Annotated in this window: 51 protein-coding genes and 1 pseudogene; 19 read left to right on the plus strand and 33 right to left on the minus strand. The window is 67.1% G+C overall.

The genetic code is table 11. The features are described from left to right. Positions 1 to 149 precede the first annotated feature (149 nt). The 3 genes from AC1DXX_RS21750 to AC1DXX_RS21760 all read right to left on the minus strand — a co-directional run bounded on the left by AC1DXX_RS21750 (position 150) and on the right by AC1DXX_RS21760 (position 1,844). The gene (locus tag AC1DXX_RS21750; protein ID WP_478136289.1) at positions 150 to 791 is read right to left on the minus strand and encodes an NrsF family protein; all 642 of its coding nucleotides are present in this window, start codon (positions 789 to 791) and stop codon (positions 150 to 152) included. Next, positions 788 to 1,345, minus strand: a complete 558-nt coding sequence (locus AC1DXX_RS21755; protein ID WP_478136290.1) for a sigma-70 family RNA polymerase sigma factor — start codon at positions 1,343 to 1,345, stop codon at positions 788 to 790. Before AC1DXX_RS21755 ends, AC1DXX_RS21750 begins: the two co-directional genes overlap by 4 nt. 115 nt (positions 1,346 to 1,460) lie before the next feature. Further along, positions 1,461 to 1,844 carry a hypothetical protein gene (locus AC1DXX_RS21760; RefSeq protein ID WP_478136291.1) on the minus strand — a complete coding sequence of 128 codons (384 nt, stop codon included), beginning with the start codon at positions 1,842 to 1,844 and terminating at the stop codon, positions 1,461 to 1,463. Between the two features lie 106 nt (positions 1,845 to 1,950). Here AC1DXX_RS21760 and AC1DXX_RS21765 point away from each other — a divergent pair, with 106 nt between their 5' ends. The 10 genes from AC1DXX_RS21765 to AC1DXX_RS21810 all read left to right on the plus strand — a co-directional run bounded on the left by AC1DXX_RS21765 (position 1,951) and on the right by AC1DXX_RS21810 (position 12,256). Beyond that, entirely contained in the window at positions 1,951 to 3,303 is a 1,353-nt protein-coding gene (locus AC1DXX_RS21765; protein ID WP_478136292.1) for a GTP cyclohydrolase II, read from the plus strand. Then, positions 3,300 to 4,703: a URC4/urg3 family protein gene (locus AC1DXX_RS21770; protein ID WP_478136293.1), complete on the plus strand. Its 1,404-nt coding sequence runs from the start codon at positions 3,300 to 3,302 to the stop codon at positions 4,701 to 4,703. The genes AC1DXX_RS21765 and AC1DXX_RS21770 overlap by 4 nt, the downstream gene beginning before the upstream one ends. 33 nt (positions 4,704 to 4,736) lie before the next feature. Further along, entirely contained in the window at positions 4,737 to 5,366 is a 630-nt protein-coding gene (gene upp, locus AC1DXX_RS21775) for a uracil phosphoribosyltransferase (RefSeq protein WP_478136294.1), read from the plus strand. A gap of 167 nt (positions 5,367 to 5,533) precedes the next feature. After that, positions 5,534 to 6,535: a BMP family protein gene (locus AC1DXX_RS21780; RefSeq protein WP_478136295.1), complete on the plus strand. Its 1,002-nt coding sequence runs from the start codon at positions 5,534 to 5,536 to the stop codon at positions 6,533 to 6,535. 11 nt (positions 6,536 to 6,546) lie between these two features. Further along, positions 6,547 to 7,503 carry a 5'-methylthioadenosine/S-adenosylhomocysteine nucleosidase gene (locus AC1DXX_RS21785; protein ID WP_478136296.1) on the plus strand — a complete coding sequence of 319 codons (957 nt, stop codon included), beginning with the start codon at positions 6,547 to 6,549 and terminating at the stop codon, positions 7,501 to 7,503. Between the two features lie 2 nt (positions 7,504 to 7,505). Continuing rightward, positions 7,506 to 8,225 carry an alpha/beta fold hydrolase gene (locus tag AC1DXX_RS21790; protein ID WP_478136297.1) on the plus strand — a complete coding sequence of 240 codons (720 nt, stop codon included), beginning with the start codon at positions 7,506 to 7,508 and terminating at the stop codon, positions 8,223 to 8,225. Further along, positions 8,222 to 9,823, plus strand: a complete 1,602-nt coding sequence (locus AC1DXX_RS21795) for an ABC transporter ATP-binding protein (RefSeq protein ID WP_478136298.1) — start codon at positions 8,222 to 8,224, stop codon at positions 9,821 to 9,823. The genes AC1DXX_RS21790 and AC1DXX_RS21795 overlap by 4 nt, the downstream gene beginning before the upstream one ends. Continuing rightward, positions 9,823 to 10,884 carry an ABC transporter permease gene (locus tag AC1DXX_RS21800; protein WP_478136336.1) on the plus strand — a complete coding sequence of 354 codons (1,062 nt, stop codon included), beginning with the start codon at positions 9,823 to 9,825 and terminating at the stop codon, positions 10,882 to 10,884. The genes AC1DXX_RS21795 and AC1DXX_RS21800 overlap by 1 nt, the downstream gene beginning before the upstream one ends. Beyond that, positions 10,881 to 11,804, plus strand: coding sequence for an ABC transporter permease (locus AC1DXX_RS21805; protein WP_478136299.1), 924 nt, complete (start codon positions 10,881 to 10,883; stop codon positions 11,802 to 11,804). Before AC1DXX_RS21800 ends, AC1DXX_RS21805 begins: the two co-directional genes overlap by 4 nt. Further along, complete coding sequence (locus tag AC1DXX_RS21810) at positions 11,804 to 12,256, plus strand: hypothetical protein (RefSeq protein WP_478136300.1); 453 nt, start codon at positions 11,804 to 11,806, stop codon at positions 12,254 to 12,256. The genes AC1DXX_RS21805 and AC1DXX_RS21810 overlap by 1 nt, the downstream gene beginning before the upstream one ends. A gap of 12 nt (positions 12,257 to 12,268) precedes the next feature. On the opposite strand, the gene AC1DXX_RS21815 is transcribed toward AC1DXX_RS21810, so the two are convergent. Beyond that, positions 12,269 to 13,093, minus strand: a complete 825-nt coding sequence (locus AC1DXX_RS21815) for an AraC family transcriptional regulator (protein ID WP_478136301.1) — start codon at positions 13,091 to 13,093, stop codon at positions 12,269 to 12,271. A 97-nt stretch (positions 13,094 to 13,190) separates the two neighbouring features. Between AC1DXX_RS21815 and AC1DXX_RS21820 the strand changes: the two genes are divergently transcribed. From AC1DXX_RS21820 to AC1DXX_RS21830, 3 genes are read left to right on the plus strand one after another with little or no spacing between them, the layout of a single operon-like run. Beyond that, positions 13,191 to 14,624 carry an MFS transporter gene (locus tag AC1DXX_RS21820; protein ID WP_478136302.1) on the plus strand — a complete coding sequence of 478 codons (1,434 nt, stop codon included), beginning with the start codon at positions 13,191 to 13,193 and terminating at the stop codon, positions 14,622 to 14,624. Between the two features lie 55 nt (positions 14,625 to 14,679). Continuing rightward, positions 14,680 to 15,960 carry an amidohydrolase family protein gene (locus tag AC1DXX_RS21825; protein ID WP_478136303.1) on the plus strand — a complete coding sequence of 427 codons (1,281 nt, stop codon included), beginning with the start codon at positions 14,680 to 14,682 and terminating at the stop codon, positions 15,958 to 15,960. Between the two features lie 3 nt (positions 15,961 to 15,963). Then, complete coding sequence (locus AC1DXX_RS21830; RefSeq protein WP_478136304.1) at positions 15,964 to 16,479, plus strand: GNAT family N-acetyltransferase; 516 nt, start codon at positions 15,964 to 15,966, stop codon at positions 16,477 to 16,479. A gap of 47 nt (positions 16,480 to 16,526) precedes the next feature. On the opposite strand, the gene AC1DXX_RS21835 is transcribed toward AC1DXX_RS21830, so the two are convergent. The 14 genes and pseudogenes from AC1DXX_RS21835 to AC1DXX_RS21900 all read right to left on the minus strand — a co-directional run bounded on the left by AC1DXX_RS21835 (position 16,527) and on the right by AC1DXX_RS21900 (position 31,138). Continuing rightward, positions 16,527 to 16,979 (minus strand): DUF3574 domain-containing protein, encoded by a 453-nt coding sequence (locus AC1DXX_RS21835; RefSeq protein WP_478136305.1) that lies wholly within the window; start codon positions 16,977 to 16,979, stop codon positions 16,527 to 16,529. 45 nt (positions 16,980 to 17,024) lie between these two features. Then, the gene (gene sbcB, locus AC1DXX_RS21840) at positions 17,025 to 18,464 is read right to left on the minus strand and encodes an exodeoxyribonuclease I (RefSeq protein ID WP_478136306.1); all 1,440 of its coding nucleotides are present in this window, start codon (positions 18,462 to 18,464) and stop codon (positions 17,025 to 17,027) included. Then, positions 18,465 to 19,910 (minus strand): cardiolipin synthase, encoded by a 1,446-nt coding sequence (cls, locus tag AC1DXX_RS21845; RefSeq protein WP_478136307.1) that lies wholly within the window; start codon positions 19,908 to 19,910, stop codon positions 18,465 to 18,467. 177 nt (positions 19,911 to 20,087) lie between these two features. Beyond that, positions 20,088 to 22,409 carry an ATP-dependent Clp protease ATP-binding subunit ClpA gene (gene clpA, locus AC1DXX_RS21850; protein ID WP_478136308.1) on the minus strand — a complete coding sequence of 774 codons (2,322 nt, stop codon included), beginning with the start codon at positions 22,407 to 22,409 and terminating at the stop codon, positions 20,088 to 20,090. A 67-nt stretch (positions 22,410 to 22,476) separates the two neighbouring features. Next, a complete protein-coding gene (gene clpS, locus AC1DXX_RS21855; protein WP_478136309.1) occupies positions 22,477 to 22,836 on the minus strand; it encodes an ATP-dependent Clp protease adapter ClpS in 360 nt (119 codons plus the stop codon). 135 nt (positions 22,837 to 22,971) lie between these two features. After that, positions 22,972 to 23,586: a hypothetical protein gene (locus AC1DXX_RS21860; protein ID WP_478136310.1), complete on the minus strand. Its 615-nt coding sequence runs from the start codon at positions 23,584 to 23,586 to the stop codon at positions 22,972 to 22,974. Between the two features lie 255 nt (positions 23,587 to 23,841). Next, positions 23,842 to 24,267: pseudogene (locus AC1DXX_RS21865) on the minus strand (AAA family ATPase); the annotation flags it as partial. A gap of 109 nt (positions 24,268 to 24,376) precedes the next feature. Next, positions 24,377 to 24,550, minus strand: coding sequence for a hypothetical protein (locus AC1DXX_RS21870; protein ID WP_478136311.1), 174 nt, complete (start codon positions 24,548 to 24,550; stop codon positions 24,377 to 24,379). A 770-nt stretch (positions 24,551 to 25,320) separates the two neighbouring features. Further along, complete coding sequence (locus tag AC1DXX_RS21875; protein ID WP_478136337.1) at positions 25,321 to 27,156, minus strand: family 2A encapsulin nanocompartment cargo protein cysteine desulfurase; 1,836 nt, start codon at positions 27,154 to 27,156, stop codon at positions 25,321 to 25,323. Between the two features lie 66 nt (positions 27,157 to 27,222). Further along, positions 27,223 to 28,155: a family 2A encapsulin nanocompartment shell protein gene (locus AC1DXX_RS21880; RefSeq protein WP_478136312.1), complete on the minus strand. Its 933-nt coding sequence runs from the start codon at positions 28,153 to 28,155 to the stop codon at positions 27,223 to 27,225. Between the two features lie 64 nt (positions 28,156 to 28,219). Then, entirely contained in the window at positions 28,220 to 28,489 is a 270-nt protein-coding gene (locus AC1DXX_RS21885; RefSeq protein ID WP_257860141.1) for a helix-turn-helix domain-containing protein, read from the minus strand. Next, positions 28,486 to 29,403 carry a serine O-acetyltransferase EpsC gene (gene epsC / locus AC1DXX_RS21890; RefSeq protein WP_478136313.1) on the minus strand — a complete coding sequence of 306 codons (918 nt, stop codon included), beginning with the start codon at positions 29,401 to 29,403 and terminating at the stop codon, positions 28,486 to 28,488. Before epsC ends, AC1DXX_RS21885 begins: the two co-directional genes overlap by 4 nt. A 36-nt stretch (positions 29,404 to 29,439) precedes the next feature. Further along, positions 29,440 to 29,919: a rhodanese-like domain-containing protein gene (locus AC1DXX_RS21895; RefSeq protein WP_478136314.1), complete on the minus strand. Its 480-nt coding sequence runs from the start codon at positions 29,917 to 29,919 to the stop codon at positions 29,440 to 29,442. 274 nt (positions 29,920 to 30,193) lie between these two features. Beyond that, the gene (locus AC1DXX_RS21900; RefSeq protein ID WP_478136315.1) at positions 30,194 to 31,138 is read right to left on the minus strand and encodes a TauD/TfdA dioxygenase family protein; all 945 of its coding nucleotides are present in this window, start codon (positions 31,136 to 31,138) and stop codon (positions 30,194 to 30,196) included. Between the two features lie 146 nt (positions 31,139 to 31,284). Between AC1DXX_RS21900 and AC1DXX_RS21905 the strand changes: the two genes are divergently transcribed. Next, the gene (locus AC1DXX_RS21905; protein ID WP_478136316.1) at positions 31,285 to 31,734 is read left to right on the plus strand and encodes a hypothetical protein; all 450 of its coding nucleotides are present in this window, start codon (positions 31,285 to 31,287) and stop codon (positions 31,732 to 31,734) included. Between the two features lie 70 nt (positions 31,735 to 31,804). Here AC1DXX_RS21905 and AC1DXX_RS21910 read toward each other — a convergent pair whose 3' ends face one another. The 11 genes from AC1DXX_RS21910 to AC1DXX_RS21960 form a co-directional block, all read right to left on the minus strand. Continuing rightward, positions 31,805 to 32,020: a TOBE domain-containing protein gene (locus tag AC1DXX_RS21910; RefSeq protein ID WP_007829250.1), complete on the minus strand. Its 216-nt coding sequence runs from the start codon at positions 32,018 to 32,020 to the stop codon at positions 31,805 to 31,807. Positions 32,021 to 32,074: 54 nt separating this feature from the next. Beyond that, positions 32,075 to 32,671 (minus strand): malonic semialdehyde reductase, encoded by a 597-nt coding sequence (locus tag AC1DXX_RS21915; protein ID WP_478136317.1) that lies wholly within the window; start codon positions 32,669 to 32,671, stop codon positions 32,075 to 32,077. Positions 32,672 to 32,691: 20 nt separating this feature from the next. Continuing rightward, positions 32,692 to 33,978, minus strand: coding sequence for an O-acetylhomoserine aminocarboxypropyltransferase/cysteine synthase family protein (locus AC1DXX_RS21920; protein ID WP_478136318.1), 1,287 nt, complete (start codon positions 33,976 to 33,978; stop codon positions 32,692 to 32,694). A gap of 145 nt (positions 33,979 to 34,123) precedes the next feature. Then, positions 34,124 to 34,951: an ATP-binding cassette domain-containing protein gene (locus tag AC1DXX_RS21925; protein ID WP_478136319.1), complete on the minus strand. Its 828-nt coding sequence runs from the start codon at positions 34,949 to 34,951 to the stop codon at positions 34,124 to 34,126. Between the two features lie 5 nt (positions 34,952 to 34,956). Next, positions 34,957 to 35,922: an aliphatic sulfonate ABC transporter substrate-binding protein gene (locus tag AC1DXX_RS21930; protein WP_478136320.1), complete on the minus strand. Its 966-nt coding sequence runs from the start codon at positions 35,920 to 35,922 to the stop codon at positions 34,957 to 34,959. 11 nt (positions 35,923 to 35,933) lie between these two features. Next, the gene (gene ssuC, locus AC1DXX_RS21935) at positions 35,934 to 36,782 is read right to left on the minus strand and encodes an aliphatic sulfonate ABC transporter permease SsuC (protein WP_478136321.1); all 849 of its coding nucleotides are present in this window, start codon (positions 36,780 to 36,782) and stop codon (positions 35,934 to 35,936) included. Between the two features lie 12 nt (positions 36,783 to 36,794). Then, positions 36,795 to 37,964, minus strand: a complete 1,170-nt coding sequence (ssuD, locus tag AC1DXX_RS21940) for an FMNH2-dependent alkanesulfonate monooxygenase (protein ID WP_478136322.1) — start codon at positions 37,962 to 37,964, stop codon at positions 36,795 to 36,797. After that, the gene (locus tag AC1DXX_RS21945; RefSeq protein ID WP_478136323.1) at positions 37,964 to 38,923 is read right to left on the minus strand and encodes a sulfonate ABC transporter substrate-binding protein; all 960 of its coding nucleotides are present in this window, start codon (positions 38,921 to 38,923) and stop codon (positions 37,964 to 37,966) included. Before AC1DXX_RS21945 ends, ssuD begins: the two co-directional genes overlap by 1 nt. Before the next feature lie 31 nt (positions 38,924 to 38,954). Next, a complete protein-coding gene (locus tag AC1DXX_RS21950; RefSeq protein ID WP_478136324.1) occupies positions 38,955 to 39,092 on the minus strand; it encodes a hypothetical protein in 138 nt (45 codons plus the stop codon). Between the two features lie 121 nt (positions 39,093 to 39,213). Beyond that, on the minus strand, positions 39,214 to 39,798 hold the full coding sequence (ssuE, locus tag AC1DXX_RS21955) for an NADPH-dependent FMN reductase (protein ID WP_478136325.1): 585 nt from the start codon (positions 39,796 to 39,798) through the stop codon (positions 39,214 to 39,216). A 94-nt stretch (positions 39,799 to 39,892) separates the two neighbouring features. Further along, positions 39,893 to 40,933 carry a sulfate ABC transporter substrate-binding protein gene (locus AC1DXX_RS21960; RefSeq protein WP_478136326.1) on the minus strand — a complete coding sequence of 347 codons (1,041 nt, stop codon included), beginning with the start codon at positions 40,931 to 40,933 and terminating at the stop codon, positions 39,893 to 39,895. Positions 40,934 to 41,069: 136 nt separating this feature from the next. Between AC1DXX_RS21960 and AC1DXX_RS21965 the strand changes: the two genes are divergently transcribed. Together AC1DXX_RS21965 and mnmC are read left to right on the plus strand one after the other, a co-directional pair. Beyond that, positions 41,070 to 41,345, plus strand: coding sequence for an oxidative damage protection protein (locus AC1DXX_RS21965; RefSeq protein ID WP_478136327.1), 276 nt, complete (start codon positions 41,070 to 41,072; stop codon positions 41,343 to 41,345). Positions 41,346 to 41,359: 14 nt separating this feature from the next. Continuing rightward, complete coding sequence (gene mnmC / locus AC1DXX_RS21970) at positions 41,360 to 43,201, plus strand: bifunctional tRNA (5-methylaminomethyl-2-thiouridine)(34)-methyltransferase MnmC2/FAD-dependent 5-carboxymethylaminomethyl-2-thiouridine(34) oxidoreductase MnmC1 (protein WP_478136328.1); 1,842 nt, start codon at positions 41,360 to 41,362, stop codon at positions 43,199 to 43,201. Positions 43,202 to 43,210: 9 nt separating this feature from the next. Here mnmC and AC1DXX_RS21975 read toward each other — a convergent pair whose 3' ends face one another. Then, entirely contained in the window at positions 43,211 to 43,546 is a 336-nt protein-coding gene (locus AC1DXX_RS21975; protein WP_478136329.1) for an antibiotic biosynthesis monooxygenase family protein, read from the minus strand. 117 nt (positions 43,547 to 43,663) lie between these two features. On the opposite strand from AC1DXX_RS21975, the gene AC1DXX_RS21980 reads away from it, so the two are divergent. Next, positions 43,664 to 44,563 carry a transglutaminase family protein gene (locus AC1DXX_RS21980; protein ID WP_478136330.1) on the plus strand — a complete coding sequence of 300 codons (900 nt, stop codon included), beginning with the start codon at positions 43,664 to 43,666 and terminating at the stop codon, positions 44,561 to 44,563. Between the two features lie 201 nt (positions 44,564 to 44,764). Then, complete coding sequence (locus tag AC1DXX_RS21985; RefSeq protein ID WP_478136331.1) at positions 44,765 to 46,285, plus strand: alpha/beta hydrolase family protein; 1,521 nt, start codon at positions 44,765 to 44,767, stop codon at positions 46,283 to 46,285. Positions 46,286 to 46,312: 27 nt separating this feature from the next. On the opposite strand, the gene AC1DXX_RS21990 is transcribed toward AC1DXX_RS21985, so the two are convergent. The 3 genes from AC1DXX_RS21990 to AC1DXX_RS22000 all read right to left on the minus strand — a co-directional run bounded on the left by AC1DXX_RS21990 (position 46,313) and on the right by AC1DXX_RS22000 (position 49,559). Next, entirely contained in the window at positions 46,313 to 47,257 is a 945-nt protein-coding gene (locus AC1DXX_RS21990; protein ID WP_478136332.1) for a crotonase/enoyl-CoA hydratase family protein, read from the minus strand. Positions 47,258 to 47,340: 83 nt separating this feature from the next. Beyond that, positions 47,341 to 48,834 carry a sensor histidine kinase gene (locus tag AC1DXX_RS21995; protein ID WP_478136333.1) on the minus strand — a complete coding sequence of 498 codons (1,494 nt, stop codon included), beginning with the start codon at positions 48,832 to 48,834 and terminating at the stop codon, positions 47,341 to 47,343. After that, complete coding sequence (locus AC1DXX_RS22000; RefSeq protein ID WP_478136334.1) at positions 48,831 to 49,559, minus strand: response regulator transcription factor; 729 nt, start codon at positions 49,557 to 49,559, stop codon at positions 48,831 to 48,833. The genes AC1DXX_RS21995 and AC1DXX_RS22000 overlap by 4 nt, the downstream gene beginning before the upstream one ends. Before the next feature lie 96 nt (positions 49,560 to 49,655). Here AC1DXX_RS22000 and AC1DXX_RS22005 point away from each other — a divergent pair, with 96 nt between their 5' ends. Beyond that, a complete protein-coding gene (locus AC1DXX_RS22005) occupies positions 49,656 to 50,288 on the plus strand; it encodes a cytochrome b/b6 domain-containing protein (RefSeq protein ID WP_478136335.1) in 633 nt (210 codons plus the stop codon). Positions 50,289 to 50,506: the final 218 nt, after the last annotated feature.

Here is a 50,506-nt window from a genome sequence, read left to right on the forward strand (position 1 = left end):
ACCGGGTGCTCCCCGCAGCGAAATAAAGGAGGAGCGAAGCGGGGGACATTCGCGGAGGGGAGTACCCGGTGCCCTGTGCACGCGCCCTGAACAAMAGCAYTCCGAACACAAATGACCCGCGGCGGAAAACAGAAAAGAACCCCGGACGTCTACCAGCGCAGCAACCGCGGCCCCAGCACAGCCCCCACCAGCACCGGCACCGCGATCCCGCTCACGTACCAGACCGCAAGGAACGGCGCGGTGAGCTCCATGCAGTGCAGCGCATAGACCGCAGCGCCCACACCGCCCGCCAGCGCACCGGCCGCGGCACCTGCCAACGCAGGCTGCGTGGGCGCCAATCCCTTGAGTGCCACCAGCGTGGCCGCGAAAACCGGTAACGCCATCAGGCCGATGCTGAGCGCGCAGATGCGCCACGACTGCCCCATCAACGAAGGCATGCGCTCATCTGCGGGCACGGTGAACCAGACAACGACGGCCAGCCCCCAGATCAACAGCACCGGCAGCGCCGCACCGACCCAGGCGTGCCGCATCGCGACACCCGGCCGCGCAAGCCGCTGCACCGCGACGAAACCGGCTGCGGCAATGCACAGCGGGAACAGCACCTTGACCCAGAACATCGGCCAGAACATGGCCTGCACCAGGTCGCGCCGCAATCCGTATTCGGAGAGCAGGATCAGGAACGACAGCGGCAGCCCCACCAGCACCGCCAAGCCGAGACGCCGGCTTGCGGCACGGCGCGGCGCGGCGACGGGGCCGTTCGCCAGCATCGCGACAAGGTCGTCGGTCTTCATGCGGCGCTGCTCCAGCTGTTGCCGAACCGGGCGGCCAGGGCCTTGAGGCCGCGGTGGATGCCGACCTTCACCGCCGACTCGGACATGCCCGTCAGGTTCGCGGTCTCGGCCACCGAAAGGCCCTCGATCTTCACGTGCACGATGGGCAGGCGCTGGCGCTCGGGCAGCGTTTCGAGCAGGCCGCCGAGGTCGCGCCTCGCGTCGCTGGCCTCGGTGGCCGATTCGGCGAACACCGCCAGGTCGTCGTCCAGCGGGACATGCAGGTCCTCTCGGACCGACTTGGCACGCAGCAGGTCGATCATCTTGTAGCGCGCAATCGCATGCACCCAGGCCGTCAGCGGCTGGTCGCTCTGGTAGGTGTGGCGCTGGTTGTGCATGGCGAGCAGGCATTCCTGGACGAGGTCTTCCACTTCATCGGGCCAGCCAAAGAGGCGCTTGCCCAGAAAGGCGCGCAGGTGCGCGCTGAGTTTCTGCAGGAATTCGCGGTAGGCCGCGGCGTCGCCGTCGAGGCCGCGAAGGAACAGGCTCCGCAGCGCCGCTTCCGCGTCGCTCATTTGCATCCTGCTGCCTACTGTGTTTCGTGCCATCGGGCTGGCTGGTTACAGCTTTGTCGAAAAAAAGATTCCGATGGATTGTGCCGCGCCTGGCGGCCCGGCCTCGCCCCGAACCTCAGGACGCCGGCGCCGGTGCGTCCACCGCGAGGCCGGTGACCTCCTTCACGCACCGATCGATGACCGGGCCGCTCTTGCGCCTGATCTTGTCCGTGTCCTGCAATTCGGCAACGGTGGCGTTCTTCATGATGCCGTCGGCGGCACAGGTGCACAGCTTGGCGAGTTGTTCCGGCGATTGATCCGCACGCGATCTGGCGCTCTTGGTGCAGCTCTCGATGAAGCTCTTCCTGAAGTTGACCTTGAAGGCGGAATCGAAGCCTTCCGAGAAGCTTTCCGCGGCCTTGTCGCAGGCGGCCAAGGTCAAGGCGAGGCATAGACAGAGAAGGATGCGCATTGTTTTTCCTCCGGGAGAGATGGTATCGAGTCGAACCACCACGCGCATTGTTCAACACCTTCCAGCCGGCGAAGTGCACCTGCCCCCCCACGCCGCGCCCTTCGCTTGCCAGCCGCACGAGTGATCGGTACATTGCATTTTTTGAGGGTCTCCAATGTCCGTCGATAGCGCAGCGACCGCCCCCACCGCCCCCGTCACGCCCGCATCCGTGCTGCCCGCGGCAGTCGAACCGCCTGGAGCGACGCCCTTCCCGCCGCTCCATCCCTCGACATCGACCGGGCACATCCGGCTGACCTCGCATGCCGGCGGCTTCGGCGCGCTGCCCATCCAGTGGGGCGCGGCCACGGCGACCGAACGCGGGCCGGTGGTCGGCACCACCACCAAGCGCGCGCACCGCAACGTCATTGGCACGCACAGCGGCTCCTACAGCGTGTACCGCGCGCTCGCCGTGGCGTCCGGCGCCCTCAAGCGCGAGCACAAGGCGGACCTCACCAACACGGCGCCGACCGACGTGATCGGCCCTTACCCGCAGTGGAGCGAGCCGGGTCGCATCGTCTCGCTCGACCCCTGGGGCGCGCTGGTGGCCGACGTGTTTTCCACCGAGCTGGCCGCGGGCTACGACATCCGACCGACCATCGCGATCACCAAGGCCCATGTGATCCTGCCCGAGGTGATCGAGGCGCTGCAGAGCGGCCGCCTCAAGGCCGACGGCCACTTCCTCACCGCCGGCGGCGCCGCGATGGTGACCAAGGCCGCGATCGAACCCGTGTGGTACCTGCCCGAGGTGGCGCGCCGCTTCGGCTGCTCCGAGACCGACCTGCGCCGCACGCTGTTCGAGGAAACCGGCGGCATGTACCCCGAACTCGTCACGCGCTCCGACCTGGAGGTGTTTCTGCCGCCCATCGGCGGGCAGACGCTCTACATCTTCGGCAACCCGCGCGACCTGGCCAACCCCGAGGTCGAACTCACCGCGCGCATCCACGACGAGTGCAACGGCTCCGACGTGTTCGGCTCCGATATCTGCACCTGCCGCCCCTACCTCACGCACGCCATCGAGGAATGCATCCAGGGCGCGCAGCGCGGTGGCGTCGGCCTGATCGCCTACTCGCGCAAGGAAGGCCGCGCGCTCGGCGAGGTGACGAAATTCCTGGTCTACAACGCGCGCAAGCGGCAGATCGGCGGCGACACGGCCGACCAGTATTTCGCGCGCACCGAATGCGTGGCCGGCGTGCAGGACATGCGCTTCCAGGAGCTGATGCCCGACGTCTTCCACTGGCTCGGCATCCGGAAGATCCATCGCCTCGTATCGATGAGCAACATGAAGTTCGACGCGATCACCGGCTCGGGCATCGAGATCGGCGAGCGCGTGAACATTCCCGACGCGCTGATTCCAGCCGACGCCCGCGTCGAGATGGACGCCAAGATGGCCGCCGGCTACTTCACGCCCGGCCCGGTGCCGGACGCGGAGGAACTCAAGAAGGCCAAGGGCCGGGGATTGAGCGAATGAACGGAAACTACGACAAGGACCTGCCCGTCGACGGTTCCGGCAGCCTGCGGCCGGGCGGCGCCGGCGAGATCGACCCGTCGATCGAATTCACCCCGGACGCCGGCCACCCGGCGGGCGCGGCCACCCTGCTGCGCACCACCGCCGCCATTCGCCAGCGCGCGGGCGCCCTGCTGGCGCGCGCGCGCCGCGGCGAGTCGCAGTGGTTCCGCATCGGCAGCGACGACATGCTCGAAGACGCGGCGCGCACCGTCGCCGAGGTCACGCGCGAACGGTATCCCTGGGACACCATCCCGTACCACAGCCGCTGGCGCCACTTCGAGGCCGGCGGTATCGACCGGCTCAAGCAACTCGACAAGCTGCTCGGCAAGGGCATCGATGCCCGGCAGCGCGCCCGCGCGCACATCGACCTCGTGCTGGTGAGCGTGCTGCTCGATGCCGGGGCCGGCCCCGACTGGCACTACATCGAGCCTGCCACCGGCGAGCGCTACACGCGCTCCGAAGGCCTGGGCGTGGCGAGCTTCCACGCCTTCACGAGCGGTCTTTTCTCGTCCAACCCCGACCATCCGCTGCAAGCCGACGCGGCCGGCCTGCGCGGCCTCGTGACCGACCGGCTCGGCGACGCCTTCCAGGTCAGCGACGTGAACCCGCTGGTGGGACTCGCGGGCCGTGCGGTGCTGCTGCGCCGGCTCGGCGAGGCGATGAGCGAACAGCCCGAGACCTTTGGCGACGACGGCCGGCCTGCCGGCATGTTCGATGCCCTCGTGGCCCCCTTCGGCGCTGCCGCGCCGCCCACCGCCGAGATCACCGCGCACCAGATCCTCTCGCTGCTGCTCGAATCGCTTTCGCGCATCTGGCCCTCGGCCAATGCCGTGGACAGCATCGCGGTCGACGGCAGCGACAACACCGGCGGCTTCGGCTCGGGGGACCCGGCGCTGGCGCTCGGCGACTGCTGGCGCCACAGCGCGGTGCGCGGCCCCGGCCTCACCAACGGCTGGATGCCGTTCCACAAGCTGTCGCAGTGGCTCACCTACTCGCTGCTCGAACCCTTCGAATGGGCGGGCGTGAAGGTGCGCCATCTCGATGCCCTGACCGCCCTGCCCGAATACCGCAACGGCGGCCTGCTGATCGACAGCGGCGTGATCGTGCCGAAGGACCCGGCCTTTCTCGCTCGCCGCTGGAAGGCGAGCGACGAGTTCATCGTCGAGTGGCGCGCCCTCACCGTGGCACTGCTCGACGAGCTGGCGCCGCGCGTGCGCAAGGTGCTCGACCGCACCGAGGAAGAGTTGCCGCTGGCCTGCGTGCTCGAAGGCGGCACTTGGGCCGCGGGCCGGGCGCTGGCACAGCGCTTGCGTGACGGTGCGCCACCGCTGCAGATCGAGAGCGACGGCACCGTCTTTTAGACTCCCGGGTTCAGCAACGGTAGAAAAAATCCAATGAGCAACGTCCACCTCGTCAACCACCCTCTCGTCCAGCACAAGCTCACGCTGATGCGCCGCAAGGATGCGTCCACCAACAGCTTCCGCCGGCTCCTCAACGAAATCAGCATGCTGATGGCCTACGAGGTCACGCGCGACATGCCGATGCAGGACATCGAGGTCGAGACCCCGCTCGAGACCATGCAGGCCAAGGTCATCGACGGCAAGAAGCTGGTGCTGGTGTCCATCCTGCGCGCCGGCACCGGCATCCTGGACGGCATGTTGACCGTGGTGCCCGGTGCGCGCGTCGGCCACATCGGCTTGTACCGCGACCCGAAGACGCTGACCGCCGTCGAGTACTACTTCAAGATGCCCGGCGAGATGGAGAACCGCGACGTGATCGTGGTCGACCCGATGCTGGCCACCGGCAACTCGGCCGTGGCCGCGGTCGAGCGCCTGAAGGAGCTCAACCCCAAGTCGATCAAGTTCGTCTGCCTGCTGACCTGCCCCGAAGGCATCGCGACGATGCAGAAGGCCCACCCCGACGTGCCGATCTACACCGCCGCGATCGACCGCGAGCTCAACAGCCACGGCTACATCCTGCCGGGCCTGGGCGACGCCGGCGACCGCATCTTCGGCACGAAGTAAGGCTCGCCCCCCAGGCTGCGCGCACTTCGTGTCGCTTCGCCCCCCTACCGGGGGGCAACACCTGAGGCCCGGCAAAGCCGGTTCCTCGGTGTTTCCCGAAGGAAGCCGGGCCAGAGCGGGGATGGGGATTGCAGCGCTTGATTTTTTACAAACCGAGGAGAAGCACCGTGACAGCACGCCGTCAGTTGATCATTCGTTCCGTCGCCATCGCCGCAGCGCTTGTGGCTGGTGCGCCCGGCCTGGCGTTCGCACAGGCCAAGCTCAAGGTGGCGGCGGTGTACACCGTGCCCTTCGAGCAGCAATGGGTGGGCCGCATCCACAAGGCGCTCAAGGCGGCCGAGGCGCGTGGCGAGATCGAATACAAGGCCACCGAGAACGTCAGCAACGCCGACTACGAACGCGTGATGCGCGAGTACGCCACCGGCGGCAACCAGCTGATCCTCGGCGAGGTGTTCGGCGTGGAAGCCGCGGCGCGCAAGGTCGCGAAGGACTTCCCCAAGGTCGCCTTCCTGATGGGCTCGTCGCTCAAGCCGCAGGCGCCCAATTTCAGCGTGTTCGACAACTACATCCAGGAGCCGGCCTACCTGAGCGGCATGGTGGCCGGCGGCATGACCAAGAGCAACCGCATCGGCATGGTCGGCGGCTTCCCCATTCCCGAAGTGAACCGGCTCATGAACGCCTTCATGGCGGGCGCGAAAGAAACGAACCCGAAGGTCGAGTTCAGCGTGAGCTTCATCAACAGCTGGTTCGACCCGCCGAAGGCCAAGGAAGCAGCCTTCGCGATGATCGACAAGGGCGCCGACCTGATGTACGCCGAGCGCTTCGGCGTGTCGGATGCCGCGAAGGAAAAAGGCAAGCTCGCCATCGGCAACGTGATCGACACGCAGAGCCAGTACCCCGACACGGTGGTCGCCTCGGCCCTGTGGAACTTCGAGCCTGCCGCCGACCGCGCGATCAAGCTCGTGAAGGAAGGCAAGTTCGCCGCCGAAGACTACGGCGTGTACGCGCAGATGAAGCACAAGGGCTCCGAGCTGGCGCCGCTGGGCACCTTCGAGAAGAAGGTGCCGGCGGACATCGTCGCCAAGGTGAAGGCCAGGCAGGCCGATATTCTCTCGGGCAAGTACACCGTGAAGGTGGATGACACCCAACCCAAGTCCACCGCAAAGTGAGGACGACCACGATGACTGTGCGCTGGCGCTCCGCGCTGTCCGCCTGCGTGCTGGCTGCCGGCCTGATCGGCCTTTCGGGCTGCGCCGGCGTCTACAAGGGCACCGGCGTCGGCATCAACAGCAGCACGCGTCTCGACGACACACCGCGCATCGCGGTGCTCTCGGCCTTCGAGCCCGAGCTCAAGCTGCTGCTGACACGCCTGCAAGGCCCGGCCAAGCACAGCGTGAACGGCGTCGAGTTCACCACCGGCACGCTCGAAGGCAAGCCCGTGGTGCTGTTCCTCTCCGGCATCAGCATGACGAACGCGACCATGAACACGCAGCTCGTGCTCGACCGCTTCCGCGTCACGAACATCGTGTTCAGCGGCATCGCGGGTGGCGTGAATCCGTCGCTGCATGTCGGCGACGTCACGGTGCCGGCGCAATGGGGCCAGTACCTCGAAGTGCTGATGGCACGCGAAACCGCGCCCGGCAAGTACACCGCGCCGCCCTTCATCACCGACGCCACGCTGCCCAACTTCGGCATGATGCATCCGCGTCCGGTCGAGGTGCGCTCGGCGACGCGGCCGGAGATCGTGCGCAAGTTCTGGTTCGAGGCCGATCCCAAGATGATCGACGTGGCACGCAGCATCCGCAATGTCGACCTGGCCAACTGCAGCGCCGGCAAGTGCCTTCCGCGCAAGCCCCAACTGGTGGTCGGCGGCAACGGCGTCTCGGGCCAGGCCTTCATGGACAACAAGGCCTACCGCGAATACACCTACAAGACCTTCCAGGCCAACGTGCTCGACATGGAAACCGCGGCCGTGGGCATGGTGGCCTACAGCAACGGCGTGCCGTACATCGCCTTCCGCTCGCTCAGCGACCTCGCGGGCGGCGGCGACGGCGCAAACGAGATGGGCACCTTCATGGGCATCGCGGCCGACAACTCCGCCAAGGTCATGCTGGCGTTCCTGGCCGCCTGGAAGTGACGGTGGCGCCCGTCCGCCTCGTGCTGCTTCCGGGGATGGATGGAACGGGCGATCTTTTCGAGCCCTTGAAGCAGGCCATGGGACCGCACGCCGTCATCGATGTCGTGCGCTACCCGGGCCAGCAGGTGCTGGGCTACGACGAGCTGGAGCCGCTGGTCCGCGCGCAACTGCCGACGCAGGAGCCTTTCGTGCTGCTCGGCGAATCCTTTTCCGGCCCGCTGGCGATTTCGATCGCAGCGTCCCGCCCCGCCGGACTGCGCGGGCTGATCCTGTGCTGCAGCTTTGCGCGCAGGCCCAAGCCCGCGATGGCGATGCTGCGCGCGGGCCTGCTCGAGCTGTCGATGAGCCTGGTGCATTCGAAGGCGATGCGGGTGCCGATGCGCCACCTTCTGCTGGGCCGCTCTGCGCCCCCGCATCTGGCGGGCCTGCTGCAGGATTCGCTGAAGCAGGTGTCGGTCGCCGTCATGACCCGCCGCATGAAGGAAGTGCAGCGCGTGAACGTGGTCGACAAGCTCTCGCGGGTGCACGTTCCGGCGATGTACCTGCAGGCCCTGCAGGACCGCGTGGTCCCGAAGCAGGCCGTTGCGATCATCCAGCGCAAGCTGTCGGCGCTTCGCGTCGTGAAGCTGGACGGGCCTCACGGGCTCCTGCAGGCGTCGCCTGTCGCGGCCGCCGAGGCCATCGAGAATTTCTGCCGCGATCTGCGGCCCGTTGCCCCATGAACCCCACCGTGCTTCGCCTCCGGGGCATCACCAGGCGCTTTGGCAGTCTCGTGGCCAACGACGCCATCTCCCTCGACCTGCAGGCGGGCGAGGTGCTCGCCCTGCTCGGCGAGAACGGCGCGGGCAAATCGACGCTGATGTCGATCCTGTTCGGCCACTACGTCGCCGACGAAGGCAGCATCGAGGTGTTCGGTGCGCCGCTGCCTTCCGGCAACCCCAAGGCCGCGCTCGCCGCAGGCGTAGGCATGGTGCACCAGCACTTCACGCTGGCCGACAACCTCAGCGTGCTCGACAACGTGATGATGGGCACCGAGCCGCTGTGGCGCGTGTTCTCGCGCCGTACGGCCGCGCGCACCCGGCTGCTGGAGGTTGCACGACGCTTCGGCCTGCCGGTGCAGCCCGACGCGAAGATCGGCAGCCTCTCGGTCGGCGAACGCCAGCGCGTCGAGATCCTCAAGGCGCTGTACCGCGGCGCGCGCATCCTGATCCTCGACGAGCCGACCGCCGTGCTGACGCCGCAGGAAAGCGAGGCGCTGTTCGCCACGCTCGCACAGATGGTGGCGCAGGGCCTGTCGGTGATCTTCATCAGCCACAAGCTCGGCGAGGTGCTGCGCGTGTCGCACCGCATCGCCGTGCTGCGCGGCGGCAAGCTCGTGGCCGAGGCGCGCACGGCCGATACGACGCAGGCGCAGCTGGCGCTCTGGATGGTCGGGCATGCGGTCGAGCCCCCGCAGCGCCGGCCCGCCAAGTCGGTGGGCGATGCGGTCTGCGTGCTCGACCACGTGAGCACCGCATCGGCCAGGGACGGCGGGCAGGACCCTTCGAGCGCCCTTCGCGAGGTGTCGCTGACGCTGCGCGCCGGCGAGATCACCGCCATCGCCGGCGTCTCCGGCAACGGCCAGGTGGCGCTGGCCGAACTGCTGTGCGGCACGCGCCGCGCGGTCTCCGGCACGGCTCAACTGATGGGCCGCGCGCTGCCGCCCTCGCCCGCCCGGCTGGTGCAGCGCGGCGTGGCGCGCATCCCCGAAGACCGGCATGCGGTCGGCGTGGTCGGCGACCTGCCGGTGTGGGAAAACGCGGTGTCCGAACGGCTGCGCAGCCCGGTCTTCTCGCGCTGGTCGTGGTTCGTGCGGCGTGCGGCCGCCCGGCTTCATGCCCGGCGCATCGAAAAAGCATTCGACGTGCGCGGCGCGGGCCTGATGGCGCCGGCCCGCGCGCTCTCCGGCGGGAACATGCAGAAACTGATTCTGGGGCGCGCACTGCTGGCGCCCGAGCAGGCCGAGAACGCCGACAACAAGAAATACCCGACCCGTGCGCCGCGCCTGATCGTGGCGCACCAGCCGACCTGGGGCCTCGACATCGGTGCCGTCGCCTATGTGCAGCAGCAGCTCATTGCCGCGCGCGATGCCGGCGCGGCGGTGCTGGTGATTTCCGACGACCTCGACGAAGTGCTCGCGCTCGGCGACCGCGTGGCCGTGATGCATGGCGGCCGCCTGGGCGAAGCGCGCCCGGCCGCGGCATGGACGCGCGAAGCGATCGGGCTGGCCATGGCCGGCGCGACAGCAGCACCACCGCAGCGCGCAGGAGCCGCGCCATGATGCGGCTCGAACGACGCCACGAGACCTCGCGCGCCGCGCTGGTGCTGGCACCCATCGGTGCGGTCGTGTTCACCATGGCGGTGAGCGCGCTGCTCGTGCTCTGGGCCGGTGCGCCCGTCGGCCGCACCTACGCGCTGCTGCTGCAGGGCGGCTTCGGCTCGGTGTTCGCCTGGAGCGAGACGCTGACGCGCGCGATCCCGCTGATCCTTACCGGCCTGGCCGCGACGGTCGCGTTCAAGGCGCGGCTCTTCAATATCGGCGCCGAGGGGCAGCTGTTCGCCGGCGCGCTCGCCGCCGTGGCCGTGGGCGGCATGCATGGCGGCACGGGCTTCGAGCTTTCGCCCTGGCTGCTGTTCCCGCTGATGATGCTGGCCGCTGCCGTGGCAGGCGCCCTGCTGCTGCTGGGCCCGGCCCTGATGAAGAACAAGCTCGGCGTCGACGAGGTGGTGACCACGCTGCTGATCAACTTCATCGTGCTGCTTGGCGTGTCTGCGCTTCTCGATGGGCCCATGAAAGACCCGACGGCCATGGGCTGGCCGCAAAGCGTGTCGCTGCAGTCCGACCTGGAACTCGGCAAGCTCATTGCCCAGACGCGCGTGCACACCGGGCTCGTCTGGGCCGTGTCGCTCGCGGTGATCGTGTGGGCGATCTTCAAGTACACGGTGCTGGGTTTCGACATTCGCGCCGTGGGCGCCAATGCGCGCGCGGCGGCCTTTGCCGGCGTGCCGGTCACGCGCACCGTGGTGATGGTGGCGCTGCTCTCGGGTGCGCTGGCCGGCCTGGCCGGCGCCATCGAGGTGGCGGGCCGCACGAGCTACGTCACGCTCGACATGTCGCCGGGCTACGGCTATACCGGCATCGTGATCGCGATGCTCGCGGGCCTGCACCCGCTGGGCGTGATCGCCGCGGGCGTGTTCGTGGCGGGCGTGCTGGTCGGCGCCGACACCATGAGCCGCGCGGTGGGCGTACCGACCTACATCGCCGACGTGATCGTCGCGGCCTCGCTGGTCGCGGTGCTGGTGGCGACCCTGCTGACGCAGTACCGGGTGCGACTGAAATGACCGACCTGCTCGACATCCTCGCCAATCCCTCCTTCTGGGTCGCGGTGCTGCGCATCGCCACGCCGCTGATCCTCGGCACGCTCGGCGTGCTGCTGTGCGAACGCGCCGGTGTGCTCAACCTGGGCATCGAAGGGATCATGGTCGCAGGCGCTTTCACGGGCTGGCTCGCGGTGTATGCCGGCGCGCCGTTGTGGGTCGGCGTCGGCGTGGCCGCGCTCACGGGCATGGTGTTCGGCCTGCTGCATGCCTTTCTCACCGTGGGTCTGGCGCTGTCGCAGCACGTCTCGGGGCTGGGCATCACGCTGCTGGCCACTGCGCTCAGCTACTTCGGCTACCGCGTGAGTTTCCCGAAGGTGAACACACCGCCGACCGTCACGCCTTTCGCGCCGATGGACTGGCTGCCGGTGCCGATATTGAACGCGCAGACCGCGCTCACGCTGTTCGCGCTGGTGTTGGTGCCGCTCGTAGGCTGGGTGCTGTACCGCACGCCGCTCGGGCTCGCGCTGCGCATGGTGGGCGAGAACCCGCAGGCGGCCGAGAGCCAGGGCGTGTCGGTCGCGGCCACGCGCACCGGCGCCATCGTGGCGGGCTCGGCGCTGATGGGCATCGCAGGCTCGTTCCTCACGCTCTCCGCCTTCAACGCCTTCTTCTTCAACATGGTGAACGGCCGTGGCTGGATCTGCGTGGCGCTGGTGGTGTTCGCTTCGTGGCGGCCCGGCAAGGCCCTGCTCGGCGCGCTGCTGTTCGCGTTCTTCGACGCGCTGCAACTTCGGCTGCAACAATCGGGCGATGCCGTGCTGCCTTACCAGCTGTACCTGATGCTGCCGTACCTGCTGTCGATCCTCGCGCTGGTGCTGGTGGCGCGCAAGGCCAGCTATCCGCAGGCGCTGATGAAGCCGTATCGCAAGGGGGAACGCTGATGATGAAGACAACCGCTGCAACGCTGCTCGCCGCGCTGCTGGCGCTGTGCGGCGCGGGCGCGCATGCACTCGGCAGCGACTACAGCTACGACACCTTCAAGACGCCCGATGCGGTCAACTGGGTACAGCTGTGCGGAACCTGGGGCAAGACCCATCAGGGCACGTACCGCGTCGTCCATGCCGACCAGTACGCGCAGTCCTTCCTCTATGTGCAGTGGATGGCGCGCGATGCCAATGGCGGCCTGCATGCCGAGCACACGGTGGCGATCGCCGAACTCGACAACGACCATGCCGAGATCGCGCTCACCGACCTCACCTGCCGCGCCACGCCGCGCGGCATCGTGGTGACGGCGAAGGCGACGTCCGGGCATGACGACAAGCTGCGCCGCGTGACCATCGAAGTCGGACCGGCGGCGGGGCAATACCGCTATCGGGCGCAGCGCACGCGCTGACACTCCAACCCGCTAGCGCAACTCGCCGCGCTGCGCGAAATAGCGCGCCGGCGAATCCCCGAAGCTGCGCTTGAACATCGCGATGAAGTTGCTCGGCGTGGCATAGCCGAGCGCATCGGCAATATCGGCCACGGCGTCGCCGCGCGCAAGCCGCTCCAGCGCATGCACCAGCCGGGCCTGCTGGCGCCACTGGGCAAAGCTCACGGCTGTCTCGGCCAGGAACAGCCGGCTCAGCGTGCGTGGCGAGAGTCCTGCCCATTGCGCCCACTCGTCGAGCGTGCGGGTGCTTTCGGGCTGCTCGCAGATCGCGGTGGCGATCCGCAACAGGCGGCGATCGGTCGGCATCGGCAGATGCAAGGGTTCATGCGGCGCGCGGCGCATCTCGTCGAGCAGCACGGCGGTCATGCGCGCCTGTTCGGTGTCGAGCCGGTCTTGCGCGGCCCAGGTCACGGCGCGCCGCACCAGCGCGCGCATGAGTTCGCTGATGCCGATCACGCAAGGCCGCTCGGGCAGCTCGCGGCTGGCCCGGGGGCTGATCAGCACGCTCCATCCGCTCATTGCGCCGCTGATGCTCACCTTGTGCGCCTCGCCGGGCGGGATCCAGCCCGCGCGGTGCGGCGGCAGCAGCCAGGAACCGTGGGCGGTGCGCACATGCACAAGGCCGCTCTCGACGCAGAAAACCTGTCCGCGTAAATGGCTGTGCCAGTCGTACTCGCGGGTGCCAAGGCGGAACTCGCTGCCCGCTTCGTCGGCGCCCCACAGGGCGATCAGCGCGGGTCCGTCGGCGCGCTCGCTCAGGTCGGGCACGCGGCCTTGGGCTCCGGGGTTCTTCGCCATGGCTGGATTTCATTATTTTTAGTCCCAGCAACGTTATCAGGGTTTGGCGCTCCCGACGAACACTGGCGGCCCTGAAACACAGAACCCGGAGTTGCTCGTGACCTCATCCTCCATGGCGGCGCCGCCGCCCTCCCTGATCCGTCCCCACATGCCGCCCTGGGTCGCGGTGCTGATCGCCTGCGTTTCGTCGTTCATGGTCGTGATGGACGGCGCCATCGTGAACGTGGCGCTACCCGCCATCCAGGCCGACCTGCATCTCTCGGCCATCGAACTGCAGTGGGTGGTCGATGCCTACCTGCTGGCGCTCGGCGGCTTCATGCTGCTGGCGGCGCGCGCGAGCGACCTGTTCGGACGCAAGCCGATCCTGCTGTCGGGCCTGCTGGTGTTCACCGCCGCCAGCCTGGTGGGCGGGCTGGCCGACAGCGCGGGCCTCCTGCTGGCGGCGCGCGCGGTGCAGGGCTTCGGTGCATCGGCGCTGGCCACTTCGACACTGGCGGTGATCGTGGCGGTGCATCCGGGCGGGCCGGCTCGCGCGCGCGCGATTTCGCTCTGGGCGGCATCCAGCGCGATCGCATCGGCCTTCGGCGTGGTGATCGGCGGCGTGCTCACCGCGCAGGCGAACTGGCGCTGGGTGATGTTCGTGAACGTTCCGATCGGCATCTGCCTGATTGCGGGCGTGGCGGCATGCCTGTCGCCTGCCCGGCGGGGCTCCGAGCGGCCATCGCTCGACTTTCCGGGCGCCCTGACGATCACTTCGGGCATCGGTGCGCTGATGTACGGCATCTCGCAATCGACGACGCAAGGCTGGGGCGCGACCGTCGTATGGATGGCGCTGTGCGCGGCCGCGGTACTGCTCGTGCTGTTCCTGATGATCGAGACCCGCAGCGCACGTCCGCTGATCCGGCTCGACATCTTTGCCGTGCACAACGTGCGCATGGGCAATGTCGTGGTGCTGGGCCTCGGTGCCTGCCTGACGGCATCGACCTTCTTCATCTCGATCGTGCTCCAGCAGGTGCTGGGCTACGGTCCACTCGATGCCGGACTGGCGATGCTGCCGATGGGCCTGGCGCTGGCCACGGCCGCGATCGTGTCGCGACCGCTGATGGACGGCGGTGTGCGGCGGCTGCCGTTCTTTGGCGGACTGGCAAGCGCTGCAGGCCTGGTCTGGATGAGCGCCGTTCCGCTCGATGCCGTCTTCCGCGTGCACGTGCTCGGACCGACCCTGCTGATCGGCCTCGGACTCGGTCTGATGCTAATGACGGCCACGCACACGGCCATCGGCGGCGTGCCGGCGAAGGACGCGGGCCTGGCCTCGGGCCTCTTCAACACGGCGCGCCAGTTGGGCGCCGCGCTGGGCATCGCCAGCCTCTCGACGCTGGCGCACTTCGTCGCGGAGGGGCAACTGGCAACGCAAGGCCCGCGCCTCGCCCAACTGCAGGGTTGCCGGGCGGCTTTTCTGGCCACTGCCGCGCTCGGCGTGCTCGCTGCGTTGACATCGCTGACACTGCGGCGCAATGCCGAAGGAAAATAGCGGCGATCCGATATCCATCGGGCCTTCGTCGCCCGGCCGCCAGAGACCCACCACGATGCTCGACCTCCTCATCACCAACGCCACCCTCCCCGACGGCCGCACCGGCATGTCGATCGCCGTGCAGGGCGGCCGCATCGCCGAAGTCAATGCAGGCCTCGACGCACCGGCGCACGAGAAGCTCGATGCGCAAGGCCTGCTGCTCGCGCCGCATTTCGTCGACCCGCACTTCCACATGGACGCCACCCTGAGCTACGGCCTGCCGCGCGTCAACGAGAGCGGCACGCTGCTCGAAGGCATTGCGCTGTGGGGCGAGCTCAAGCCGCTGCTCATGGCCGACGCGCTGATCGAACGCGCACTGGCCTACTGCGACTGGGCCGTGGCCAAGGGCCTGCTGGCGATCCGATCGCACGTGGACACCAGCGACGCCAGCCTGCTTGCCGTCGATGCGCTGCTCGAGGTCAGGCGCCAGGTCGCGCCCTACATCGACCTGCAGCTGGTCGCCTTTCCCCAGGACGGCGTGCTGCGCTCGCCGGGCGGCGTCGACAACCTGAAGCGCGCGCTCGACAAGGGCGTGGACGTGGTCGGCGGCATTCCGCATTTCGAGCGCACCATGGCCGACGGCGCCGCGAGCGTGAAGCTGCTGTGCGAGCTGGCCGCCGAGCGCGGGAAGCTGGTCGACATGCACTGCGACGAATCCGACGATCCGCTCTCGCGCCACATCGAGACGCTGGCCTTCGAGGCGCAGCGCCTGGGTCTGCAGGGCCGCGTCACCGGTTCGCACTGCACCTCGATGCATTCGATGGACAACTACTACGTGAGCAAGCTGCTGCCGCTGATCGCGCAGAGCGGCGTGGCCGTGATCGCCAATCCGCTCATCAACATCACGCTGCAGGGCCGCCACGACACCTACCCCAAGCGCCGCGGCATGACGCGTGTGCCCGAGCTGATGGCCGCCGGCGTGAACGTCGCCTTCGGCCACGACTGCGTGATGGACCCCTGGTACGGCATGGGCTCGGGCGACATGCTCGAAGTGGCGCACATGGGCCTGCACGTGGCACAGATGACGAGCCAGGCCGGCATCCGCCAGTGCTTCGAGGCAGTGACCACGAATGCCGCGCGCGTGATGCACCTGGAAGGCTACGGCATCGAGGCGGGTTGCGACGCTAGCTTCGTGCTGCTGCAGGCGCGCGACCCGGTCGAGGCGATCCGGCTGCGTGCAACGCGGCTCAAGGTGTTTCGCAAGGGACGCCTGCTGGCAGAAACGCCAGCAGCGACGGCGACGCTGCACCTGCCGGGACGCGCGCAGGCCAGCAGCTGGATGATTTCCCCGGCCTGATCCATGCCGGCGCCCTACAGCGGCCTGTCGTTCCGGCCGATGTCGACCTCGGACTTGCCCCTTCTGCGCGAATGGCTGGGCCGGCCTCACGTGGCCGAGTGGTGGGGCCACGCTCCTTCGCAGGCCGAAGTCGATGACGACTACACGCCGATGCTGGCGCCCGAATCGACCGACCGCGCCTACATCGCCCTGCTGGACGCGGTGCCAGTCGGCTACATCCAGTCCTATGTCGTCATGGGTTCGGACAGCGGCTGGTGGCAGGACGAGCGCGATCCGGGCGCACGCGGCATCGACCAGTTCCTCGCGCATGCCGAGCAGTTGAACCGCGGCCTGGGCAGCGCGATGGTTCGTGCGTTCGTCGACCGCTTGTTCCTCGACCCGGCGGTGACGAAGGTTCAGACCGATCCTTCGCCGGACAACCATCGTGCGATCCGCAGCTACCGGCGAGCCGGTTTCCAGGACCAGGCGGAAGTGGTTACGCCGGACGGGCCTGCGTTGCTGATGGTGCGCCGACGCTAGCGGCTTGCAGGTCGCGACGGATGAAATTGCGGCCCTTGACGGTATCTTCAGAAGCGGACACAAACGGATTGCCTTTCCTGGAGCACAGCCTCCTGCCCGAAGTTCTTGCGATACGTGTCGATGATGCCGGCGATGGAGGCATCGTCCTTCGCGCTGCGCGGATGCAGCAGCACCACGAGCTTCGACGGCTCGCGCACCACGCCGCCCGTGGCGCCGCGCCATTGGCCGACGGCGTCGAGCACGGTCAGGCCCTGTGGAAAGGCGGGCGTCACGGTGGCATCGAGGAAGCGGGTCCACTGGGCATCCGACACCCGCCCGCCGGCAGGTATGGCGCGGCCGAAATAGAGAGTGTCTCGTTCAAAGGCATCGAAGCCGGCCCCGCAGGCCTTGGCAGATTCGGATGCAGACGGCAAGGCACCGCAGCCTGCGAGCGCTGCGACCATAGCGCCAGCCATTGCAAAGGTCCGTAGGCGGCCGCGAGCAGAGATGCGCGTCATCATGAGATGGGTCCTCATCGATCATCAACCTGGGGCCGGGCCGGCTTCTCAGGCCTCGGGGGCAATCGCCTCGGCGTATTCGTAGAGTGCGCCCAGCAATTCCTCGCCCCGCTCGTCCACCGTTTCGGAGAGCGCATCGACTTCGCTGAACAATTGCTCGATGGTGCGCGCCCCGCCCTCGCCGTGGAACAGCCGGGCCACGCGCAGCGCCTCCCAGCGCTCGGTCTCTTCGGGGCCGAGCGACTCGGGCCAGTTGCGCGCGCGGTAGCGGAACAGGATTTCCTCGAGGCGTCCGTCGTCGAAACCGGTGCGGTCCTTGGCGAGCTCGGCGGCCGACAGGCCCCTCAGCTGGTTGAGACGCCGGCGGTCGGCGTTGCCGACGAAACCACCGTAGAGGTCTTCGTCGACGTCGGGCGTGGCCTCCTTGGGCCGCGCATACACCTGCGACCAGATGGCGCTCATGTCGGGCAGGTCGCGCGCAATGGCCGCGTGGCGCATGGCCGCGTCGAGATCGACACCCCAGCGCTGCGCCATGGCCGGCGCGAGCGTGCGCAGGTTGCCCACCACCATCGGCGACTTGTTGAGGTGGATGCCCTTCACCGGCAGCCGCACCACGCCTTCGGGCAATTCGGCGGTACGGGTGAAGAGCCGCAGGCGCAGGGTTTCCACGTCGAGGTCGCGCAGCTCGCTCGGGTCGTGGGCCAGGTCCCAGGCGATCAGCTCGTTCTTGTTGGTCGGATGGCTCGCGAGCGGCCACATCACGCCAAGGCAGCCGCGCTCCACCGGGAACATGCCGGAGACGTGCAGGAAGGGCTTGGCGGTTTCGCGCATCGCGGGCAGGCCGAGTTCGCTCGCCACGCGGTCCTTCTTGTGCAGGCTGAAGGCGAAGTCGAACAGCTTGGGCTGCTTGTCGCGAATCAGCCGGGCCAGCGCGATGGTGGCACGCACGTCGGACAGCGCATCGTGCGCCGCCTCGTGCAGCAGGCCGTTGGCACGCGCCAGGTCTTCGAGCTTGAAGCTGGGCTTGCCGTCCTCCTTCTTCGGCCACTCGATGCCATCGGGCCGCAGCGCGTAGGTCAGGCGGACCACGTCGAGCAGGTCCCAGCGGCCGCAGTCGTTCTGCCATTCGCGCGCATACGGATCGATCAGGTTGCGCCAGAAGAGAAAGCGCGTGACCTCGTCGTCGAAGCGGATGGTGTTGTAGCCGACGCCGATGGTGCCGGGCTGCGAGAAGGCGCGCTCGATCTGGGCGGCGAACTCATGCTCGGGGATGCCGCGCTCCAGGCACAGCTGCGGCGTGATGCCGGTGATCAGGCAGGCCTCGGGGCTGGGCAGGTAGTCCGGCGCGGGTTTGCAATAGACCATGAGCGGCTCGCCGACTTCATTCAGCTCGGCGTCGGTGCGGATGGCGGCAAACTGCGACGGCCGGTCGCGGCGCGGCACGGCGCCGAAGGTTTCGTAGTCGTGCCAGAGAAAGGTGTGGTTCATTCAGAGCAAAGGTGAAAACAAGCGCGCAATGGCATCGCCGAGGCGGCGCCAGAAACTTTGTGGCCGGTTGGCGCGCACCGCGCCGGAGCTGTGCAGGTCGGTTTCGAACTGCGCCCCCAGCGGCCGGGCCAGCGCGGGACCATAGACCACGGCGCAGACCTCGAAGTTGAGCCGGAAGCTGCGGTTGTCGAAATTCGCGGTGCCGATCATCGCGCAATGCTCGTCGACCACCAAGGTCTTGGAATGCAGCATGCGCGCCTTGTACTCCCAGACTTTCACGCCGGCGGCGATCAGCTCGTCGAAGTAAGAGCGCGCCGCGGCGCTCACGATGGCCGAATCGCTGCGGCGCGGCACCAGCAGGCGCACGTCGACGCCGCGCAGCGCGGCACTGGTGAGCGCCATCAGCGCAGGCTCGCCGGGCACGAAATACGGTGTGGTGAGCCAGGCGCGGTGCGTGGCCGAGTGAATGGCCTCGACGTGCATGCGGTGGATGGCTTCGAGCGCGTTGTCGGGGCCGCTGGTCACGATCTGCACGGGGATGTCGCCGGCCTCCAGCTGCGGCAGCATGGCGCCCAAGGCGGCGTCCATGCCGCGCGGGTCTTCGCCGGTGGCGTAGGTCCAGTCCTCGAGGAAGGTGGTTTGCAGCCAGCGCACCGCACTGCCCTCGATGCGCAGGTGCACGTCGTGGTACGCATCGGGCCGGGTGCGCTTGTCTTCCTCGTCGGTGATGTTGACGCCGCCGGTGAAGCCGACACGGCCGTCGCACACCACGATCTTGCGGTGGGTGCGGTAGTTGGTCACAGGGCGCAGGCGGCGGCCGATCTTGGTGTCGTGGAAGAGCGCCACCTTGACGCCGGCCTCGTGCATCGGCGCCATGAACTTGCGGCCGATGCGCTTGGAGCCCAGCGCGTCGATCAGCAGGCGGACGGTCACGCCTGCCTTGGCGCGCTCGACCAGCAGGTCGCGCAGCGCGGTGCCGATCTGGTCGGGTTCGAAGATGTAGTACTCGAGGTGAATGTGGTCTTGCGCAGCGCGCACGGCCTCGAAGATCGCGTCGAAAGTGCGCGCACCGCCCGACAACAGCGCCACGCCCGTGGCGCTCGACACCGGCAGCCCGCAGGCCGCAGTGCCCAGCCGCGCCATCTGCTGCAGCGCCGGTGGTGCGTTTTGCGCCGCATCGCGCAGACGCGCCAGATCGGCCTGCGCGGAGGCGCCGGCACGGTTGCGCAGCCGCTTGATCCGCTGCTTGCGCAGCCGCTGCGGCCCCAGGAAGTAATAGATGACGAAGCCCGCGAACGGCAGCAGCGCGAGCGACAGGATCCAGCTCATCGTGGACACCGGCGCGCGCTTCTGCATCACGATCCAGATCGACAGCACGGCGATGTAGCCGCTCCACGCCAGGGAGAGGCCGGTTTTCCATTCGTGGCTGAGTTCGGGAAGGATCAAGACGAGAAGACGGTGAGATTTCGGTGGCCCAAAGAAAAAGGCCGGCAGCGCATGCTACCGGCCTTTTTCTTCATTCCAGAGATACCGCGGAACCGGCTTCGCCGGGCCGCAGGTATCGCCCCCGGAAGGGGGTTGGCAAAGCGACACGAAGTGCGCGCAGCCTGGGGGAGAGCCCAGTTACCCTGCTGCGGCTTCTTCCGCTTCGGGCTTGGACTTGCCTTCCTTCTTCGGCAACGGCTGGATGTCCAGCAGCACTTCGTCCTTCTCGTCGAGATCGACTTCGAGGCGACCGCCGTCGGTCAGGCGACCGAAGAGCAGTTCGTCGGCCAGCGCACGACGGATCGTGTCCTGGATCAGGCGCTGCATCGGGCGTGCGCCCATCAGCGGATCGAAGCCCTTCTTCGCCAGATGCTTGCGCAGCTTGTCGCTGAAGGTGACTTCCACCTTCTTCTCGGCGAGCTGCGTTTCGAGTTGCAGCAGGAACTTGTCGACCACGCGCAGGATGATGTTCTCGTCGAGCGCCTTGAAGTTGACGATGGCGTCCAACCGGTTGCGGAATTCAGGCGAGAACAGACGCTTGATGTCGCCCATTTCGTCGCCCGCCTGGCGCGGGTTGGTGAAGCCGATGGTCGCCTTGTTCATGGTCTCGGCACCCGCATTCGTCGTCATGATGATGATGACGTTGCGGAAGTCGGCCTTGCGCCCGTTGTTGTCGGTCAGCGTGCCATGGTCCATCACCTGCAGCAGCACATTGAAGATGTCCGGGTGCGCCTTCTCGATTTCGTCGAGCAACAGCACCGAATGCGGCTTCTTCGTGACAGCCTCGGTCAGCAGACCGCCCTGGTCGAAACCGACGTAGCCCGGAGGCGCGCCGATCAGGCGGCTCACCGCGTGACGCTCCATGTACTCCGACATGTCGAAGCGGATCAACTCGATGCCCATGATGTAGGCGAGCTGCTTCGCGGCTTCGGTCTTGCCGACGCCCGTGGGGCCGGAGAACAGGAACGAGCCGATCGGCTTGTCACCCTTGCCCAGACCGGAACGCGCCATCTTGACCGCGGAGGCCAGCACTTCGAGTGCCTTGTCCTGGCCGAACACCACGCTCTTGAGGTCGCGCTCGATGGTCTGCAGCTTGCCGCGGTCGTCGTTGCTGACGTTGGCCGGGGGAATGCGCGCGATCTTCGCGACGATTTCCTCGACTTCGGTCTTGCTGATGGTCTTCTTGCGCTTGCTCGGCGGCAGGATGCGCTGGGCGGCACCGGCTTCGTCGATGACGTCGATGGCCTTGTCGGGCAGGTGACGGTCATTGATGTACTTGGCGCTGAGCTCGGCGGCGGCCTGCAGGGCTGCCACCGCGTACTTCACGCCATGGTGCTCTTCGAAGCGCGACTTCAGACCCTTCAGGATGTCGACGGTTTCCTGCACCGTCGGCTCGACCACGTCGACCTTCTGGAAACGACGCGACAGGGCCGCATCCTTCTCGAAGATGCCGCGGTACTCGGTGAAAGTGGTCGCACCGATGCACTTGAGCTGGCCGCTCGAGAGCGCCGGCTTGAGCAGGTTCGACGCATCGAGCGTGCCGCCCGAGGCTGCGCCCGCACCGATGAGCGTGTGGATTTCGTCGATGAACAGGATGGCGTTCGGCTTGTCCTTGAGCGACTTGAGCACGCCCTTCAGGCGTTGCTCGAAATCGCCGCGATACTTGGTGCCGGCCAGCAACGCGCCCATGTCGAGCGAGAACACCATCGACTCGGCCAGGATTTCAGGCACGTCACCCTGGGTGATGCGCCATGCCAGGCCCTCGGCGATCGCGGTCTTGCCGACACCGGCCTCACCCACCAGCAGCGGGTTGTTCTTGCGCCGGCGGCACAGGATCTGGATCACGCGCTCGACCTCGTACTCGCGGCCGATCAGCGGGTCGATCTTGCCGTCCTTGGCGAGCTGGTTGAGGTTTTGCGTGAACTGCTCGAGCGGCGATGCCTTCTCGTTGCGTTCGCCGCCGCCCTCCTCGCCCTCGCCCGAAGGCGATTCGCCGCTGCCCTTGACGGCCTCGGGCGGATCGCTCTTCTTGATGCCGTGGGCAATGAAATTCACCACGTCGAGGCGGGTCACGCCCTGCTGGTGCAGGTAGTAGACCGCGTGCGAATCCTTTTCGCCGAAGATCGCGACCAGCACGTTGGCGCCGGTAACTTCCTTCTTGCCGTTGCCGGTGGACTGCACATGCATGATGGCGCGCTGGATCACGCGCTGGAACCCCAGCGTGGGCTGGGTGTCGACATCATCGGTACCCGCCACCTGCGGCGTGTTGTCCTTGATGAAGTTCGTGAGCGACGCCCGAAGGTCGTCGACGTTGGCCGAGCAGGCGCGCAGAACCTCTGCGGCGCTCGGGTTGTCCAGCAAAGCGAGCAGCAGATGCTCCACGGTGATGAACTCGTGGCGCTGCTGCCGGGCCTCGACGAAGGCCATGTGCAAGCTGACTTCCAGTTCCTGGGCAATCATGTGATTTCCTTTTGCCTTGCTGTAAATAAGTTCTCAGATGGGTTGGAGCTTGCGCAATTCAACAGGTTCATGCAACTGGTTCGCTGACGCATTGCAACGGGTGCCCAGCCTGCTGCGCCGCCTCCATGACCTGATTGACCTTGGTAGCCGCCATATCCCGAGAATAGACCCCGCAGACGCCCCTGCCATCGAGATGGATCTTGAGCATGATCTGGGTGGCCGTTTCGCGGTCCTTGCTGAAGTATTCCTGCAGAACGACGATCACGAACTCCATGGGTGTGTAGTCGTCGTTCAGCATCACCACCTGATACATCTGGGGCGGCGCGGTTTTCTGCGGCCGGCGCTCCAGGACGACCGAATCTCCGTCATCCCCGGCCGGTTTTTGGGCCGGGGGGGTGCGGGGAGTTTTGGGAATTCTCGTTGCCATGAAAAAGATTCTATAGAGCGTGCAAGCGCCGTGCCGACGCAAGAAGACTTGGTGGCGCGTATTCGACAAATCAAGGGGCTTGCGTCGTGTACGACAATGCAAACAGCGAAAAAAACCGATGGCTGGCCGGCTTGCTCAAATATTGCGCAGGACCGGCTTTTTGGGTGCCGGCAATTTCCTGCCCTGCAGCCGGGTCGGCGCAGACAAGTCGGGCGGCAACGCATCGATTTTCTCGTCGCTGAGTTCCCGTTCGGGCACTTCCGGGGCGTGAACAAGCATGGGCTGCGACCGGGGGGCACCCATCAATTCCGGGGGGCAGGCCGAATCGGTGGCCGGCGCAGGCTGAGGCACGGGCGCCGTTCGTTCTGGCCGGTTGACAGCCTGCGGCGCCTTGACCGGCCGGGGCGTGGGAGAACCTGACAGCAGCGCCCGCCATTCGGCCTGCCTCTGGGCGTCCTGCTCCGACTGCCAGCGCTGCTGCTCACGAAGCTGCGCCTTGTGGCGCTCCGTATGCTGCCAGCCCAGAAACTCCAGCTCCACCCGAACGGTCTGCTGAACCCACTGCGGCACACACAGCAAGGCCTGCTGCAAGTCTCGCTGGGCTTGCTCCCGGGCCTGTTCGAAGGCCTGGCGCTGGGCTTCGAGTTGCGTACGGGTCGTGCGCGAAAAGACCCAGGCGCCGAGCCCGGCACCGAGCACTCCCAAGGCAAAGCAGGCCACCAGAAAACCAACCTGCATCTCGGTTTTCATCGAGGCGTTTCTCCTGCGGAGTCCCATTTGTGCAACAGATCGAGCGGAATGGCATCAGCCACCTGGGCAAAGCGCTGCCCCACCATGCGCTCAGACTGCTTGGTTCGTGGTTTTCGAGCCAAATGCGTCCACCACGAATGGTCTGAAGAATGTCGTCGCGTGTAACAAGGGCGGAAATGCGCTGGTTCCGGATGTTGCCCAGAGCCTGCTCGCCCAGCGGGAGGTAAGGCACCACGGCCAGACGCCCCAGGAACGCGGCGGGAAAACCTTCAGGGTCGAGACGGTGTGTGGCTCCTGGAACTCGCTCATGTTGATGGTGATGAGGTTTTTCTCTCCCCCATACATCGCTTCCGCCAGTACCAGCGCGGTTTCGGTCTTGCCGACGCCCGAAGGGCCGACCAGGAGGAAGACACCCACTGGCTTGTTCGGATCGGTGAGACGCGCTCGCGCTGTCTGGATGTGTTCCGCAATCGCGGCGAGTGCCTGGCTCTGGCCAATGACGCGTTCGTCGAGCACGGACTGAGGCCTGAAAACCGCAGCAACCTCATCTTTCACCATGCGACCCACGGGAATCCCCGTCCAGTCCGCGACGATGGCCGCGACCACCGACTCATCGACCTGGGGGAAGACCAGCGGTGCATTCTGCTGGCGCAGCAGGAGTTCTTCTTCAAGGGCCTGCAATCGCGCCGAGGGCCATTCGCCCTCGGCGCTACTTTCGCTCCCCTCCCTCTTCCCTGTTCTCAGCACGTGAATCTGCTGAACCATTGCGAGTTCTTCCTGCCAATGGGCTTCATGCGCCGACCCGATGCAGATCGCTGTCATTGAGTTGCCAGAGCCGATGAATCCAATGCATCAGCTCGACGTATGGGTTGCCCCTCAGTTTCGCGAAGGCTGTCGCGGATTCGATGCCACGAAACAGGGTGAGGTCGAGCTTGCCAAACAGCGCTCGTCGAGAAATCGTCATCGCGCGATCCACCCCCCATCAAGCAACACGAATGGCCCAGCTGCATTGCACGCCACGCCGGCACCATCGCGCCGGCCCTCCCCTTTTCTTTGACCACCTGGCACCCCCTATGCTTTCTTGAATAACCGCGATTCTGGGCGTTTGCGGAGGCGTGCGGAGAGCACAGTTTCTACCAATGGTTAAACGGAAAAAGCAGCCAATTGATCCGTGAAATTTGTCCAAAGCTTTACCTCTTTAAAGAAACCAAAGTAGTAATTTTTGAGATGAACGAGAAGAACGCTCGACAAAAAAAGCCCTTAAGTTCCTTTCGGAGATTCAAGGGCTTCGCGTGACGTCGCAAAATGCTGCCGCTCAGCGATGGCACGCACCTTAGCCATCTCTTTGCCATCATTCCGGATCCCGAACGATTGCTTTCAGCCTGTGCTTTGAATGAGCCAGCGCCGTCGCGGCGCGCTATCGGCAGATGGTCTTTGACGATCTCGTCACGCCGAGCGTACGTACGCACCGCATTGGTCCTGTTGCCGCTCGATGCTATTGCCTCGCCCTCAAGAGCTGGCGTTCAGATTGAAGAAGCCCAGGGTGATCTTGGCCGTGCAATAACCCTCGGGCCTGCTGATAGCAGCCACTGTTCTTCGACGGGACGATGATCGGTATTCCTGCTTCGGGGAAATCGTTGCCCATCACCCGTCCGATGGTGGCAAACAGTTCCTGGCGCTGACCCTCGCATGCCACCTTGTTTTTCTTCAGCAGCGTGTCATAGAAGAAGTAGCCTAGCCCGCGCGTCGCTGCCCCGCCAGCCGCCGCACCACCACCACCAGCCGATCGACCTCGTCGAAGGTGTTGTAGAACGCGAGCGAGGGCCGCACCGTCGTCTCGACACCGAAGCGCCGCAGGATCGGCTGCGCGCAGTGGTGGCCGGTGCGCACCGCGATGCCTTCATCGTTCAGCGCATGCCCCACCTCCTCGGTGGTGTAGCCGTCGAGCACGAAGGACATCACGCTCGCCTTGTCGGCTGCCGTGCCGATCAGCCGCACGCCCGGAATCGCGCCGAGCTGCTGCATGCCGTACACCAGCAATTCGTGCTCGTAGCGCGCGATGTTCTCGATGCCGACCTTGTTGACGTAGTCGATCGCAGCACCCAGGCCCACCGCATCGGCGATGTTGCCGGTGCCGGCCTCGAACTTGTTCGGGATCGGCTGGAACACGGTCTTCTCGAAGGTCACGTCGGCGATCATGTTGCCGCCGCCCTGCCAGGGTGGCATGTCTTCCAGCACCTCGCGCCTGCCCCAGACCACGCCGATGCCGGTCGGGCCGAACACCTTGTGGCCGGAGAACACGAAGAAGTCGGCGCCGATGTCCTGCACGTCGACCCGCATGTGCGAGACCGACTGCGCGCCATCGACCAGCGCCCTGGCACCGGCACGGTGGGCCAGCTCGACGATCTCCTTCACCGGCACCACGGTGCCGAGCGCATTGGAGACCTGCGTGACAGCGACGATCTTGGTGCGGTCGTTCAGCAGCTTGCGGTATTCGTCGAGCAGCACCTGCCCCGAATCGTCCACCGGAATCACGCGCAGCTTCGCGCCCTTGGCGGCCGCAAGCTGCTGCCAAGGCACGATGTTGGCATGGTGCTCGAGGTTCGAGACGACGATCTCGTCGCCCTCGCCCACATGCTGCCCGCCCCAGCTCTTGGCCACGAGGTTGATGGCCTCGGTGGTGCCGCGCACGAAGATCACCTCTTCGACTTCCGGCGCATTGATGAACTTGCGAACGCGCTCGCGCGCGCCTTCGTAGGCATCGGTGGCGCGCGCCGCGAGTTCGTGCGCCGCACGGTGGATGTTCGAGTTCTCGTGCTCGTAAAAGTACGCGATGCGATCGATGACCGACTGCGGCTTGTGCGTGGTGGCCGCGTTGTCGAACCACACCAGCTGCCTGCCGTTCACCCGCTCCTGCAGGATCGGGAAATCGCGGCGCACGGCGTTGACGTCGAACGGAGGATGCTGGCCGCTGCCTGCGAGCGGCACCGCATCGGGCCCGCGCGGGTCGGGCTTGGCCGGCGTCACGAAGCCGCTGGGCAGGCGCACCGCATCGACGAAGTAGAACTGCGCATCGCGGCCGGCTGGCGCCGAAGGCGGGCTCGGTGGCAATGCCGGCCGAGCCACCGGCGCGGCGAGGCCGGCGAACGGGTCGTGAATGGCGACGCCATCGCTGCCCCCCGCCGTCGGATGACCGTAGCTGTTGTTCAGGAAGTAGAACGGCGATGCCGTTGCAGCCTGCGGCGCGACGGGCGCACCGGCCTGTTGCGGCACACCCAGCACCGTGCCACCCGAACGCGGCTCGAAGGCCGGCGCCACGGACAACACACTGTCAGGCACGCCATTTCCCGCCGCCGCATGCGGCAGCAAGGCAGGCGCGCGATTCGCAAGCGAAGGCAACTGGGTCGGCGAAGCCGGCAGCACATTGGTGCCCGGAATCTGCCCCTGCGGGATCGGCGTGCCCGGCACGCTCGGCCCGAAGCCCGCGGGGCTCACGAGCGGAGAACCCGGCGGCGCGATGTTGGCGGGGAACTGCGCGCCCGGCAGCGCGGAGAACATGGCGCTCGCCATGCGCGCGAGGATGGCCGGATCGAACGGCGCCTCGCCCGGAGTCGTTGGTGTTGTGCTCACCGCGGCTTACTTGTAGGTGTCGGGGTAGTCGTGGTATTTGCCGATTTCCACATCGTCGAGCACTGCCAGCGCGTCGGTGGTCAGCACCGCGAGCGAGCAGTACAGCGAGATCAGGTACGACGCGATCGCATGATTGTTGATGCCCATGAAGCGCACCGACAGGCCCGGGCTCTGCTCGCCCGAGAGGCCCGGCTGGAACAGCCCCACCACGCCCTGGCGCTTGTCGCCCACGCGCAGCAGCAGGATCTTGCTCTTGCCGTCGGCCACCGGCACCTTGTTCGACGGAATCAGCGGAATGCCGCGCCAGGTGATGAACTGCGAGCCGAACAGGCTCACGGTCGGCGGCGGCGTGCCGCGGCGCGTGGCTTCGCGGCCGAAGGCGGCAATGGCGAGCGGGTGCGTGAGGAAGAACGCGGGCTCCTTCCACACCTTGGTCAGCAGCTCGTCGAGGTCGTCGGGCGTGGGCGCGCCGGTCAGCGGGAAGATGCGCTGCTCTTCGCTCACCTGGGCCAGCAGGCCGTAGTCAGGGTTGTTGATGAGCTCGCTCTCCTGGTTCTCCTTGATCGTTTCGATCGTGAGACGCAGTTGCTCCTTGATCTGGTCGTGCGGGCTGCTGTAGAGGTCGGAGATGCGGGTGTGCACGTCGAGCACGGTGCTCACCGCATTGAGATGGTGCTCGCGCGGGTTCTCTTCGTAGTCGACGAAGGTGCGCGGCAGCTGGTTCTCTTCTTCGCGCGAGGTGCAGGTGACCTTGATCGACTCGGGGTTCTTGACCTTGTTGACGCGGTAGATGCCCGCCTCCACCGGCACCCATTGCAGCAGGTGCGTCAGCCAGCGCGGGCTGATGGTTTCGAGTTGGGGGACTGTCTTGGTGGCATTGGCCAGCTGGCGTGCGGCGTTGTCGCCAAGGGCGGTGGTACCACCGACTGTTGCGCTCATGAATCGAAGCTCCGTGGAGTGGAAAGAAAGTGGCCGCCAGTGTCCGGCGACCAAGGGTTTCCCCTCAACAGGCTATAGCCGCCAAGTTGATCCGTCGTGCAAGGCGCGATTGCTCGAGTTGCTCGCAGCGCGCGAGCAGGTTGACGATGTTGATCCCCAGCGCGGTCGCGAGCTTCTGCGCGGTGACGATCGACGGGATCACGCGGCCGCGTTCGACCTCGCCCACATACGAGCGGTTGAGGTCCGAGCGTTCGGCCAACTGCTCCTGCGACCAGCCATGCGCCTCGCGCAGCTGCCGCACCGTGACGCCGAAGTCTTCGACAAAGGCCTTCATGGCGCGCTCGCTTTCGGCGGCGCGTTCTGCAGACTGGCCTGCGTCACGCTGGCGCCCGGCTTCACGTCGTCGGTGATCCAGACGTTGCCGCCGATGACCGCGCCCTTCCCCAGCGTCACGCGCCCGAGGATGGTTGCGCCCGCGTAGATCACCACGTCGTCTTCCACCACCGGATGCCGCGGCAGGCCCTTCTGCAGGTTGCCCTCGGTGTCGGTCGGAAAGCGCTTGGCGCCGAGCGTCACGGCCTGGTAGAGCCGCACGCGCTTGCCGATGACGGCCGTTTCGCCGATCACGACACCCGTGCCGTGGTCGATGAAGAAGCCCGCATCGATCTGCGCACCGGGGTGGATGTCGATGCCGGTCTGCGCATGTGCCAGCTCGGCCACGATGCGCGCCAAGAGCGGCAGGTCGAGCTTGTAGAGCTGGTGCGCGAGCCGGTGATGGATCATCGCGAGCACGCCGGGGTAGCACAGCAGCACTTCATCGACGCTGCGTGCCGCCGGGTCGCCCTGGTAAGCGGCGAGCACATCGCTGTCGAGCAGGCGGCGCAGGCCCGGCAGCGCGTTCGCGAACTGGCGCACGGCTTCGGTGGCGATGTCGTCGATCTCGCTGGCGGGGCGCGGCTGGAGGCGCGCATTGAAATTGAGTTCCAGACGCGCCTGCAGCAGCAGCGCCTGCAAGGCGGCGTCGAGCGTGTGGCCGACGTAGAAGTCCTCGCTCTCGTGGCGCAGGTCCGGCGGACCGAGCCGCATCGGAAAGAGCGCGCCCTTGAGCGACTCGACGATCTGCGCGAGCGCATCGCGCGACGGAAACTCGCGCGCGCCGGGCTCGCGCGAGCGCCGCTGCGAATCGCGCCACTCGTCGCGCACGCCGTGCAGCGCGCGCACGATGTCGCTTACCTCGAAATGGGCCATGTGTTCATCCTCCCGGAAATGTCTTGTATTGAGGGCTCAGTCCTGCACCCACGGCAACTGGTGAAAACGCCAGCCGTCCGCACCGCCGCGGTGCTGGTGCGCATCGATCTCGCCCTCGAAACCTTCGAGCACGTTGAAGACATGCGTGAACCCGGCCTTGGTCGCAGCTTCGGCGGCCAGCGCAGAGCGCTTGCCGCTGCGGCACAACAGCAGCACCACGGCATCCTTGCCGCCGTCCTTGGCGAGCCTGGCCTCGAGTTCGCGCACGAAGCGCGGATTGCGCGTGAGCGCGGTACCCGTGGCCCAGGCCACGTGCAGGCTCTCCGGCACCTGGCCGACGAACTTGCGTTCCTCGCCCGAGCGCACGTCGACCAGCACGGCCTGGCCCTTCTGCACCAATTCCCAGGCCACTGGCGGTGTCACGCCGCCGGCATAGGGCCAGTTGCTTTCGGCGGCCTTGGCGCGCGCCTGTTCCAGTGCTTCGGGCAAGACGAGTTCTTCAACTTCCACTGACATGCTGTGCGGCTCCTGTTGTGCGTTGGAATTCGCCTTGATGGCGATGACCACCACTGTAGGAGCGCTGCCGCGAAGCTCCAACGACCGAAAAGTCGATTCTTAACAACCGGACGTTGTATAGAGGCGCGCCAGCCTCGTCCGTCGCGCGTCGATTGTGTTCCTGGCGCGCGTGTTTCGGGCGCTGTTGTTCCGGGCGCGTGCACAGGCCACCGGGTGCTCCCCTCCGCGAACACGTCAAACACTAAGCGACGAACCAAAAATCGCGCCGCACATGTCAGGCAGCCGCCGCCTCGGCCGCGCGCACGGCCGGCGCGGTGAGATCGACGCTCTTCGCACCGTCCACGCCATACGGCACGTCACCTGCGATCGTGACCCGCCGCACCACCCGGTGCCGGTCCCCGTAGTCGTTGATCGCGTAGTGCTGCGTGGCCCGGTTGTCCCAGATCGCCACGTCGCCTTGCGTCCAGCGCCAGCGCACCGTGTTCTCCAGGCGGTGCACATGGCTCTGCAGCACGCTCAGCAGGTGATTGGAGTCATGGGTCGAATGGCCGGCCAGCCGCTTCACGAAGTGGCCCAGCACGAGGCTGCGCTCCCCTGTCTCCGGGTGCACGCGCACCACCGGGTGCTCGGCTTCGAGCAGGCGGCGGGTGAACACCTCCCTGTAGCGCTTGACGCCTTCGTCGGCCAGGTCGGCCGGCTGCCGCGCGGCGGCGTAGTCGTAGTCGTTGCCATGCACCGCGCGCAAGCGGTCGGCCAGCACCTTCAGGTCGTCCGAGAGGCTTTCATAGGCGGCCACGGTGTTGGCCCAGACGGTGTCACCGCCATACGCAGGGATCACGACTGCGCGAAGGATCGACACCTGCGGGTAGGCGACTTCGAAGGTCACGTCGGTGTGCCACGAGTTGGCACGGCCGCCGTGGCGCGAGTCGAGTTCCAGCAGTTGCGTGCCGTCCTTCGAGGGCACGGTCGGGTGCGGCACCAGCTCGCCCCAGAGGCGGCCGAAGGCCTGCTGCTGCACATCGTCCAGATGCTGCTGGCCGCGGAAGAACAGCACCTTGTGCTTGAGGAGCGCCGCCTTGACGGACTGGAACACCTCGGGCTGCAAGGCACCCGAGAGCCGCACGCCGCGCACCTCGGCGCCAATGTGGCCGGCCTGCCGGACGATGTCGAGTTCGTTGTCCCGCGCGTCCTGCGCCGGGGAAGAAAGAATGGCGCTCATCGAAGATCCTCTTGTTGGATGGTTCCAACAGATTCTGCGAGGCGGCAGCACCGGACGGAAGGAAGCTGTTCGCAGTTCCTCATGCCCCCTTCGACTAAGCCATGCTGGATATATCGATGTGCTAAAAACAGAGGCACAGTAGCGCCATGGATCACAAAGTCATCACCCTCATCAAGTGGCTCTTCCTGGCCATCGGGCTCGGCTTCCTTGTCGGCGCCATCTTTGCCGGCAGCGAGGCCAAGCTGGTTCTCACGATCATGGGCGTGATCTTCGCCGGCGTGGGCGGCGGCATCATCGCCTTCGGCCGCTGGAGCGCGCAGAAGGAAGCCGACCTGCGCCAGAACGGCCAGCTGGTCGAGGCCGAGTTCCAGCAGGTCGAAGTCAACACCAGCCTCGAAGTGAACGGAGTGAACCCGTTCCGCATCGTCGCCCAGTGGCACGACACGGCCAACGACCGCCTCCACGTCTTCCGCAGCGCCAATCTCTGGTTCGACCCGACCGACCATGTCCAGGAATGGATTCCGGTCTACATCGACCTGAAGAACCCCAAGCGCTATCACATGGACACGTCGTTCCTCCCCAAGCTGCAGCGCTGAGCGGAACCCGCACGTAAAAAAACCCGGCGCCAGGACGGCGCCGGGTTGTTCGCAATCGCCCGAGGGTCCGTCAGAGCTTCGCGATCGAAACCTCCGTCGACTTCACGAGCGCGACCACGTCGGAGCCCACCTTGAGCTGCAGCTCGTCGACCGAGCGCGTGGTGATGACCGAGGTCACGATGCCCCAGGCGGTCTCGACATCGACTTCGGAGACGACGTCGCCGCGGATGATTTCGCGGACCTTGCCCTTGAACTGGTTGCGGACGTTGATGGCTTGGATGGACATGATGGTTTCTCTTTCAGGTTGAAGGAACGATGAGGGTCGGAAGGGAGCGGCGGATCAGACGATCTCCGCCACGTCGTCGAACGCCAGCCGGGGCCCACGCTCGAAAGTACCGGCGTGGTCGGCCACGCCGAGGTTGACGAGGAAGTTGGCGCGGTAGCGGCCGTCGGGGAAGAAGGCCTTGTCGACCAGCTCCGCGTTGAAGCCCGACTGCGGCCCCGCGTCGAGCCCGAGCGAGCGCGCCGCCAGGATCAGGTAGGCGCCCTGCAGGCTGCTGTTGCGGAAGGCCGTGGCCTGCGCGGCCTCAGCGCTCTTCTCGAAGAAGGGCTTGGCGTCGTAGGCCGGGAACTGCGTGGGCAGGTGCACGTAGAAACGGGTGTCGTGCGCCACGATCACCGTGACGCCGGACGCCAGCGTCTGCGCCGTGTTGCCGGCCGAGACCGCGGGTTTGAGCCTGGCCTTGGCCTCTTCGCTGCGCACGAACACGTAGCGGCCGGGCTGGCCGTTGTAGGCGGTCGGGCCCCATTTCACGAGGTCGTAGAGCTTGTGGATCAACTCGTCGGTGACGGGCACCGGCTTGAAGGCGTGCACGGTGCGCGCCTTACGGAACAGCTGATCGAGTGCCGCTTCTGGAATGGCGTTGAGTGTTGTCATGGTTTTGTTCGTAGAAGCGTTTACGACGCGGCGGCCAACGCGACGTCGAGGTCTGCGATCAGGTCATCGATGTGCTCGATGCCGACGGACAGGCGCACCGTGTCTTCCGTCACGCCGGCTCTTGCGAGCTCTTCGGGCGAGAGCTGGCGGTGCGTAGTCGAGGCCGGGTGCGTGGCCAGCGAGCGCACGTCGCCGATGTTCACGAGCCGCGTGAAGAGCTTGAGCGCATCGAGGAACTTCGCCCCACCCTCGCGGCCGCTGCCGATGCCGAAAGTCAGCACGCCGCTGGACTTGCCGCCGAAGTATTTCTTCGCCAGCGCGTGGTCGGGATGGTCTTCGAGCGCCGCGTAGTTGACCCAGTTCACGGCCTTGTGCGTCTTCAGGTGCTGCGCCACGGAGAGCGCGTTGCTACTGATGCGGTCCATGCGCAGCGCCAGCGTCTCGATGCCCTGCAGGATCAGGAAGGCGTTGAAGGGCGAGATGGCCGCGCCGGTATTGCGCAGCGGCACCACGCGTGCACGGCCGATGTAGGCCGCCGGGCCCAGCGCCTCGGTGTAGACCACGCCGTGATAACTCACGTCGGGCTCGTTCAAGCGCCTGAAGCGCTCCTTGTGCTCGGCCCACGGGAACTTGCCCGAATCGACGATGGCGCCGCCAATGCTCGTGCCGTGGCCGCCGAGGTACTTGGTGAGCGAGTGCACCACGATGTCGGCGCCGTGCTCGATGGGCCGGCTCAGGTACGGCGAGGGCACGGTGTTGTCGACGATCAGCGGCACGCCGTGGCGGTGTGCGATTTCGGCGATGGCCGCGATGTCGGTCACGTTGCCGGCCGGGTTGCCGAGCGATTCGACGAACACCGCCTTGGTCTTCTCGTCGAACAGCTTCTCAAAGCTCTTCGGATCGCGGTGGTCCGCGAAGCGCGTGGTGATGCCGAACTGCGGCAGCGTGTGCGCGAACAGGTTGTAGGTGCCGCCGTAGAGCGCGGTGCTGCTGACGATGTTGTCACCCGCCTCCGCGATGGTCTGGATCGCATAGGTCACGGCCGCCTGGCCCGAGGCCAGCGCGAGCGCCGCGATGCCGCCTTCGAGCGCGGCCACGCGCTGCTCCAGCACGTCCTGCGTCGGGTTGTTGATGCGGGTGTAGATGTTGCCCGGCACCTTGAGGTCGAACAGGTCGGCGCCATGCTGCGCGCTGTCGAAGGCGTAAGCCACCGTCTGGTAGATCGGCGGCGCGACGGCGCGCGTGGTCGGCTCGGGCGAATAGCCGGCGTGCACCGACAGGGTTTCGAATTTCCAGTTCTGCGACATGCGACTACCTTTCAGAGTTGAAGGAAAAGACGAGCTGAATGATTCACTTCAGGAATACCGCGGAACCGGCTTCGCCGGGCCGCTGGTATTGCCCCCGGCGAGGGGGTGGGCGGCCACACGAAGTGGGCAAGCCTGGGGGCGTGCATCAAATTGCCCAGCGCAGTGCGTGCGCCGGGGTTCCGAGCCAGCTGGCGTCGGTGCTTGCTTCAGCCTCTTCGGGCTTTTGCAGCACCCTGTCGAGGATGCGTTTTTCGATGGCGGCAAAGGCCGGGTCGCCCTGCGAGCGCGGGCGGGCCAGCGCGATGTTTTCGTCGAGCGCGATGCGACCGTCTTCGATCAGGATCACGCGGTCGGCCAGCGCCACGGCTTCCTGCACGTCGTGCGTCACCAGCAGCGCGGTGAAGCGGTGCCGCTGCCACAGGTTTTCGATGAGGCGGTGCATCTCGATGCGGGTCAGTGCGTCGAGCGCGCCCAGCGGCTCGTCTAGCAGCAGCAGGCGCGGGTGATGCACCAGCGCACGCGCCAGCGACACGCGTTGCCGCTGCCCGCCCGACAAACGCGCCGGCCATTCGTTCTCGCGATCGGCCAGGCCCACTTGCGCCAGCACTTCCTTGCCGCGCGGCTTGGCGTCGTTCGGCAAGCCCAGCGTCACGTTGTCGAGCACGCGGCGCCAGGGCAGCAGGCGCGCCTCCTGGAACATGATGCGGGTGTCGTCGTGCAGGCCGTTGATGGCCTTGCCGTCGGTATAGAGCCCGCCCGAACTCGCCTCTTCGAGCCCCGCGATGAGCCGCAGCAAGGTGCTCTTGCCGCAGCCGCTGCGACCCACAATGGCGATGAACTGGCCGGGCTCGATGGTGAGCTTGGTGTTGCGCAGCACGTCGCGCGTGCCGTAGCGCTTGTGCAGGCCACGCGCTTCGAGGCGCACGCCACCTGCGATGGCCTGGGGTTGGATGTCTTTCAGAACGGCACTCATGGGCTTCAGGCTCCGGGTTTGAACAGCGCCACGTCGAGCGCATTGATTTTTCGGGGCAGCAGCTTTTCGGTGAAGAAGGCATCGGCAATGCGCTGCTGCTCGGTCAGGCCTTCCGGCACGACCGGGCGCACCGCGTAGCTGCGGCGGGCGTTGGCCTGCTCGATGGTCGCGGCGTCGAGGCCCCACACGGGCGACAGCAACGCGGCGGCCTCCTTGGGGTTCTGCTTGACCCACTTGCCGGTCTTCTCGAGTTCGGCATAGATCACGCGCAGCACATCGGGCCGCGCCTTGGCGAACTTGCTGCCGGCCAGGTAGTAGCGCTGGTACGAGGCGATGCCCGTGCCGTCGGCCAGCACGCGCACCTTCGATTGGCGCTGCGCGGCGGAGAGGAACGGGTCCCACACCACCCAGGCGTCGATGGCGCCCTTCTCGAAGGCGGCGCGGCCATCGGCCGGTGTGAGGTAGGCAGGCTCGATGTCCTTGAACGAGAGTCCGGCCTTGTCGAGTGCGGCGATCAGCAGGTAGTGCACGCCGGCTGCCTTGGCAAAGCCGATCTTCTTGCCCTTGAGGTCGGCCACAGTCTTGATCGGCGAGTCTTCGCGCACGACGATGGCCTGCGCCGCGGGCGATGGCGCCTCCTGCGCCACGAAGGTCAGGTCGGCACCAGCGGCCTGCGCGAACACCGGCACGGTGTCGGCCACGTCGGCGCTGATGTCGAGGTTGTCGAGGTTCAGCGCCTCGAGCAGCGGCAGGCCGCTGGTGAACTCATGCCAGCTCAGCGTCGCATTGAGCGGCGCGAGCTGCTTTTCGAGCGCGCCCTGCGCCTTGAGAAGTGCCGTCAGCGTCGACGACTTCTGGTAGCCGAAGCGTACGGTGACGGGCCGCGGCGCGATGCCCTGTGCCAACACGGCACCGGCGCCCCATGCGCCCAGCGTGGCGATGGCCGCGCGTCGGGAAATGGTGTTCTTCATGCGCCCTGCCCTCAGCTCGCCTTCTTCTGGTAGCCCGGGTGCCAGCGCAGCCACCATTGCTCCAGCCCGCGCGCAAACAGATCGGCCAGCTTGCCGAGCAGCGCGTACAGCAGGATGCCCACGAGCACGATGTCGGTCTGCAGGAACTCGCGGGCATTCATCGTCAGGTAACCGATGCCGGCCTGCGCCGAGATGGTCTCGGCCACGATCAGGATCACCCACATCAGGCCCAGCGAAAACCGCAGGCCCACGAGGATCGACGACAGCGCGCCCGGCAGGATCACCTCGCGGTACAGCTGCCAGCGCGAGAGGCCATAGGTGCGCCCCATCTCGATCAGTTGCGGATCGACGTTGCGGATGCCGTGGAAGGTGTTGAGGTAGATCGGGAAGAACACCGACACCGAGATCAAAAACAGCTTGGCCGACTCGTCGATGCCGAACCAGAGGATCACGAGCGGGATCAGCGCCAGCGCAGGGATGTTGCGCACCATCTGGATCGTCGAGTCGAGCAGCGTCTCGAAGAACTTCACCGAGCCGGTCAGAAGGCCCAGCACCAGCCCGGCGCCGCCGCCGATGGCGAGGCCCGCGAGCGCGCGGCCCGCGCTGACCTTCACGTGCGTCCAGAGTTCGCCGGACACCGCCAGCGACCATGCGGCCTTGACCACGTCGACCGGTGCCGGCAGCACGCGCGTGGAGAGCCAGCCGAGCGACGACGCGATCTGCCAGAAGACGATCAGTCCCACCGGCACGAGCCAGGGGATGAGCCGCTTCGCGACGTTGATGCCGAAGGCCTTGAGCGCCTTGCCGGCGCCTGCATCGGATGTGGTGGCCACCGGAAGCTCCTGCACTTGTTCGGTCATGGGGTTCCTTGCTCAGCTCTGGGAAACGAGGCGCGATGGCGCGTCGAGATTGGCGACGACCTCGCCGAAGGGCCCGCTCAGCGAACCTCCGGCCAGCCGGGTCTGCGCCTTGCGCGAGAGCAGCGGGAACACCAGCTCGGCGAAGCGGTACGCCTCTTCGAGGTGCGGATAGCCCGAGAGAATGAAGTTGTCGATGCCGAGCGCTGCGTACTCCTCGATGCGCGCCGCGACGGTCTTCGGGTCGCCCACCAACGCGGTGCCCGCGCCACCGCGCACCAGGCCGACGCCAGCCCAGAGGTTCGGCGAGATCTCCAACTCGGCGCGCGAACGCTTGGCGCCGCCCGCATGCAGCGCGGCCATGCGGCGCTGGCCTTCGGAGTCCATGCGCGCAAAGGCGGCCTGGGCACGGATGACGGTCTCGTCGTCCACGCGGCTGATGAGTTCCTCGGCGGCCTTCCAGGCGGCGTCTTCGGTTTCGCGCACGATCACGTGCAGGCGGATGCCGAACTGGACCTTGCGGCCCTGGCGCTCGGCGCGCGCGCGCACGTCGGCGATCTTCTTCGCCACCTCGGCAGGCGGTTCGCCCCAGGTGAGGTAGGCATCGACCTGCTCGGCGGCCAGGTCGTGCGCGGCGGCCGACGAGCCACCGAACCAGACTGGCGGATAAGGCTGCTGCACCGGCGGATACAACAGCTTGGCACCCTTCACGCTCAGGTGCTTGCCTTCGTAGTCGAAGCTCTGGCCCTCATGGCTGCGCGTAAGGATCTCGCGCCAGATGCGAATGAACTCGGCGGACTGCTCGTAGCGCGATGCGTGATCGAGGTAGACACCGTCGCCTTCGAGCTCGGCCTGGTCGCCGCCCGTCACGAGGTTCACGAGCAAGCGTCCGCCCGAGAGCCGGTCGAAGGTCGCGGCCATGCGCGCGGCCAGGCTGGGCTGGTGCAGGCCGGGCCGCACCGCCACCAGGAACTTGAGCTTCTTCGTCGAGCCGATCAGGCTGGACGCGATCACCCACGGGTCTTCGCAGGAGCGCCCGGTGGGAATCAGCACGCCTTCGTAGCCGAGGTTGTCGGCCGCACCCGCGATCTGCTGCAGGTAGGCCAGGTCGATGGGGCGCGCGCCCTCGCTCGTGCCGAGGTAGCGGCTGTCGCCGTGCGTGGGGAGGAACCAGAAGATCTGCATCACGCGACTCCCGCGCCGGCGGCTTCGAGCACGTTGATCTTTTTCGGGATCAGCTTCAGCTCGAAGAAGGTGTCGGCGATCTTTTGCTGCTCGGCCAGGATGGCCTTGGTGATGGGTGTGGTGCCGTAGCCCACGCGGCCCACCGACAGGTCGGCCACCGGCTTCGGCAGGCCCCAGAGGGTGGCGAGTTCGGCCGCGTATTCGCTCTTGTTGGCAGCGCCCCAGACGTCGATCTTGTTGATCTCCTCGACCGCGATGGCCAGCACGTCGGCGTTCTTCGCCACGTAGTCGAGCGAGGAGAAGTAGTAAGCGCGGTTGCCGACCACGCCGGTGGCGTCGGCCAGCACGCGGGCTTCGAGCGACTTCTCGGCGGCAGCGAGAAACGGGTCCCAGATCACCCAGGCGTCGACCGAGCCCTTCTCGAAGGCTGCGCGCGCATCGGCCGGCGGCAGGTAGACCAGGCTCAGGTCACCGTACGACAGGCCATGCTTTTCAGCCAGCTTGACGATGAAGTAATGGACGTTCGACCCCTTGTTGAGCGCGATCTTCTTGCCCTTCAGGTCGGCCACCGTCCGGATGGCCGAGCCCTTGGGCACCAGCACCGCTTCGGACTGCGGCCGTGGCACGGTCGCCGCCACGTAGGCCAGCGGCGCACCGGCGGCCTGCGCGAAGATGGGCGGTGCTTCGCCGACATCGCCGAAGTCGATCGAGCCGACGTTGAGCGCTTCGAGCTGCACCGGGCCCGCGGCGAACTCGGTCCACTTCACGGTCACGCCGAGCGGCGCCAGCCGCTTCTCGAGCGTGCCGCGGCCCTTGAGGATGCTCAGCGGCCCCTTCTGGTTGCCGACGCGCAGCTGGCGCGCAGGCGCCTGGGCCAGCGCCGCGAACGAGGAAGGCAGCGCAACGGCGGCGGCAACGCCCTGGATCAGGCGACGGCGGGGGATGGAGATCGGAGTCATGGCAGTGTTCGGGGGTTGAAGTGCCGCGCAATCACGCGGCGGAAATGAAGCTCACGATCAGCGCGATGGCACTGACCACGATGGCGCTGACGACGAGATCGCCCAGCGCATGCCAGAGGGAACGCGGCGGTGTGTCGAGCGCGGAGTCTTCGGTGGCAACGGGGTTCATGCGTGGATTCCTTGGTGCAGAAACTTCAGGCAAAGCTGTTCCCTTGCCGCGCACAGGCGGGTTCGAAGGCGGGAACGGGGATGGGTCTGGTCGAACCCGGGCTCGGCAAGGAGCCCGGTCGTCAGACGCTACATCGCACGCGGGAGAAAGGCACCGGCTCGAAGCCGTGTGTCGCTGGCAGCTTCAGGCCTTCGGTGGCGAGCACCTCGACGGCCTCGTTGAGTCGCTCCGCCAGGTCGTTGTGCACCTGGTAGGCGTTCTCGGGCGTCAGCGCGATCTGCGAATCGCTGGCGTAGACGCCCGGCAGGATGTGACGCGCCGACAGCGCCTGCAACACGGGCCGCAGGGCGTAGTCGAGCGCGAGCATGTGGTGCGGGCTGCCGCCGGTGGCCAGCGGCAGCACCGTCTTGCCCTTGAGCGCGTTCTGCGCCAGCAGGTCGAGAAAGACCTTCAGCACGCCGCTGTAGGCCGCCTTGTAGACCGGCGTGGCCACGACGATCACGCGAGCCGCCGCCACCTGGGCGATGGCACGCTCGATGGCCGGATGGTTCCATTCGGCCAGCAGCAGCGCCTGCGCCGGCAGGTCGCGAATGGCGAGCCGCTCGATCCGCGCATGGCGCTTGGCCAGCCGCTCGCCCACGGCCTCGAGCAAGGCGGTTGAACGGGACGGGGCCGAGGGGCTGCCGGCAATCAAGAGAACGGACACGAGAAGCTTTCGTTGGTCTTCAGGAATTCAGGGCGAATCGATCCCTGGCGCCCTCTGACGAGCGCCACCAGCGATCGATCCGGAAGCGGTGGGTTTACTTCTGCTTGGGGGCGTAAATTTGGTCGAAGGAGCCACCGTCGGCAAAGTGCTCCTTGTCCGCCTTGGCCCAGCCACCGAAGGCCTGGTCGATGGTCACCAGCGTCAGCTTGGGGAACTGCTTGTCGTACTTGGCCTTCGCCTTGTCCGAGGTCGGACGGTAGAAGTTGCGGCCTGCGATGTCCTGGCCTTCGTCCGAATACAGGTACTGGAGGTATTCCTCGGCCACGGCGCGCGTGCCCTTCTTGTCGACCACCTTGTCGACCACCGACACGCTGGGCTCGGCCAGGATGGAGATCGAAGGCACGACGATCTCGAACTTGTCGGGACCGAATTCCTTCAGCGCCAGGAAGGCTTCGTTTTCCCAGGCCAGCAGCACGTCGCCCACGCCGCGCTGCACGAAGGTGATGGTCGCGCCGCGCGCACCGGTGTCGAGCACGGGCACGTTCTTGAACAGGTTGCCGATGTATTCCTTGGCCTTGGCATCGCCACCGTACTTGCGCTTGGCGAACTCCCAGGCGGCCAGGTAGTTCCAGCGGGCGCCGCCCGAGGTCTTGGGGTTGGGGGTGATCACCTGCACGCCGGGCTTGACCAGGTCGTCCCAGTCCTTCAGGCCCTTGGGGTTGCCCTTCTTCACCAGGAACACGATGGTCGAGGTGTAGGGCGCGGAGTTGTGCGGCAGGCGCTTTTGCCAGTCGGCCTTGACGAGGCCGCCGTGCTTGGCAAGTGCATCGATGTCGCCGCCGAGCGCCAGCGTGGCCACGTCGGCGTCGATGCCGTCGATGATCGAGCGGGCCTGCTTGCCCGAGCCGCCGTGCGATTGCTTGACCGCCACGTCCTGGCCGGTCTTGGCTTTCCAGTACTTGGCGAAGGCCTTGTTGTAGTCCACGTAGAGCTCGCGCGTCGGGTCGTAGGACACGTTGAGCAGCGTCACCGGCCCCTTGTCGCTTTGCGCAAACGTCGACAATGCCGACAGGGCCATGGCACCGGCCACCCCGGCCCCCAGGGAAAGCTTGATAAAGTCGCGGCGAAGGCTCATGGTGTCTTGCTCTAAAAAGGCATATCAATGAAGCTGCGTATTCTCAATACGACATATAGAAACTGGAACGACCAAGTTTTCAGTTCTAAATAACGAAATCAACTAAGCAACACGCTTTCCCCACAAGAGGCAAAAAATGGCACGCATGGTTCAGTGCATCAAGCTCGGCAAAGAGGCCGAAGGGCTCGACTTTCCGCCCTATCCCGGCGACCTGGGCAAGCGCCTGTGGGAAAACGTCAGCAAGGAAGCCTGGGCTGCCTGGCTCAAGCAACAGACCATGCTGGTCAATGAAAACCGGCTGAATCTGGCCGATCTGCGCGCCCGCCAGTACCTGGCGCGGCAGATGGAAAAGCACTTCTTCGGCGAAGGCGCCGACGTCGCCCAGGGCTACGTCCCCCCTCCAGGCGCCTGAGCACCCCGCCCGCCGTGACCGCTGAGCCGGTGGCCTGGCGTTCGGACGGCGTGCCGCGCAGCGAACGCTTCGACGACATCTATCACACCGAAACCGGCGCACTGGCGCAATCGCGCCATGTGTTCCTGGGCGGTTGCGGCCTGCCGGAAGCCTGGTCCGGGCGACTGCAATGGCTGATTCTCGAAACCGGCTTCGGCCTGGGCCTCAATTTCCTGACAACCTGGCAGGCCTGGCGTGCAGACGCCGAGCGGCCGCGGATGCTGCACTTCGTCTCGGTCGAGGCGCACCCGGTCGGGCCTGAAGACCTGCTGCGCGCCGCCGGGGCCTACCCCGAATTGAGGCCGCTGGCCGAAGAACTGGCCGCGCAGTGGCACGGGCTGCTGCCGGGCTTTCACCGCCTGGCCTTCGACGAGGGCCGCGTGCTGCTCACGCTGTGCATCGGCGATGTGCAGCCGATGCTGCGCGCCCAGCGCTTCGCGGCCGACAGCCTTTTTCTCGATGGCTTCAGCCCGCAGCAGAACCCGGCCATGTGGTCGTCCGACACGCTGAAGGCCGTCTCGCGCTTTGCGCGCCAGGGCACCGGCCTCGCCACCTGGACCTTTGCCCGTGCGGTGCGCGATGCGCTCTCGCAGAACGGCTTCCAGCTCGAAAGACGTCCCGGCCTGCCGCCCAAGCGCGACTGCCTGCGTGGCGTGTTCGCACCGACCTGGACGGTGCGGCGCCGCGGTCCTGCACCCGAGCGGATCGAGGCGCCGGGCCGCTGCGCCGTGATCGGAGCCGGCCTGGCGGGCGCCGCCGTTGCCGCCAGCCTCGCGCGGCGCGGGTGGCAGGTCACGGTGCTCGATGCGGCCGAACGCCCGGCTTCAGGCGCCTCCGGCCTGCCCGTCGGCGTGCTCGCGCCGCATGTCTCGCCCGACGATGCCCTGCTCTCGCGGCTCACGCGCGCAGGCATTCGCGCCACCTGGCTCGAACTGCAGCGCCTGTTGGAAGAAGGCCGCGACTGGCGCGCCAGCGGCGTGCTCGAACGACGGCCCGAGGGCGACACGCGCGTACCCGCCGGGTGGAGCGGCACCGGCCCCAATGAGTCGTGGCCCGCGAACGCGGCGCAACTGGCGAAGGCCGGCCTGCCGGCCGAGGCGCCAGCCCTCTGGCACGCACGCGCTGGCTGGGTGCGTCCGTCCCGGTTGATCGGGGCCTGGTTACGGGAGCCGGGCGTCGCGTTCCGCGGCAACGCGGCGGTGGCGCGCCTGGCACGCAGTGCCGACAGCTGGCAGCTTTTCGACGCGACCGATCAATTGCTGGCCGAAGTCGATCGCGTGGTCGTCGCAGCAGGCTTCGAGTCCAGCCGCTTTGCCCCCGGGCTTCCGCTGCAGCCTGTGCGCGGCCAGGTCGCGTGGGGCCACATGGCGAGCGACCTCGGGCTCCCGGCCACGCCACTCAACGGCGACGGCCATCTGATCGCGCATGTGCCCGATGCCGAAGGCGCCCTGCTCTGGCTGGCCGGCGCCACCTTCGACCGCGACAGCACGGACCTCGCTGCGACAGCCGCCGACAGCGATGCGAACCGCGAACGCCTCTCCCGGCTGCACCCCGACGCTGCCGCCTCATTGGCCCCGGCCTTCGAACGCGGCGAGRTCAACACCTGGGTCGGCGTGCGCTGCGCCTCGGGGGACCGCCGCCCGTTGGTCGGCCCGCTCGACGCCGATGCGGCGGGCCTCTGGGCCTGCACCGCACTGGGCTCGCGCGGCCTCAGCTTCTCGGCCCTGTGCGCCGAACTGCTGGCCGCGCAGTGGCATGGCGAGCCGCTGCCCCTGCCTGCAGCGCTGGCCAAGGCGCTCGGTACGCAACGGCTCTGAGCAGGTCGCTCAGGCCGCGCCCGCTGGCGACGGCGCCAGCATGTGGTCGATCCGGCTGTCCCCGTAGGTGCGCACCACCTCGGAGATCACGACCTTGTAGCCGTCGAGCCAGTTCGCCTGCGCCGCCTTGGCCTGCTGGTGCACCGGATGCTTGATCAGTGCCTGCAGGCTGTCGAGCGAGTCCCAGTAGTAGACGTTCGACACCAGCCCGTTGCCGGTGTTCTCCCAGGTCTCCTCGCCCAGATAGCCGGGCAGCGACTTCGCAGCCGTGGCGATGATCTGGTCGAGGCGATGGAACTCGTCGTCGAACTGCTTCTTCGCGAAGATGAAGGTGGCGGAGTACATGGCGGCCGGAATCTCCTTGATAAATAACGGCTCGAAAGGTCGAGCGGGCGCCGATTCTGCGGCATGGCGCCCCTGCCAGGCCACCGCTTGTCTTGCGAACACGTGAGAATGCACCGCATGGCCATCCAGTACGACATCACGCACACCACCATCTACCGCTACAACAAGCCGGTCACCTTCGGCTTGCACCGCGTGATGTTCCGGCCCCGCGACAGCCACGACCTGCGCGTGCTCGCCACCGACCTGCAGGTGAGCCCGCAGGCCTTCACGCGGCTGATCCAGGACCCGCATTCGAACTCGGTCGCGCTGGTGCAGCCCATGGGCGAGGCCACCGAGCTGCGCATCGTGTGCTCCTTCACCATCGAGCATGTGCCCGCACAGCAGGACCAGCTCGCGCTCGACCCGGCCGCAGAGTTCCTGCCCTTCGCCTACTCGGTGCAGGAGCGCCTCGACCTCGAGCACTACCTGCGCCCGCACCACGACGACGACGCCAACGGCACGCTGATCCGCTGGGCCCACCAGTTCCTGCACGCCGACAAGCCCAACAGCACGCGCGAGGTGCTCGCCCGCATGAACGCGCACATCGGCCAGAGCCTCGAATACAAGGCGCGCGACGAAGAAGGCACGCAGACGCCGTTGCAAACGCTGGCGCTCGGCAGCGGCAGTTGCCGCGACTACGCGCTGCTGATGATGGAAGCCGCACGCCGGCTGGGCATCGCGACCCGCTTCGTCTCGGGCTACCTCTACGACGCCGCGCTCGACCGTGCGGCCCAGGCGCCCGGCGAATCGATGACCGGCGCCGGCACCACGCACGCCTGGCTGCAGGCCTACCTGCCGGGCATCGGCTGGCTGGCCTTCGACCCGACCAACAACCTGATGGGAAGCGGCCAGCTGATCCGCGTCGGCGTCACGCGCGACCCGGCACAGRCCGCGCCGATCTCGGGCAGCTGGTATGGCGACGYCGAGGCCTACGAAGGCCTGGACGCCACGGTGGTGGTCACGCGCCGCAAAGGCTGAACCAGCCACCCCCGCCCGCGCGGGTGTCGCGCAGGAGATAGCAGATACGGGAAAGCCCGGGCCGACGCGCCCGGCAACGCCCCTACGCTGCGCCGCCGGTCCAGCGAAATAGCACGGTCGTTCACCATGAGCGGGCGATGCGCAGCGCCGGGCCCGGCATCTTCTCGACAAACAACCCATAAGAACGGAGAGAGACATCCCATGCATTCCGCGCGCCTGACACTCCTTGCCCTCGCCGCCAGCCTCGCCGTCGCATCCTGCGGCGGTGGTGGCGGTGGAAGCGGTTTCTCCTTCACGCCGCTGCCGCCGGCCCCCGCGCCCGCACCACCGGCGCCGCCGCCACCCCCTCCGCCTGCGCCCCCGCCGCCCGAAGAGACGCGCGTGCAGGACAGCCGCAATTCCTTCGCGCCCGCCGACCCCACGGCCACCACCTTCGCCGCGCTCGCGCCCGACGCCGGCGACACGGTCGACAACGCCACCACCAGCCGATGGGCCGGCATGCTCGGCGGGGCGCAGTACCACGTCGAAGTGCCGGCCAACTGGAACGGCAAGCTCGTGATGTATGCGCACGGCTATGCGGGCGGCGGCAATGTGCTGTCGGTGAACAATCCGTCGATCCGCCGCTACCTGATCCAGAACGGCTACGCCTGGGCCGCCTCGAGCTACAGCAAGAACTTCTACGACGTGCGCGCCGGCGTCGAGGACACCAACGCGCTGGCGCTGGAGTTCAACAAGATCGCCAGGGCCAACGGCCGCGAGCTGGCGGCACCGTCGAAGACCTACATCACCGGCCATTCGATGGGCGGCCACATCACCGCGGCGGCGATCGAGGACGAAGCCTTCGCCACCGCCAACCACAAGGTGAAGTACAACGGCGCGGTGCCGATGTGCGGCGTGGTCGGCGACACGGAGCTGTTCGACTACTTTGCCGGCGCGCAGGTCGCGGCCCAGGCGCTGGCGGGCCTGCCGAAGTACCCGACGCCGAACTGGTCGGACATCTCCGCGCAGGTCACGGCCACGCTGTTCACCACCTTTCCTTCCGTACCGACGGCCACGGGCGCGAAGTTCGCCTCGGTGGTGCAGAACCTGACCGGTGGCGAGCGTCCGATGTTCGGCCTCGGCCTGGCCGCAGGCGGTTCGTTCGCGGCGGTGTGGGGCGTGTTCGGCAGCGACGGCACGGTCAACGGCATCCTGAACAGGAGCACGCTCGACACCAACCGCTTCACCTACACCATCGACGGCGATGTGCCGGGGTCGACGGCGCTGAACGGCTCGGTGCTCAAGCTCACCGCGGCCACCGACGCCAACCGCCTGCGCACCGACGGATTGCGCTGGATTCCCAAGGCCAACGGGGAATTCAGGATTCCGGTGGTCACGCTGCATACGCTCGGCGACCTGTACGTACCCTTCAGCATGGAGCAGATCTACCAGAAGCGCGTGGCGGCGAAGGGCAACGGCGCCTGGCTGGTGCAGCGCGCGATCCGCGGGATCACGCATTGCGACTTCACCGTGCAGGAGCAGGCGGAAGCCTTCGACGCGATGATCAAGTGGGAGCGCGACGGCGTGAAGCCCGCGGGCGACGATGTGGTCACCGCCGCCACCGTGGCCGCACCGACCTACGGCTGCACCTTCTCGCGCAGCACGCTCGGCGTGGACGACACGGCACCGAGCACATCGTCGCGCCCCTTCGCGCTGGCCAACTCGGCCGCTTGCCCTCCCTGAGCGCGGGAACGGCCCGGAGGCCGTGACTCAGCGGCCGGGCGGCACCGCCGCCCGCGCCGCCGCGAGCCTGGCCTCCAGCTCGGCGACGAGCGCCCTCGCCTCGTCGCCCTCGGGAATGTCTCGGCCGCTGTCGCGCCATGCGACGGCGCTCTTGAAACCCTCGGCTTCCGCCTGCCGGCGGAACCACATCCCCTCGGGGTTGTGGCGCGTGATGCCGTCGAACACGGTGGCGAACATCTGCGTCTGTTCCAGCCCCATCGAATGCCAGACCTGGTTGACGACGAGCTTGTGCATCATCAGGTGCGAGCGCGGCACACCCGCAATGCGCTGCGCGAGCTTCAGCGTGGCGTCGTCGAGCTGGTCGGCCGGCACCGAGAAATTGGCAAGCCCCCATTCGGCGGCCTGCGTGCCCGCGATGGTGTCGCCCGTGAACATGAGCTGCTTGGCGCGCATCGCGCCGAGCCGGTAGGTCCACATCGCGGTCGTCGGGCAGCCCCACACGCGCGTGGGCATGTAGCCGATGCGCGCATCGTCGGCCATGGTCAGCAGGTCGCAGCACAGCGCGATGTCGCTGCCGCCGGCCACCGCATGGCCATGCACCTTCGCGATGGTGGGCTTGTGGCAGCGCCACAGGGCCATGAAGTCATCCGTGTTGCGCTTCATGGCGGCGTAGTCGAGCATCGGGTCCCACGGTGTCTTTTCCTGCCGGCAGGGGTGGTCGCCCTCGCCTTCCCGGCCGCGGCCCTCGGCGTAGTCGCCCAGGTCGTAGCCGGCACAAAAAGCACGGCCGGCGCCCTCGACCACGATCACATGCACCTCGTCGTCGGCTTCCGCCCATTCGACCGCGCGGCGGATCTCCGAGGGCGTGGTGTCGCCGATGGCGTTGAGCTTCTCGGGGCGGTTGAGCACGAGGCGCGCGATGCGCGGGTGCTGCGGATCCTTGTCGATCAGGACGGTCTTGAAGGCGGGCATGGTCTTTTGTCTCCTTGGTGGGGTCGCGATGCGCTTGTAGCATCGACCGCCGCCCGCAGGCAAACCGCCGGCAACACCCGGTCTCAGGTGCTGGCCGCGCCGCTCAGCTGAAAACGGAACACCGCGCCCTTGTCGGGCTGCTGCACCAGCCGGATATCGCTGCCATGCAGCTGCAGGATGCGCTGCACGATCACCAGGCCCAGCCCGCCGCTGCCGGAGCCGTCGCTGCGTGCGCCGCTCATGAACACGGGCCGCACGAAGAGGCCCTTCTGCAGCTCGCCCGGAATGCCGGGGCCGGTGTCGCTCACCTGCACCGCCACGCCGGCATTGGCAGGCCGCAGCTGCACCTCGATCTCGCCGCCGGCCGGCGTGTGGCGGATGGCGTTGTCGAGCAGGTTGGTCAGCACGCGCTCGATCATCCCGAGGTCGGCCGACACCACCGGCAGGCCCGGTGCGATGTCGGGCTTGAGCTGCTGGTGCCGCGCCTCGGCCGCCAGCTCGAACTTCTGGAACACGTCCTGCACGAGGTCTGCGAGTGCGAAGTTTTCTTTCTCGGGCTTGACCACGCCGTATTCGAGCCGCGCGAGCTCGAACAGCTCCTGCGCCAGGCGGCCCACCTTGCGGCTCTGGCCAAGTGCGATCTCCAGATAGCGACGGCGCTCTTCTTCACTGAGCGTGCCGGCCTTGAGCAGCAGGGTCTCGAGGTAGCCGTGCAGCGAGGTCAGCGGCGTGCGCAGGTCGTGCGAGATGTTGGCGAACAGCTCGCGGCGCTGCTGGTCCTGCAGCGTGAGCTCGCGCCACTGCTCGGCGATGCGGCGCGTCATCTGCGTGAAGGCCTGGCCCAGCAAGGCGATCTCGTCGTCGCCGCCGTGCGAGAGCCGCTCCAGCGTGGGCGCTTCGTTTTCGAGCGAGGCGATGCCTTCGGTCTCGAAGCGCTTGACCGCCGCGGTCAGCTCGCGCAGCGGCCGCGTGATGAGCCGGAAGGCCGCGAGGCCGGCAACCAACCCGAGCAGTGCCACCAGGCCCATCGACCAGAGCGTGGTGCGCAGCACGTTGTCGGCCGCGACATGGGCCGCCAGTGCATCGTGGTCTTCGCCCTGCAGCACCACGTAGACGTAGCCCACCTCGCGCCCGCCCATGCGCAGCGGCGCGGCACTGAACACCTTGGCGGCATCGGGGCTGCGCGGGTCGTCGCCCACGATGGGCAGCGGTGCACCGGAGATCAGTTGGCGGATCGGCTCCACCGCGACCCTGTCGCGCTTCAGGTGCCCGGGCGGCGCAGCCTGCGCCTCGATGCGGCCGTCGAGCCCCAGCAGGTAGACCTCCACGCTCGGGTTGACCGCCATCAGCTTGTCGAACAGGTCTTTCACCTTGTCCTGGTCGAGGCCGCCGGGCTTGATGAGTTCGGCGTTCTCCGCGATGTGGGCCGCGAGCCCGCCCGACAGGCGCTGGACCACCTCCTGCTCGTGCCGCCCGTTGGAGCGCATCTGCAGCCAGGCCGAGGCGCCGCAGCAGGCCAGCAGCAGCACCGCGAACACCATCGACAGGCGGCGCGAAAGCGTGGCCCAAGCCATCATGCACTGCCCTCCTCGCTGGTGCCCGTAGGCGAGAGCTTGTAGCCCCGCCCCCAGACCGTCAGGATGCGGCGCGGCTCGGCCGGGTCGGCCTCGACCTTGGTGCGCAACCGGTTGATGTGCGTATTGACCGTGTGCTCGTAGCCGTCGTGCTGGTAGCCCCAGACCTGGTTGAGCAGGTCGAGCCGCGAGAACACCTTGCCCGGGTGGCGCGCGAAAAAGTACAGCAGGTCGAACTCGCGCGGCGTGAGCTCGATGAGCTTGCCGTCGACACGCACCTCGCGCGCCAGCGGCTCGATGTCGAGGTTGCCGAGCGTGAGGCTGCCCGACTCCATGCGCGCATTGCGAGCCATCGCATCGGTGCGCCGCAGCAGCGCCTTGACGCGCGCCACCAGCTCCAGCACCGAGAAAGGCTTGGCGAGGTAGTCGTCGGCGCCCAGCTCCAGGCCCAGGATGCGGTGCACCTCGCTCGACCGGGCGCTGATGATGATGATCGGTGTGTAGCGCGTCATCGCGCGGGCGCGGCGGCAGATCTCGAGGCCGTCGACGCCGGGCAGCATCAGGTCGAGCACCAGCGCGTCCCAGTTGCCGCGCTCCAGCGCGCGCAGGCCGGCATGGCCGTCGGCGGCGTGCTCGATCGCATAGCCCTCGTCGCGCAGGTGCATGCGCAGCAGTTCGGCGATGTGGGCGTCGTCCTCGACGATCAGCACGCGTTTGGCGGTGTCCATGCCCGGATTGTCCCGCCATACGGGTTGTGGAGTTATCACGATTAATTGAACTTTGCGTGATGAATCGGCCATGGGGTGCGCCCAACAATCCGCCCCATGAACAGCACAGCCATCGCCAGCACCGCACCCGATGCCCGCCCCATCCACCCGCTGTGGATGCGCATCACGCACTGGCTCAACGCCCTGGCCGTGCTGGTGCTGGTGACGAGCGGCTGGCGCATCTACAACGCGGCGCCCTTCTTCCCGTTCACCATTCCGAACGCCATCACGCTCGGCGGTTGGCTCGGCGGCGCGCTGCAGTGGCACTTTGCGGCGATGTGGCTGCTGGTGTTCAACGGCCTGGTGTACCTGGCGATCAACATCGCGAGCGGCCGGCTCGCTGCCAAGTTCTTCCCGGTCACGCCGGCCGGGATCTGGCACGACGCGCTGGCGGCGCTCAAGGGCAAGCTCTCGCATGCCGACCCGCGCCGCTACAACAACGTGCAGCGGCTCGCCTACCTGTTCGTGATGCTCGACCTGATCGTGATCGTGCTGTCGGGCCTGGTGCTCTGGAAGTCGGTGCAGTTCCCGGTGCTGCGCGACCTGATGGGCGGCTACGAATTTGCGCGCCGCATCCACTTCGTCGGCATGGCGACGCTCGTTGCCTTCGTCGCCGTGCACCTGGTGATGGTGGCTCTGGTGCCCCGCACCCTCCTGACCATGATCCGCGGCCGCGCGCCCAAGGCCTGAAATGAAATCTTGCTTTTCTGTTCGTCGCGTTGTTGTGTTTGACGTTCGTTGTTCAGGGCGCGATCACGCCGACGGTGTGCTCTGCTCCGCGAATGTCCCCCGGCGCGGCCTAGGGCCGCATGCCTCCTCCTTTATTTCGCTGCGCAGAGCACACCATCGGCGTGATCGCTCAGAGCACTTGTTGATCGGCCGCAAATCGGCAGCGTGCCCTCGTGCAC

It is taken from the genome of Variovorax sp. P4_B10 (genome assembly GCF_056402375.1).

Excerpts from the sequence above, each read along its gene's own strand:
- AC1DXX_RS21750 (WP_478136289.1), bottom strand. The coding sequence starts at position 791 with ATGAAGACCGACGACCTTGTCGCGATGCTGGCGAACGGCCCCGTCGCC.
- AC1DXX_RS21755 (WP_478136290.1), bottom strand. The coding sequence starts at position 1,345 with ATGAGCGACGCGGAAGCGGCGCTGCGGAGCCTGTTCCTTCGCGGCCTC.
- AC1DXX_RS21760 (WP_478136291.1), bottom strand. The coding sequence starts at position 1,844 with ATGCGCGTGGTGGTTCGACTCGATACCATCTCTCCCGGAGGAAAAACA.
- AC1DXX_RS21765 (WP_478136292.1), top strand. The coding sequence starts at position 1,951 with ATGTCCGTCGATAGCGCAGCGACCGCCCCCACCGCCCCCGTCACGCCC.
- AC1DXX_RS21770 (WP_478136293.1), top strand. The coding sequence starts at position 3,300 with ATGAACGGAAACTACGACAAGGACCTGCCCGTCGACGGTTCCGGCAGC.
- upp (WP_478136294.1), top strand. The coding sequence starts at position 4,737 with ATGAGCAACGTCCACCTCGTCAACCACCCTCTCGTCCAGCACAAGCTC.
- AC1DXX_RS21785 (WP_478136296.1), top strand. The coding sequence starts at position 6,547 with ATGACTGTGCGCTGGCGCTCCGCGCTGTCCGCCTGCGTGCTGGCTGCC.
- AC1DXX_RS21795 (WP_478136298.1), top strand. The coding sequence starts at position 8,222 with ATGAACCCCACCGTGCTTCGCCTCCGGGGCATCACCAGGCGCTTTGGC.
- AC1DXX_RS21800 (WP_478136336.1), top strand. The coding sequence starts at position 9,823 with ATGCGGCTCGAACGACGCCACGAGACCTCGCGCGCCGCGCTGGTGCTG.
- AC1DXX_RS21805 (WP_478136299.1), top strand. The coding sequence starts at position 10,881 with ATGACCGACCTGCTCGACATCCTCGCCAATCCCTCCTTCTGGGTCGCG.
- AC1DXX_RS21810 (WP_478136300.1), top strand. The coding sequence starts at position 11,804 with ATGATGAAGACAACCGCTGCAACGCTGCTCGCCGCGCTGCTGGCGCTG.
- AC1DXX_RS21815 (WP_478136301.1), bottom strand. The coding sequence starts at position 13,093 with ATGGCGAAGAACCCCGGAGCCCAAGGCCGCGTGCCCGACCTGAGCGAG.
- AC1DXX_RS21825 (WP_478136303.1), top strand. The coding sequence starts at position 14,680 with ATGCTCGACCTCCTCATCACCAACGCCACCCTCCCCGACGGCCGCACC.
- AC1DXX_RS21830 (WP_478136304.1), top strand. The coding sequence starts at position 15,964 with ATGCCGGCGCCCTACAGCGGCCTGTCGTTCCGGCCGATGTCGACCTCG.
- AC1DXX_RS21835 (WP_478136305.1), bottom strand. The coding sequence starts at position 16,979 with ATGATGACGCGCATCTCTGCTCGCGGCCGCCTACGGACCTTTGCAATG.
- sbcB (WP_478136306.1), bottom strand. The coding sequence starts at position 18,464 with ATGAACCACACCTTTCTCTGGCACGACTACGAAACCTTCGGCGCCGTG.
- clpA (WP_478136308.1), bottom strand. The coding sequence starts at position 22,409 with ATGATTGCCCAGGAACTGGAAGTCAGCTTGCACATGGCCTTCGTCGAG.
- clpS (WP_478136309.1), bottom strand. The coding sequence starts at position 22,836 with ATGGCAACGAGAATTCCCAAAACTCCCCGCACCCCCCCGGCCCAAAAA.
- AC1DXX_RS21860 (WP_478136310.1), bottom strand. The coding sequence starts at position 23,586 with ATGAAAACCGAGATGCAGGTTGGTTTTCTGGTGGCCTGCTTTGCCTTG.
- AC1DXX_RS21870 (WP_478136311.1), bottom strand. The coding sequence starts at position 24,550 with ATGACGATTTCTCGACGAGCGCTGTTTGGCAAGCTCGACCTCACCCTG.
- AC1DXX_RS21875 (WP_478136337.1), bottom strand. The coding sequence starts at position 27,156 with ATGGCGAGCGCCATGTTCTCCGCGCTGCCGGGCGCGCAGTTCCCCGCC.
- AC1DXX_RS21880 (WP_478136312.1), bottom strand. The coding sequence starts at position 28,155 with ATGAGCGCAACAGTCGGTGGTACCACCGCCCTTGGCGACAACGCCGCA.
- AC1DXX_RS21885 (WP_257860141.1), bottom strand. The coding sequence starts at position 28,489 with ATGAAGGCCTTTGTCGAAGACTTCGGCGTCACGGTGCGGCAGCTGCGC.
- epsC (WP_478136313.1), bottom strand. The coding sequence starts at position 29,403 with ATGGCCCATTTCGAGGTAAGCGACATCGTGCGCGCGCTGCACGGCGTG.
- AC1DXX_RS21895 (WP_478136314.1), bottom strand. The coding sequence starts at position 29,919 with ATGTCAGTGGAAGTTGAAGAACTCGTCTTGCCCGAAGCACTGGAACAG.
- AC1DXX_RS21900 (WP_478136315.1), bottom strand. The coding sequence starts at position 31,138 with ATGAGCGCCATTCTTTCTTCCCCGGCGCAGGACGCGCGGGACAACGAA.
- AC1DXX_RS21905 (WP_478136316.1), top strand. The coding sequence starts at position 31,285 with ATGGATCACAAAGTCATCACCCTCATCAAGTGGCTCTTCCTGGCCATC.
- AC1DXX_RS21910 (WP_007829250.1), bottom strand. The coding sequence starts at position 32,020 with ATGTCCATCCAAGCCATCAACGTCCGCAACCAGTTCAAGGGCAAGGTC.
- AC1DXX_RS21915 (WP_478136317.1), bottom strand. The coding sequence starts at position 32,671 with ATGACAACACTCAACGCCATTCCAGAAGCGGCACTCGATCAGCTGTTC.
- AC1DXX_RS21920 (WP_478136318.1), bottom strand. The coding sequence starts at position 33,978 with ATGTCGCAGAACTGGAAATTCGAAACCCTGTCGGTGCACGCCGGCTAT.
- AC1DXX_RS21925 (WP_478136319.1), bottom strand. The coding sequence starts at position 34,951 with ATGAGTGCCGTTCTGAAAGACATCCAACCCCAGGCCATCGCAGGTGGC.
- AC1DXX_RS21930 (WP_478136320.1), bottom strand. The coding sequence starts at position 35,922 with ATGAAGAACACCATTTCCCGACGCGCGGCCATCGCCACGCTGGGCGCA.
- ssuC (WP_478136321.1), bottom strand. The coding sequence starts at position 36,782 with ATGACCGAACAAGTGCAGGAGCTTCCGGTGGCCACCACATCCGATGCA.
- ssuD (WP_478136322.1), bottom strand. The coding sequence starts at position 37,964 with ATGCAGATCTTCTGGTTCCTCCCCACGCACGGCGACAGCCGCTACCTC.
- AC1DXX_RS21945 (WP_478136323.1), bottom strand. The coding sequence starts at position 38,923 with ATGACTCCGATCTCCATCCCCCGCCGTCGCCTGATCCAGGGCGTTGCC.
- AC1DXX_RS21950 (WP_478136324.1), bottom strand. The coding sequence starts at position 39,092 with ATGAACCCCGTTGCCACCGAAGACTCCGCGCTCGACACACCGCCGCGT.
- AC1DXX_RS21960 (WP_478136326.1), bottom strand. The coding sequence starts at position 40,933 with ATGAGCCTTCGCCGCGACTTTATCAAGCTTTCCCTGGGGGCCGGGGTG.
- AC1DXX_RS21965 (WP_478136327.1), top strand. The coding sequence starts at position 41,070 with ATGGCACGCATGGTTCAGTGCATCAAGCTCGGCAAAGAGGCCGAAGGG.
- AC1DXX_RS21975 (WP_478136329.1), bottom strand. The coding sequence starts at position 43,546 with ATGTACTCCGCCACCTTCATCTTCGCGAAGAAGCAGTTCGACGACGAG.
- AC1DXX_RS21985 (WP_478136331.1), top strand. The coding sequence starts at position 44,765 with ATGCATTCCGCGCGCCTGACACTCCTTGCCCTCGCCGCCAGCCTCGCC.
- AC1DXX_RS21990 (WP_478136332.1), bottom strand. The coding sequence starts at position 47,257 with ATGCCCGCCTTCAAGACCGTCCTGATCGACAAGGATCCGCAGCACCCG.
- AC1DXX_RS21995 (WP_478136333.1), bottom strand. The coding sequence starts at position 48,834 with ATGATGGCTTGGGCCACGCTTTCGCGCCGCCTGTCGATGGTGTTCGCG.
- AC1DXX_RS22000 (WP_478136334.1), bottom strand. The coding sequence starts at position 49,559 with ATGGACACCGCCAAACGCGTGCTGATCGTCGAGGACGACGCCCACATC.
- AC1DXX_RS22005 (WP_478136335.1), top strand. The coding sequence starts at position 49,656 with ATGAACAGCACAGCCATCGCCAGCACCGCACCCGATGCCCGCCCCATC.